The sequence below is a fragment of the Streptomyces sp. NPDC048600 genome (assembly GCF_055587025.1).
Genome location: NZ_JBVJGZ010000034.1, coordinates 1 through 46,618 on the forward strand (window position 1 = coordinate 1; position 46,618 = coordinate 46,618).

Below are 46,618 nucleotides of genomic sequence, written 5' to 3' on the forward strand. Positions count from 1 at the left end.
GTCGATGGGCTTCGTGCCGTGCAGGGCGCCGTTCGCCTTGCCGCGACCGCGCGGGGTGCGGATCGCGTCGTACACGTACGCTTCGGTGCTCACGTCAGGCTTCCTTTCAAGTGTCCTGTGAGGGATGGGAGTTCAGGTGAGCAGGGAGCGGCCGATGATCTCCTTCATGATCTCGGTCGTCCCGCCGTAGATGGTCTGGATGCGGCCGTCGGTGAACGCCTTGGCGATCGGGTACTCGGTCATGTAGCCGTATCCGCCGTGGAGTTGGAGACAGCGGTCGGCCACCCGCTTCTGGAGCTCGGTCGCCCACCACTTCGCCATCGAGGCGTGGACGGCATCCAGCGAGCCGTTCGCGTGCTCCTCGATGCAGCGGTCGACGAAGGAGCGGGTGACGGCGCACTCGGTGGCCATCTCGGCGATCTCGAAGCGGACGTGCTGGAGCCTCGCCAGCGGGCGGCCGAAGGCCTCGCGCTCCTTCACGTACCGGGTCGTGATCTCCAGCAGCCGTTCCGCACCGGCGACGGCGGCGACCGCGATGGTGATCCGCTCCTGGGCGAGGTTGGTCATCAGGTGCAGGAAGGCACCGTTGAGCTCGCCGAGCAGGTTCTCCTTGGGCACACGGACGTCGTGGAAGAACAACTCGGCCGTGTCCTGGGCCTTCTGGCCGATCTTGTCGAGGTTGCGGCCGCGCTCGAAGCCCGCCATGCCCCGCTCGACCACGAGCAGCGACATCCCGTGCGCCCCGCCCTCCGGAGTGGTCCTGGCGACCACGACCACGAGGTCGGCGTTGATGCCGTTGGAGATGAAGGTCTTGGACCCGTTGAGCACCCAGTGGTCGCCGTGCTCCTCGGCGGTGGTCCGGATGCCCTGGAGGTCGGAGCCGGCGCCGGGCTCGGTCATCGCGATGGCGGTGACGGTCTCACCGTCGCAGAAGCCGGGCAGCCAGCGGCGCTTCTGCTCCTCGGTGGCCAGCGAGGTGAGGTAGGGGCCGATCATGTCGTTGTGCAGGCTGACCGCGAAGCCGGGCACGTACGCGCGGCCGAACTCCTCGGCGAGGACGGCGCTGTAGCGGAAGTCGGTGTTCCCGCCGCCGCCGAACTCCTCGTCGACGGAGAGGCCGAGCAGGCCCTGTCGGCCGGCGGCACGCCAGACCTCGCGGGAGACGATGCCGTCCTTCTCCCACTGCTCGTAGTGGGGCAGCACCTCCTTGGCGAGGAAGGAACGGACGGTCTCTCGGAACGCCTCATGGTCGGCGGTGTAGAGCCGGCGCTTCATACGAAGTACTCCTTGGTGTGGGGAAGAAGTGCGGGTGAGGCCCGGTCACGGGCCACGTCGTCATGGGTGTCAGAACACCGGCGACAAGGACAGAAGCCCCGTCACCGCCCGGCCGACGCGAGGAAACGCCCCGCCTCCTCGATCGCCCGGACGCTCTCCATCGAGCCGCCGCCGTCGCAGGGGATGACCGCGCCGGAGATGTACGCGGCCGCGGAGGACGACAGGAACATCGCCAGATCGGCGATCTCCTCCCGGGTGCCGAAGCGCCCCAGGGGCACGCTCTTCAGCGACCTGTCGCCGTTCGGGTCGTCGCCCGGCGAGAGCCGCGACAGCCCCTCGGTCCCGGCGATCGGCCCGGGCGCGATCGCGTTGACGCGGATGCCCTTGCCGCCCCATTCGAGGGCCAGGACCCGGGTCAGCTGGTCCACGCCCGCCTTCGCGGCGCACACATGTGCCTGGTAGCGCACCGGGATCCAGGCCTGCGGCGCGGTGATGTTGATGACCGAGGCGCCGGGCGCCAGGTGTTCCAGCCCGGCGCGCATCACATGGAACGTGCCGTTCAGGTCGATGTCCACGACGACCTTGAAGCCGTTCGAGGACAGATCTCCCGCCTCGGCGAGGAAGTTCCCGGCCGCGCCGGAGACCAGGATGTCGACGGCGCCCCACTCGGAGCCGACCGCGGCGAAGACCGCGGCGACCGACTCCATGTCGCGGACGTCGGCCACGAAGCCGCGGACCGGACTCCCGTACACGCCGAGTCGCTCGACCGCCGCGTCGACGTTGCCCTGCTTGCGACTGGCCACCGCCACCCTGGCGCCCCGCGCGGCGAAGGCCTCGGCGACGGCGAGATTGATCCCGGTCGTCCCTCCGAAGACCACGGCGGTCTTGTCACTGAAATCGAACCGTATGTCCATGCGCATAACTCCCTGAGGCGGGTGTTCCGATGTGAAACCGCCGCACCGGTCGTCGGCGCGCTGCGGTGACGGAAGACTCAGTCAACCTGACAAAATAGTCAAGTGCTGGAAGCCCTGCCCTCGGCGCAGACGACGGCCACCCCTCGACGCGCGGCGGAAGAGGCGCTGAACTGGGCGGCAACCAGAACCCAGAGCGAGTGGGCGGCGCGGGACGGCGGCCAGGCCGCGCGACCCACTGTGATCATCACCTCAGTCGACAAAATTGTCAGACCCAAGCCCTTGAAGTGATTGTGCAACGAGTTGCACAATCACTTTCGTACCCCTCGGCGAGGGCGTCGCGCCCGAGTCGGCTCACCGCTCCCGCCCAAGGCCGTCCGAAGACCGCCGAAGGATCTTCCATGCCTCTTCCCCCCGCCCTGTCCCGCCCGCTGACGCTCCCCGTCGTGGGCTCACCGCTGTTCATCGCCTCGGGGCCCGAACTCGTCATCGCCCAGTGCCAGTCGGGCGTGATCGGCTCGTTCCCGGCGCTCAACGCCCGGCCGGCGGCGCTCCTGTCCGACTGGCTGGACCGCATCACGGAGGAGAACGCCTCCTACGCGGCCGCCCACCCCGAAGCCGTCGTGGCCCCCTTCGCGGTGAACCAGATCGTGCACCGCTCCAACGACCGCCTGGAGCACGACATGGAGGTGATCGTGAAGCACCGGGTGCCGATCGTGATCACCTCACTCGGGGCGCGGCCCGAGATCAACGACGCCGTGCACTCCTACGGCGGCGTCGTCCTGCACGACGTCACCACGAACGAGTTCGCGCACAAGGCCGTCGACAAGGGCGCCGACGGTGTCATCGCCGTGGCAGCGGGCGCCGGCGGCCACGCGGGGACACAGTCGCCCTTCGCCCTCGTCCAGGAGATCCGCGCCTGGTTCGACGGACCGCTGCTGATGTCCGGCGCCATCGCCCACGGCCGCTCGATCCTGGCCGCCCTGGCCGCCGGCGCCGACCTGGCGTACGTCGGATCGGCCTTCCTCTCGACCGTCGAGGCCGACACGACCGCCGCCTACAAGCAGATGATCGTCGACAGCACCGCCAAGGACATCGTCTACAGCAACCTGTTCACCGGCATCCACGGCAACTACCTGCGCGGCAGCATCGCCGCCGCCGGACTCGACCCCGACGACCTGCCCGAGTCCGACCCCTCCGCCATGGACTTCGGCTCCGGCGGCAACACCGAGGCCCGTGCCTGGAAGGACATCTGGGGCTCCGGCCAGGGCATCGGCGCCGTCGAACGGACCACGACGGTCACCGGCCTGGTCGCCCGGTTCAAGGAGCAGTACGACGACGCCGTACTCGCGCTCACGGCGAAGACCGCCCCCTACCGGGCGGCCACCACTCACACCGTCTGAAGCACTCCCCCGTCCGCGCCCGCACGGCCGCCCGCCACGAAGCCCCGGCGGCCGGAGCGGCCCGGGCCGCCCGCGAATCCAGAAAGGGCCCCCCTTGTCGAACTCACCCGTCCTCACGCACTCCGAGGGCAACGTCCGGACGATCCGGATCAACCGCCCCGACCGGCTGAACAGCCTCGATCTCGACACCAGGACACGACTGCTGGCGGCACTGAAGGAGGCGGCCGACGAGCCGGACGTCCGGGCCGTGGTGCTCACCGGCACCGGCCGGGCCTTCTGTGTCGGCCAAGACCTCCAGGAAGCCGAGTCCCTGCCGGACGGCCCGGCCATGGGGCAGGCGGTCCGCGAGCAGTACGCCCCGCTCGTGCGGGCCCTCGTCACGATGCCCAAGCCCGTGATCGCCGCGGTGAACGGCGTCGCCGCCGGCGGCGGCATGGCTCTGGCACTCGCCTGCGACCTGCGCATAGCCGCGACGTCCGCGATGTTCACGACAGCCTTCGCGGGCATCGCCCTGTCCTGCGACACCGGCATCTCCTGGACCCTGCCGCGCATCGTCGGCCGGGCGGCGGCACTCGACCTGCTGCTGCGCCCCCGGGTGATCGGCTCCGCCGAGGCCCTGGAACTGGGGATCGTGGGCGAGGTCGTCCCCGACGAGACCCTGGAGGTCCGTGTCCGCGAGGACGCGGCGGGCCTCGCCGCCGGGCCGACGCTCGCGCTCGCCGCCATCAAGGCCTCGGTCGGCCTCGCCTCCGAGTCGACCCTCGACGAGGCCCTCGAACACGAGGCGGCGCAGATCGCGCTCACCGGCGCGACCCAGGACCACCGGAACGCGGTGCGCGCCTTCCTGGCCAAGCGGAAGCCGTCCTTCGAAGGCCGTTGACGCCGTGGACGCGGCGGACCCGCGCCCTTCAGCCCCGCGCTGCTCCGGCGGAAGCCGCCGTGTCCGGCGTCCACGCCCCGTCCGGCGCGCCCTTCAGCCCGACGCGGCTCCGCCGGAAGCCGCCGTGTCCGGCGTCCACCCCTCGTCCGGCGCGCCCCTCAGACCGATCGCGGCGGCCCACAGACGGGAGAGGTGGTCGACGACCGCGTCCTCGTCGTACGCCTCGGCCAGCGTGTCGATGACGTGGCCGACCTGTTCGACCATCGACCCGAGCGCGATGGCCGTCAGCCGGGGATCCAGACGCGGGTTCGCGAGACCGGCCTCCTGGAGTCGTCTGATGCCCTCCGTACTGCGGCTCACGTACAGCTCACGGATCTCCAGAACCGTCCGGCGCAGCCCCTCGTCCGCGACCGCTCCCTGGTCCACGACCCGCATCACCTTCGACGCCTGGTCCCAGGCGCGCAGATACCTGCGGTTCGACTCCACGAGCCGGGTGTATGGGTCGTCGGTGGTGTCCGGCGGAACCAGGCTCGACGTGAACATCTCACCGGCGACCGACCGCAGCACGTTGTGCAGCAGGTCTTCCTTCGACTCGAAGTACGTGTAGAACGTGCCGTACGAGACGCCCGCCGTCTGCGCCACGGACTCCGGGGTGAAGCCCGACCATCCGTGGCGTTCCAGTACCTCGCGGCCCGCGAGGATCAGCCCCTCGCGGGTACGCCGGCCGCGCAGGGTGGTCGGCGGCTTCGGGGCGGACTTGGTCCTCGGACGTCCCATGCGAACCATCATGGCATGTCCCGAGCGAGCCTCTGACGTGGCGTTCTCCTGCCCTCGCACCCGAGGGCCGCGCCGTACCGGGCAGCGGGATCCCGTGAGCGGGAACGCACGCGACAGGTCCCGCGACGAGTCCCGCGACGGAACGGCACCGCAAGCGCCGCCCGGGGCTGCGGGCCATAGTGGACGCGTACCGAGGCAGGCAGACAGGCAGCACCGTCGGCTCGTGGAGGGGTTTGTGACCGCGCTGGTCCGAGGTCAGCGGATCGTCGTCGTCATGGGTGTGTCGGCGTCCGGGAAATCCACGGTCGCCGCACGGCTGGCGCGACGCCTCGGGGTGCCGTTCATGGAGGGCGACGATCTGCATCCCGCCGCCAACCGCGCCAAGATGGCGTCCGGGCGTCCGCTCGACGACTCCGACCGCGGTCCGTGGCTGGCGGCCCTCGCCGAGTGGGTCCGCGCGGCCGCCGATGACCGGGGCGGAGTCCTCTCCTGTTCGGCCCTCAAACGCGCCTATCGCGACCGGCTGCGCGACACGGGCGCGAACCTGTACTTCGTCTACCTGGCCCTCGACCACCGGCTGGCGGCACAGCGCATCGCCCGCAGGCAGGGTCACTTCATGCCGCCGGCGCTGCTGGACTCCCAGTACGCGATCCTCCAGCCGCTCCAGTCCGACGAGCCGGGCGTGACCGTCGACGGATCGGGCAGCCCGGAGCAGATCCTGACGATGGTGGTGCGGGACCTGGCCGGGCCGGCCGGGTAGCGGGACCGCGGCCGCCGGATCATGCTGCGGCTCATGGAACTGGTCCACCTCCGCATGGTGATGCCGCCCTCGGTCACCGGCCCGGCCCTCGGCCTGCTCGCCGCGCACGACGGCGTGCTGAACCTGGTGGTGGTGAGGGCGGGTCACCTTCCCGAGGGCGACGCGGTGGAGTGCGATGTGGTGCGGGGAGCCGCCGACGAACTGCTGGGGCGACTGCGCGCGCTGGGGGTCGACCGTACGGGGTCCATCGCCGTGGAACAGGTCGGCCTGATCCTCTCGCGCCGCGCCGAGGATGCCGTGAGCGAGCAGCCCCGGGCGCTGGCGAACGCGCCGCTGTGGGCCGGGGTCGAGGCGAGGATCCGGGCGGAGACCACCTACCCGCCGTCCTTCTACCTGTTCCTGGTCGTCGCCGGGATCATCGGTTCGGTCGGCATCATGACGAACTCGCAGATCCTTATCGTGGCGGCGATGGTGGTCGGCCCCGAGTACCACGCTATCGCCGGCGTCGCGCTCGGTCTGGACCGCCGCGGCCGCCGCAGGGTCGTCGAGGGGCTCCGCGCGCTGGGCGCCGGATTCGCCCTGGCCATCGTGGTCACGTTCGGCTTCGCGGTGCTGTCCCGTGCGGCGGACCTCCAGTCGCGGGCCTTCGAGCTGGGGCTGCGGCCCGTCTCCCATCTCATCGACTCCCCCGACTTCTTCTCCGTCGTCGTCGCCTTCCTCGCCGGCATCGTGGGGATCGTCTCGCTCACGGAGGCGCGCGGCGGTGCGCTGCTGGGTGTCTTCATCTCCGTGACGACCATTCCCGCCGCCTCGGACATCGCGGTCTCGCTGGCCTTCGCCGACTGGGACCAGGCCCGCGGTTCGCTGATTCAGCTCCTGCTGAACGTGGTCGTCCTGGTGGTCGTCGGTGTCCTCACGCTGCGTGTTCAACGGTGGATGTGGAGCCGGGCGGCCGGCAGGGCGGCCCGGTCCCGGCCGTGACGTGGGCGGGGGGCTGGGTCCGGCCGTTCCCCGCGCGCCGTCGCGGACCCCCCGTCGTACGCTGAGCCGGGGGGGCGTTCGGGTGAATGGACACCGGAAGGGCTCCCCCGATGGACGAATACCCCCTCATCGAGGACCACGGCCTCGTCGGAGATCTGCAGACCGCCGCACTGGTCACCACCGACGGCTGTGTCGACTGGTTCTGCGCTCCCCGCTTCGACTCGCCCAGCGTGTTCGGGGCGCTCCTGGACAAGGACAAGGGCGGGCACTGCACGGTCCGCCCGGTGCACCACGCCTACGCGACGAAGCAGTTGTACCTGCCCGACACCGCGATCCTGGTGACCCGCTTCATGACCGAGGCGGGCGCGGGTGAGGTGCTCGACTTCATGCCCGTGACCGGCACGACGGTCACCGAGAGTCACCGTCTGGTGCGTATGGTCCGCTGTGTGCGCGGCAGGATGACCTTCGAGGTGGAGGTGGCCCCGCGCTTCGACTACGGGCGCCGGCCGCACCGCGTGCACATCTCCGGGCACGGCGCCCTCTTCACCGCGGACGACGGCTCCGAGCTCGCCGTGCACCCCATCCGCGAGCCGAGCGACGAGCGCGTACTGCAACTGCTGCCCGACCGCCGGGATGCCCTGCACTTCACCCTCACCCTGGAGGCGGGGCAGGAGCGCGGACTGGCGCTGGAGTGGGCGCCCGGCGGACCGCCGCGGGACATCCGGCTGGCCGAGTACCGGGAGCTGTTCGACGAGACGGTGCTGTTCTGGCGTTCCTGGCTGCGGCAGTCGCGCTACCAGGGCCGCTGGCGCGAGACCGTGGAACGCTCGGCGATCACCCTGAAGCTGATGACCTTCGCGCCGACCGGTGCCGTGGTGGCCGCCCCGACGGCCGGCCTGCCCGAGCAACTGGGCGGCGAGCGCAACTGGGACTACCGGTTCACCTGGATCCGTGACGCGTCCTTCTCCGTGTACGCCCTGCTGGGACTGGGGTTCACGGAAGAGGCGAAGGCGTTCACCCAATGGCTCGCCGACCGTGTCAAGGAGCGCGCGGGAAGCGCCGGCGACACCGGCCCCCTGAACATCATGTACCGCGTGGACGGCTCCTCGGACCTGGTCGAGGAGACCCTCGACCACTGGGAGGGCTACGCGGGTTCGGCCCCTGTGCGCATCGGCAACGGCGCCGCCGAACAGCTCCAGCTGGACATCTACGGCGAGGCCCTCGACAGCATCTACTTCGCGCACCGGCACGGCCTCCAGGTGGGACACCGCGGCTGGAACGCGCTCCAGACCAATCTGGACTGGCTGGTGGACCACTGGGACCAGGCCGAGGAAGGGCTCTGGGAGACGCGCGGCGGCCGGCAGCACTTCACGTACGGCCGCGTCATGTCCTGGGTGGCCTTCGACCGCGCCCTGCGCCTGGCGGAGTCCAACGGCCGCCCCGCCGCCGCCGACCGCTGGCGGGTCGCACGCGACGACTGCTACGAGCAGGTCATGGCCAAGGGCTGGAGCGAGGCCCGTCAGGCGTTCGTCCAGCACTACGGCAACGACGTCCTCGACTCCTCCATGCTGCGCATGGCGACAGTCGGGTTCATCACCCCCGACGACCCCTTGTGGACGTCGACGCTGGCCGCCATGGAGGAGGAACTGGTCAGCGACAGCCTGGTCTACCGGTACAACCCGGAGGCCTCGCCCGACGGCCTGCGCGGTTCCGAGGGCACCTTCTCCCTGTGCACCTTCATGTACGTCGACGCCCTGGCCCGCGCGGGCCAGACGGACAAGGCGCGGCTGGTGCTGGAGAAGATGATGGGGTACGCCAACCATCTGGGGCTGTACTCCGAGGAGATCGACCCGACGGGCCGTCAACTCGGCAACTTCCCGCAGGCGTTCACCCATCTGGCTCTCATCGACGCGGCCATCACCCTGGACGCCGCCCTCAACCGCTCCTAGACACCTCGAGTCCGGACGTCACGGCGTACCGACGTCCTGTTCGCCCTGACGTCAGTGCGCCGAGTCCGTGGCCGGTGCCGGGCTCAGCAGGACGAGCGTGTCGCCCTCGCCCGGGGCGACCGGCCGCCCCGCGGTGACGGGTTCCAGCCGGCCGTCACCGCGTACCACGAAGACCGTCTCGTAGCCGGGCTCGGACGGCTCGGACGCCCGGCGCACCTGGAAGCGGGCGCCCTGCTCGTGACGGGCCGCCAGGGCGTGGCGGACGAGGGCGCGGCCGAAGAGGATCTCGTCGGCGGTACCGGCGGTGTAGGGGGCCACCACGCCCGGGACGTCGGGCGGTGGCCCGATCCGGTAGACGGGGCCGTCGACGCTGTCGCGCAGCACGACCGAGACGAGGGCGTTGAAGTCGTCGTCGTCGGTCAGCAGGAAGACCGAGGTGACCCCCTCCAGCCGCGCCTGCGGATCGGTCGCCACCGTCATGAGTTCGCCGGACGCCAGCTCCAGGCCCGCCGCCTCGATGCGGGCACGCCCCCGCTCGGTCCCCGCCCACATCAGCACCTCCAGTCCGGCGGCGCGCAGTGCCTCGGCGAGGTCGACGACCCAGGGCTCGTCGCCCAGGAGCAGCGGCCGGGCGCGCGAGGGGCGCACCACGCCCAGCCGGGTCGCCACCGGTCTGGCGGTCAGGCCGTAGACGACGACCGTTCCGACGATCACCAGGAAGGTCACCGGGAGGATCTTGTCGGCGTCGCGCAGTCCGTCGGCGGCGAGGGCGGCCGAGAAGGTGGTGGCCGTGGAGGCGGCGACGATGCCGCGCGGCGCCATCCAGCCGATGAAGGCACGTTCCCGGCCGGACAGTTCCGTTCTGAGCGTGGACAGCCACGCGATCGCGGGCCTGACCACCAGCACCAGTGCCCCGACCAGCGCCGCGGTGGGCAGCAGCACCGGGACTAGGGAACTGGGCGTCACCGTGGAGGAGATGGAGATGAACAGCAGGCCGATGATCAGCTGAACCAGCGTCTCGAAGAACGGCCGCCGCACGGGCATGTCGAAGCCGGGCAGGTTGGCCACGATCAGCCCCATGAGGATCGCGGCGATCAGCCCGGTGTCGTCGTACAGCGCGTCGCAGCAGGCGGCGACCACCACGACGGCGGCCAGTTGGGCCAGGGTGCCGAGGGTCTCGCCCAGGCGCAGCACCCGCAGGGTGAACCACAGCAGCACGGCGCCGACCGCGCCGCCCGCGAGCCCGACCAGGACACTGCCGAGGAACGCGCCGAGGCGGAAGTGACCGGTCTGGAGGCCTCCGGCGACGATGGAGTGGAAGACGACGGCGCCGAGGATGCCCCCGACGGCGTCGATCAGGGACCCCTCCCAGACCAGCACGCGACGCACCTTGTCCGAGGGTCTGACGTGCTCGAGCAGCGGGCCGACCACGGTCGGCCCGGACACCACGAGGATCACCCCGATCATGCTGGCCACGGCCGCCGGGATCCCGTACAGGGCCGGGCCCAGCAGCATCACCGCCGCCCAGGTGAGCGCCACCTGGAACAGCAGCAGCCGGACCACGGTGTGCCGGATCGCGCCCTTGAGCAGCCGCAGGTCCAGGCCGAGGCCGGCGTCGTAGAGGATGAGCGCCACCGACAGCGACACGAGGGGCGAGAAGTCGGGTCCCACCAGCCGGTCCGGGTGGATGACATCCGTGAGGGCTCCGGCGGTGAACCCGGCCGGGAGGAGCACGATCAGGGCCGGGATCCGCAGCCGGCCGGCGAGGATCTGGGAGCCGACGGCGAGCGCGACGGTCAGGGCCATGCCGAGCAGGATGTCGTCCTCGCTCATCGCACCCCCCGCCCGCGCCGTGCCGTCGCCGGACCCGGCCCGCCGCGGGACTCACTCACCGCCGCCGCGCCTGAGGTCGGCGTCGGTGAGGCCCTCCAGTTCGCCATGGGTGTCCAGCCAGTACAGCAGGGCGACCGCGGGCATCACCAGGACCAGGGCGACCAGTGTGACCACGCCGAGCCAGCGCAGGGTGGTGTCGGCGCCCGCTCCCTCGGCGACGGTCAGGGAGGTCGGGAGCAGGTACGGCCGCTGCGCCAGCCCCCAGGCGAGGATGGCGCAGGCGACCACACCGACGGCCGTGGTCCGTGACCAGGAGCCGGAAGGACGCAGGAGCAGCCCGGCGGTGGCGAGGGTGCACACGGCCGCCGTCACCGCGAGGAGCAGGCCCAGGCCGTGCGTGAGTCCGTGCCAGACGTGCGGGGCGTCGTCGTGGGCGAAGAACAGCGTGATCACCGCGAGCACGGTGAGCGCGGCGAGCGCGGCCCACGCCCGGCGCCGGAAGTAGCGGTCCAGGTCGGGAGCGTCGAAGCGGCGGGCGTCCGCGGCGAGGAACACCGCCCCGAGCATGGCGGTGCTCGCGACGGCGAGCAGGCCGAACATCACCGGTGTGGGGTGGGCCCAGGCGTCCACCGACGCGGTCGCGTCCGCCGTCACCCGGCCGGACGCCACTCCCCCGGCCGCGACACCGAAGAAGAACGGCGTCAGCAGGGACGAGACGGCGAACGCGGCGCCGTACAGCCGCCGGCCGGCCAGTCGGCGGGAGGGCTTGCGCAGCGCGAATCCCGCGCCGCGCAGCACGATCCCCACGGCGGCCAGCGCCAGCGGCAGCCACATCACCGTGAACAGCCGCTGGAACATCACCGGGAAGCCCGTCCACATGATGACGAGGACGAAGATCAGCCAGACGTTGTTGACCTCCCAGACGGGGGCCATCGCGTGGTCGATGAGCCAGCGGGGCCGCTTGCCGCGCCTGGCGCCGCCGGCGATCAGGTCCCAGAAGCCGGCCCCGTAGTCGGTGCCGCCGCCGCAGGCGTACGCGGCGACGGCCAGCAGCAGGACGACGGCGATGACGTCCGCGATCACGGTCCGTCCTCCGGTGTCGGGGACGGCCTGTCGCCGCCCGGTCCGGTCGGCGCGCCGGACGGCACCGTGGAGCGCGGCCCGTACGGCGTGTCCGTCTCCGGTGAGGGCTCGGGTGTCCCGCCCTCGCGGCGCCCGTCCTGTTCGTCGGCGAGCCGCCAGCGGGTGCGCATCTTCAGCAGCACCACGAGGAACGAGCCGAAGACGCACACATAGACCACGATGACCAGCGCGAACATGATCCACAGAGTGGTGGACCGGGTCGAGGTGACCGCCTCGGCGACACGCATGTTCTGGTAGACGATCCAGGGCTGACGCCCCACCTCGGTGGTGATCCAGCCGCATTCGACGGCGACGACGGAGGCGACACCGGCCCCGGCGGCGCACCGGTAGAACCACGGCGACGCGGGCAGTCGGCGGCGCCGCAGCCACACCAGGCCGTACCACAGGGCCAGCAGCAGCAGGACGGTGCCGATGCCGACCATGATGTCGAAGGCCCAGTGGGTGATGGTCGCCTGGGTCGCCGTCGGCCGTTCGTCGGCGGGGACGGAGGTCAGTCCGGTCACCTTGGTGTCGGGGCGGAAGCCCGCGAGGATGGAGTCCAGCTGCGGGATCTTGATGCCGCCGGAGATGCTGCCGTCGGGGTGGAGGCGCCCGAACAGGTACTCCGGCACATGGGTGTCGGTCTTCCAGACGATCTCCATGGCGGCGAACTTGATCGGCTGCTTGTGGAAGACCTGCCGGGCGATCGAGTCGCCGAGCATGAACTGCACGGGGGTGAAGACCGCGGCGACCGTGAAGGGGATCGTGAAACCGAGCCGGTGATAGTGGTCCCGGCGGCCCCGCAGCCAGCCGACGGCGTACACACCGGCCACGACGTACCCGGCCGTCACCAGCATGGCCACCACGAAGTGCCAGTACTGCGGCCCGAACATGGGCGTGAAGATCGCCTTCCAGATCTCCACGTCGACCGGGTTGCCCTCGGAGTCGAGGCTGAAGCCGCGCGGGGTGTTCATCCACGAGTTGGCGGCCAGGATGCCGAAGGCGCCCAGCAGGGCGGTGGCCGGCAGCGGCAGTCCGAGCAGGAAGTGGGTGCGGGCGGGCAGCCGTCGCCAGCCGTAGAGATAGATCGCGATGAGGACGGCCTCCAGGAAGAAGGCCCAGGCCTCGACACCGAACCCGATCCCGAAGACATCGCCCCATCTGCCCATCAACCCGGGCCACAGCAGCCCGAACTCGAAGGACAGGACGGTGCCGGTGACCACGCCGATGGCGAACTGCACCGCCATCACCGCCGACCAGCGGCGCGCCAGCAGCAGAGCCGTCCGGTCCCCCCGGCGCAGCCCGTACCCGTGCAGGATGAGCGTGATCAGCGGCAGTGCCACGCCGAGCGGCACGAGGATGATGTGGGACGCCAGCGTGAAGGCCATCAGGGATCTGGCCGGGAGCAGTTGTGCCGGCGCGTCGGCCAGCACCTGCAAGGTGCTCTGCATCGGTTTCCGTCCGGGGCTGTCGCGTGTGCCGTGTCAGCCGCCGGTCGCGAAGCCGGGGAAGAGGGTCATCCCGCCGTCCACGTAGATGGTGGTGCCCACGACGTAGTCCATGAGGTCGGAGGCGAGGGCGACGGCGGTGTACGCGATGTCCTCGGGGTCGCCGATACGGTCGTACGGGATCAGCCGCAGCAGGTCCTCGCGGGCGTCGGCGGTCTCCCACGCGTCGCGGTTGATGGGGGTCTTGATGGCGCCGGGGCCGATGGCGTTGACCCGGATCTTCTTCGGCGCGAGTTCCTGGGCGAGGGTCTCCATCATCATCTGCACACCGCCCTTGGAAGCGGCGTAGTTGACGTGCCCGGTCCAGGGGATCATCTGGTGCACGGAACTCATGCAGATGATCTTTCCGGCGGCACGCGACACCTCGGGTACGACCCCGCGCCGCAGGAACTCCTTCGTCGCCTCCCGGGCGCAGAGGAACTGCCCGGTGAGGTTGACGTCGAGGACCTTCTGCCACTGGGCGAGGGTCATCTCGGTGAACGCGGCGTCGCGCTGCATACCGGCGTTGGCCACCAGGATGTCGATGGTGCCGAACTCCCGCACCATCCGGTCCATCATGGCGACGACCTGCTCCTCGTCGGAGACGTCCGCCTGGTAGGCCGCGGCACGCACCCCGAAGGCGGTGATCTCCTCCACCACCTTCTCGGCCTCCTCGGGACCGACGACGTAGTTCACCACGACATCGGCTCCGGCCCGGCCCAGGGCCACGGCCGTGGCCCTGCCGATCCCGGAGTTCGCTCCGGTGACCAGGGCCTTCTGACCCTTGAGCAGATGGATGGGGATCACGTCGCGGGGCGCGCCCTCGGGTGAGCTCACGATGACTTCTCTCCTCCGCTGCGAGGCAGGGTCACCCGGGCAACGGCCCGGTGGTCGGAACCCCCACACCAGCACCGTGGACGCGCGCCCGCGCACGCACGACGGCCCCCGCTGCGCCGACCGGCCCTGGTTCTTCACCCGTTCGGGCCGCCCGGCGCGTCAGCCCAGCCGCTCCAGGAGGTGATCGCCCACCCGGAGGGCGTTGGCCATGGCGGTCAGCGACGGGTTGACCGCCCCGATGCTCGGGAAGAAGCTCGTGTCGACGACGTACAGGTTGTCGACGTCGTGCGCCCTGCAGTGGACGTCCAGGGCGGAGGACGCCGGGTCGGTGCCGAACCGCACCGTGCCGGCCTGGTGCGCGGTGGCGCCGATGGGCATTCCCTTGTGCAGGTAGATGCTGCGCGACAGCAGATGGTGCTCGTGCATCCCGAGCCTGCCGAGCATCTTCTGGAGCTTGTGCCGCAGCCGCCCCAGACCGGCGGTGTTGTTGTTCTCGTCGAGGGTGAGCCGCACCCGGCCGTCGGTGTCCAGGGTGACGCGGTTGCCGGGCAGGGGCAGGTCCTCGCCGCACAGCCAGAAGTCGACGGCGTGGTGGGCCAGGACCTCGAAGGGCATGTCCGGTGTCACCGCGCCGGCCCAGCGCGGGGCCTCGCCGTGGATCTGCTCGGCGTCCGACTTGCCCAGCATCTGGATGCCGCCGAGGGGGTAGTCCCAGTCGTCCGCGCCGAGATACCAGTCGTGCAGGGCCAGGGTCTTCTGGAACTGGGTGTCGTTGGGCTCCCTCGACACGGCCATCAGCGCCAGGTTGTTGTGGCGCATGTAGTGGCGGCCGACCACGCCGGAGCTGTTGGCCAGCCCGTCGGGATGGGCGTCGCCGGCCGAAGCGAGCAGCAGCACGGCCGAGTTGACCGCTCCGCAGGCCACGACGACGACATGGGCCGAGAAGCGGGCCTGCTGCCCGTCCGCGAGCTCGGCGACGACGGCCGTGACGGTACGCCCCGTCGGATCGGTCTCCAGCCGCGTCACCCTCGCATCGGTGATCATCGCCACGTTGGGATGCCTCAACGCCGGTTCCACACAGACCACTTCGGCGTCGGACTTGCCCCGCACGAGACAGGGGAAACCGTCGACGCGGTTGCAGCGGATGCAGACGCTGGTGTGGGTGGCCCCGCCGAGCGCGTTCTGGGTGAGGTCGACTCCGATGGGCAGATGGAAGGGGTGCAGTCCCTGCTTCTCCAGGTCGTCGCTCAACTGCTGGATGCGCGGCTCGTGTTCGACCGGAGGGTGGGCGTACTGCTCGCCCCACGCCCCTTCCCAGGGGTCCTCGCCGTGCCTGCCGTGCACCCGGTAGAGGTGTTCCGCCTGGGTGTAGTAAGGCTCCAGATCCTCGTAACGGATGGGCCAGGCCGGGGAGACGCCGTCGTGGTGACGCAGCTCCCCGAAGTCCTCCGGGCGCAGCCGGAACAGTGCAGCGCCGTAGAACTTGGTGTTGCCGCCGACGTAGTAGTTGACCTCGGGCGGGAACTCGTTGCCGTGCTTGTCGAGCCAGAACTCCGGCGCCCGGTACTTACCCCTGACGAACACGGCCGTGGAGTCCCAGTTGTCCCGCTCGCGGGGCAGGTAGCCGCCTCGTTCGAGGACGAGGACGCGCTTGCCGGAGGGGGCGAGGCGGTGAGCGAGCGTTCCCCCGCCGGCACCGGTGCCGATGATGATGACGTCGTACTGGGGGGCGTCGGCCATGACGACCACCGTCCTTGCTGGCTCGGTCCACTGCCCCCTGGAACGGCTGTCGCCGCAAGACCGCCTGTCGCGTACGAAGGGTCCCGGGAGACCCGGCCGGTCTCCCGCCCCTTCTCGAAGCTATACGCAAACCACGGGGTGCGGCATCCGCAGCGTGCGGAGCCGGGCGGTCACAGCACGGCGATCGGGTTGACCGGCGAGCCCGTGGCCGCCCGGAGCCGCAGCGGTGCGACCACGGACAGGAACTGCCAGCGGCCCAGTTCCTCGCAGAGCGGCACCAGCGCCTCGAAGTCCAGGTAGTCCAGCAGATGCACACCCATCGCGTGCACCGCCAGCACGTGCACCGGGTAGGCCATGCCCTCCACCGCGCTGGGCGCCGCGTCGCTGTTGCCGTCCGACCCGAGAACGGCCACACCCCGCTCGGCCAGATACCGCATCGCCTCCGGGTGCAGGCCCGCCCGCCCCTGCCCGGGGTCCCAGGCGCCGAGTTCGCGGCGCCGACGGCGGTGCCCCACCCGCACGAACAGCAGATCGCCCGGCCCGGCCCTGACCCCCTGGGCCTCCTCGGCGGCCACGAGATCCTCCACGCTCACCTGGTCACCGGGCTCCAGCCAGGGCAGGCCCTCGAGCCGGGGGATGTCCAGCAGCACCCCGCGTCCGACCACGCCGTCCGCCACCGCGTCCAGTGTCAGCGCACCGGCTCCCTCCGGCGTCACCGTGTTCGCCGGGACCCCGCCGTAGAGCTCGCCGTCGAGGATCACATGGCAGAGCGCGTCCAGGTGGCTGTCGGCGTCACCGTGCACGTCCATGGCGAACCCGTCGCGGGCGAAGTGCAGTCCCCGCGAGACGTCCTCCCCGGCCGCCGGGGCGATCATCCGGTGGGACGCGGGGTGCGGATCGTCCGGGCCCGGCACGGTCTGGACGGGGGCGGCGAGAGAGACGGTGCGACCGGCGCGGACCTCGGCGGCGGCCGCCGCCACCCGCTCGGGAGTGAGCCGGGCGAGCGCCCCGCGACGGCCGTCCGCATGGGGCGCCGTCCGTTCGCGCAGCTCGCGGTACAGCTGCCGGAAGTCCGCCTCGGACAGACGGGGTGACGACGGGCGCGCCGTAGGACGCGCAGGCGTACTCACCGCGGCCGCCCGCCCGGGCGAGCGGCCCGCCGCCGGACAGCCGGCGCGGACGCGGTGGGCGCCGCGCGGGGCAGGTCATCTGTCATGGCAGGCTCCTCCTCGGCCCCCTCGCCTCCCCCTCTCACTGTCGTGCCACCGGGACCGGCGCGCACGCCCGGGAGGCGGTCCCGGCCGGGCGCACGCCCGGGAGGCCGCCTCGGCCAGGTGGGTGCGCGTGTCCCGTCACTCGCGCGTCGCGGCGCGCCGCGAGTCGGCGTCGCCCGGCGGCTTCAGCGGTAGGCGCGGAGGAAGGCTTCAGTACTGGACAGTCCAGTTCTTTCGTGGCTACTGTAGCGACCGTGACCTGACGAGTACTACACCGTCCAGTTCCGCCCCAAGGGGGAAGCCTGATGCCGAACGCCGTCGAAGCCGCACCGGCAGCCGTCGCCGCCCTCCCGAGCGGGGCTTAGCCGCGTACGCCGCCGCACACCAGCGACAGGAGTTCACGATGACCACGCCGCCCAAGGGCCCCGCCAGCTACTTCCCTTCGATCGAGAAGAAGTACGGCCACCCGATCACGCACTGGCAGGACCTGATCCGCGCCTCGCCCCTGACCAAGCACATGGAGCTCGTCGCCTGGCTCAAGACGGAGCACGGGCTCGGGCACGGACACGCCAACGCGCTCGTCGCGCACACACTCGCGGAGGACAGCGCCGAGTAGCGTGCGGCCAGGCACGTGAGCAGCGGGAGTGTACGTTCGTACGCTCGGAGCGTACGATCGTACGCATGACGACGGACCACTTCGCGGGCGACCCGCGCACCAACCTGGAGCGTATGCAGGCGGGCGACCTCTACATCGCCGACGATCCCGAGATCGCCCGCCGCCAGCAGGAGGCCGTTCGCCTGGCCGCCCGCTACCAGGCCGAGGACGCCGACGCCGCGCGGCCGCTCCTCGCCGAACTCCTCGGCGCGCTGGGCGAGGAGGCGCATGTCAGGCCGCCCCTGAACGTCGACTACGGCAGCAACATCAGCATCGGCGCCCGCACCTTCGTCAACTACAACCTCGTCGCACTCGACGTCGCGGCCATCACCGTCGGCGAGGACTGCCAGATCGGCCCGAACGTCCAACTGCTCACGCCCACGCATCCGTTGGAACCGGAGCCGCGGCGCGACAAGCTGGAGGCGGCCAGGCCGATCACCATCGGGGACAACGTGTGGCTGGGCGGCGGGGCGATCGTCTGCCCCGGAGTCACCATCGGCGACAACTCCGTCATCGGCGCGGGTGCCGTGGTCACCAGGGACATCCCCGCGAACGTCGTCGCCGTCGGCAATCCCGCCCGGCCGGTACGCGACCTGTAGGACAGCCGCCATGGCCACCGGACACACCGACCCCCAGCGCCGCGCGCGCATTCTCGACGCCGCCCTCGACCTGATCGCCGAGGAGGGCATCGCACGGGTCTCCCATCGGAAGATCGCCGTGCGTGCCGGTGTCCCGCTGGGGTCGATGACCTACCACTTCAGCGGGATCGACGAACTCCTCCGAGAGGCGTTCGCCCGCTTCAGCGACCATATCGTCGCCGTCTTCGACGCCCATCTGGCCGCCCCCGCCGACGCGGCGGCGGCCCGGCAGGCGGTGGCCGACCTGGTCCACGCCCTGTCGGACGGAAGCCGGCGCGACCTGGTCCTCACCCAGGAGCTGTACACCCTGGCCGCCCGGCAGCCCGCCTATCGCGAGCTCACCCACGAGTGGATGCGGCGCAGCCGCGTCCATCTGGAGAGGCACTTCGATCCTGACACTGCCCGGCAACTCGACGCCCTCATCGAAGGGTTGACCCTCCATCGGGCCCTGTCACCGCAGCCTCACGGGCGGGCTCTGACACTGGAGGCGATCACCCGCATCACCACGGCGGGCGGGCGGTCCGACTGAGCGGTGCGGGCGGGCAAGGGGGCGGGGCTCCGTAGGCGTCCCGCCCGCGTCGGCGGCGGGGGTCTTCGGAGGTGCCCCGCCCGCGTCGGCCGCCGAGGTGTGCCTGCAGACCCGCAGGTCACCAGTAGTGCCGTCGGCCGGCGACCGCGTGCCCGGCGGAGCCCATGATCCAGAGAATCGCGCCGACCACGGCGAGGATGAGCCCGATCGTCCACAGGATCGAGACACCGGTGACGAAACCGATGACCAGCAAAATGACGCCGATGAGGAGCATGACCGTCTGACCCTTCTGTCAGTCGGCCACTGCCGGGTGCATTGCCTGCATCGCTTTCAGCAGCGGCCGGGAAACGGGAAAGTCGCCCGTGAGCGCCGAATTCCCCGAACCCGTGAAAGCACTCCTGTTCCGGCAGAAATATCGCGACGGTCGCCTCCGTGGATCAGCCTCGCCTTGCAGGCGTGCGCTTGGGCTTTTCGGGGGACGCGGACTTCCTGGAGCGGGCGGTTCTCGCCGTGGTCCGGGGTGCGGGGCGGGAGGGCTCGGCCGCCTCGGCGTCGGCGGGCGGGGCGGTCGCGGAGGGCCGGCCCGTCGGCCACTTCAACTCGATCTCCAGCTCGATCTCGCCGTCGCCGACCTCGACTTCCACCTCGGTACGGAGCTCGTCGGGGAACCGCAGGCTCACCACGCCCGAGCCCAGCTCCAGCTCGGCCTCCCCGCCTTTCCTGAGCGCGTCGGCGAGCGCCGAGAGCCGGTCCGCGGCTTCCTGGCGGGACAGGGAGTTCTTCCACTCGAAACTGAGATCCTTTGCCATGCCTCCACCATTCGCTGCAAAGTCTGCATAACGGGCAAGACTCATTGTCGTTGCCGGTGACCGATCCGCATCCGGGCCGCCGACGGCGGGCCAGCGGTGACCGACAGGCGAAGATCGACAGTCGACGTGGCCTGGCCGCCGGGGCCTTACGGGCAACGGGCGTGGGTGGCAGGGCCGTCAGGCGTGTTCAGGGTTCTCGAAAAAGGAAGCGATGCTGTTCCACATGAAGGCGTCCTTCCAGTCCGGTCGCCCCTCGGCCCAGCCGCTCAGAGCGGTGATCACCTTCTCCTGGGAGAGCGTCAGGGTCTGGTAGTGCTCGGCCGCCGTCCCGTCGCGGAACTCCAGCTGGTACGTGTTGTCGTCCCTCAGCAACACCTGGACGTACCAGTCGCCGGGCACCGCCTCGTCGACTCGCTCGACGATCGCGAAAGTGTTGCCCGGGCCGAGGTCGGCCACCATGCGGCTCAACGCCGCGGGCTCGGGATCGCTCACGTGCTGACCTTGCTCATCACTCGCTCGAAGCATGAGCCGATCATCCCTCACGGCACTGACAACAGCCGAAGGGCGGCGAGGCGGGCCGCCCGCGATCTGGTTCCGGGTTTGATGCTCACCGGTCCCGTGACGGCGCGCTGTCGCGCCTCACATCCCCTGCTGCACGACCCCCCGGGTCGAGAAGGAAACCGGGTCCTTGCCTGTGAAGTCGCCGGGGGGGATGCCCGGATGGTGGCCCTCCCCCGTCGTGGCCGGGTCGGTGCCGGGGGCGAGGGAGAGGCGGGAGACGATGCGGTAGCGGTCGCCGCGGTAGAGCGAGTGGACGTACTCGACCGGGCGGCCGAGGGTGTCGGTGGTGAGGCGCTCGAAGAGGAGCGCCGGGGACAGTTCGGGTACGTCGAGCAGGTCGGCCTCGGCGCGGGTGACGACGGTGGGCTCGATCGACTGGACGGCTTCGCTGACGTGGACGCCGTGCCGGTCGCGGAGGTGCTCGTAGAGGTCGCCCTGCTCCAGTTCCTCACTGGTCAGGTCGGGCACCAGATCCGCTCGGACGTGCAGGTGCTCGATGGCCATGGGTGAGCCGTCGACCAGGCGCAGCCGGGCGACGTAGCGGATCTCCGCGGCCGGGGAGATCCGCAGCTTCCGGCCGACACGGGCGCCCGCCGGAAGGGTACGCAGTTCCAGGAGCCTGCTGGTCCACACCCCGCCCGCCTGCGGCAGGCTGAAGGCGTTGCGGTCGGAGATCAGCTCCTGAGTGATCTTCTCTGCGGCCACGAACATGCCCCGCCCGTGCTCGCGCACCAGCAGCCCCGCGACGACGAGTTCGTCGACGGCCGCCCTCAGGGTGGGTCGCGAGACGCCCAGTTCGGCGCACAGGACGCGCTCGGACGGGATGGCGTCGCCGGGCCGGCGCGCCTCGATGAGTTCGAGGATCGCGTCGCGCACCCGCTCACGCTTGAGCATCGCGCCGGAGGCGGCCGGGTCGATCTCCATACCGTGCTCTCGTTCGTCGTCGACATGACTGGTCATGTCACTGGTCTGCTGGTCACCTCACTCTAACCCTGCGGATTCCAGGGATCCAGCCGCCCCCTGTCGCCGCCTCGGACCGGCGCTACCGGCGCATGGAGGGTTGACAGCTCCATTGGTCCATGCCACTTTCGATCCCGCCAACTGGTAAACCCCAAGTGGTCAAGTGGTCAGGTTGGGGTTGACCTGCTGCGCCCCTCTCCTCTCCCCTCCCCAGTTCCCAGAGGTCATCCATGAGCCACCGCTCCCTCGCCCTGCTCGGCGCGCTGCTGCTGAGCACCGGCCTCGTCGCCTGTTCCTCGTCCGACGACACCTCCGGCGGCACGTCCGACGCCGCCGGCGGCCGGACCGCCCTCGATGTGTGGCTGATGCGCGACAGCGTCTCGGCCGCCTTCCAGAAGGAGTTCGAGACCGGCTTCGAGAAGGCCCACCCCGAGATCGACGTGCGGATCCAGATCCAGGAGTGGGACGGGATCGGCGAGAAGGTCACCGCCGCCCTGGCCAGCAACGACGCCCCGGACGTCATCGAGGTCGGCAACACCCAGGTGGCCCAGTACGCCCAGAGCGGCGGGCTCACCGACTTCACCGGCAAGGTCGCCGAGCTCGGCGGTGACAGCTGGCTGAAGGGCCTCGCGGAACCGGGCGCCTACCAGGGCAAGCAGTACGGCATCCCGTACTACGCCGCCAATCGCGTCGTCATCTACCGCACCGACCTGTTCGCGAAGGCCGGGGTGGACGCCAGGAGCATCAAGACCCGCGAGCAGTGGATAGCCGCCACCGAGAAGCTCAACACCAAGGGCACGCAGGGAATTTACCTGCCCGGCCAGAACTGGTACGCGCTGTCCGGGTTCGTCTGGGACGAGGGCGGCGACCTCGCCGTGCGCACGGGCGACACCTGGAAGGGCGGGCTGGACACCCCCGAGGCCCTGCGCGCCATGGCCTTCTACAAGAGGCTCCAGGCGCTCGGCAAGGGCCCCAAGGACTCCGACGAGGCCCAGCCCCCGCAGGCCGAGGTCATGGCCAAGGGGCAGATCGCCCAGATCATCGCGGCACCCGGCGGCGCAAGCGTCGTGACACAGAACAACCCCGCGCTGGAAGGGAAGCTGGGCTTCTTCCCGATCCCCGGCAAGACCGCGAGCACCCCGGGCGCCGTGTTCACCGGCGGCTCCGACCTCGTCGTGCCGGTGGTCGCCGCGCACCAGGACGAGGCCTTCACCTTCATCAAGGAACTCACCGGCGACGCCTGGCAGAAGAAGCTGGCCCTCGCGATGAGCTACGTCCCGAACCGGACCACCCTGGCGGGCGCCGTCGCCTCCGACCCCGGCGCCGCGGCCATGGCGGTGGGCGCCGCCAACGGCCACGCCACGCCCAACACCCCCCAGTGGGCGGCGGTCGAGGCCAAGAACCCCGTCAAGGACTACATGACGGCCGTGCTGACGGGCGGCGACGCGAAGACGGAGGCGGCCAAGGCGTCCGAATACATCACCACCACGCTGAACAGCGGTTCCTGACGATGACGGTGACGCCTGTCCGATCCCCCGGGCCGGCCCCCTCCGGCAGGCTCGGCTCCTCCCGGACCCCGGCCGGCCGCGGCGGCCGCCGCCCGTTCACCCCCTGGCCCTACCTGCTGATCACCCCGGCCGTAGTGGGCATGCTCTACCTCCTGCTCTACCCGCTCGCGCGAGCCCTGATCATCTCGATGCAGGACTTCCGTCTGCGCCAGCTCATCCTGGGCGACGCCCGGTTCGTCGGACTGCGCAACTACCGGACCCTGCTGGCCGACCCGCGGTTCTGGGACTCCGTAGGCCGCACGTTCCAGTTCATGGCGGTCAACGTCGTGGCGATCATGGTCCTGTCCACACTCGTCGCCCTGATGATCGAACGGCTCGGCCGGGTCACCAGGACCGTGGTCCTCAGCTCGCTGGTACTGGTGTGGGCCGTACCGGTCGTGGCCGCCACCACCGTCTTCCAGTGGCTGTTCCACTCCGAGTTCGGGATCGTCAACGAAGCCCTCACCGGCCTCGGTCTCACCTCCTTCGAGGGCTACACCTGGTTCGCCCACGGCGGCACCGCGTTCACCATCCTCGCCGTCCTCGTCGTGTGGCAGTCCGTGCCCTTCGCGGCGATCACCCTCTACTCGGCCCTGACGACCGTGCCGCAGGAGCTCTACGAGTCCGCGCGGCTCGACGGCGCCGGCGCGTCCCGTGTCTTCCGCTCGGTCACCTTCCCGCTCATCCGGCCGATCTTCATGCTCGTGCTCTGCCTCGAAGTCATCTGGACGTTCAAGGCGTTCGTCCAGATCTGGGTGATGACCCGCGGCGGGCCGGGCGACGCCACCACCCTCCTGCCGGTGTACGCCGTCCAGACGGCACTGGCGGGCCAGCGCTACGACCTCGGGTCCGCGGCCTCCATGGTCACGGTGCTGCTGATGAGCGGCGTACTCGTCGTGTACTTCCGCCAGTTGCTGCGTCAGGAAGGGGAGCACCTGTGACCACCGCACTCGGCCCCGTGACGCGCGAGCCCGCCACCCGGCCCGCCCCCGCGCCCGTTCCGCGACGTGCCCCTCGGCGGGCGCTGCGCCGACTGCCGCTCCACGCGGCCGCGGCCCTGACCGCGGCTCTCTGCCTCTTCCCCGTGTACTGGATGGTCTCGACCGCCTTCAAGCCGTCCCCGGACATCCAGTCGTACGACCCCCGCCTGATACCGCGGAGTTGGACCCTGGACCACTTCCGCACCGCGGTCGGCGCCGACGGCTTCGCGCTCTTCTGGCGCAACAGTCTCCTGGTCACGCTCGGCGCCGTGCTCCTCGCACTCGTCGTCGCGCTGGGCGCCGCCTACGCGGTGGCACGGATGCGGTGGCGCGGCCGGCGTCAGTTCATGCTGGCCGTGTTCATCGCCCAGATGGCGCCGTGGGAGTCACTGATCATCCCGGTCTACATCATCGCCCGCGACACGAACATGCTCGACCGGCTGCCCACCCTCACCCTGGTCTACTTCATGATCACGCTGCCGTTCACCCTCGTGGTGCTCCGCGGTTTCATCGCGGGCATCCCGCCCGAGCTCGAAGAGGCGGCACAGGTCGACGGCTGCACCCGCACGGGCGCGTTCCGCAAGGTCGCCCTGCCGCTGCTCGCCCCCGGCCTCATGGCCACCTCACTGTTCGGCTTCATCACCGCCTGGAACGAGTTCACGTACGCCAACTTCCTCATCATCAAGCAGCAGGACAGCCGCACCCTGCCCGTCTGGCTCTCCTCCTTCCAGTCGACCTTCGGCACCGACTGGGGCGCCACGATGGCGGCCTCCACGCTCTTCGCGCTGCCGGTGCTGATCGTCTTCCTCGTCCTCCAGCGCCATGTGACCTCCGGACTGACGGCGGGAGGAGTCAAGGGCTGAACGGCCTTACCGCGCAAGGGTTCCGGCCCGCCGCGCGTGACGTACCGCCCGCGCACCTGCCACCCCTGTCCCGCACACCGTGCCCGGCCGAACATCGGAGACCCGCACCGTGGACCTGCCGCGTCCCGAACTCGCCCTCGTCCCCCGCCCCCGCCGGCTGTCGCCGCGGCCCGGCCGCTTCCGCATCGACCGCACGACCCGCCTGCGGGTAGCGCCCGGCGCCGAGGCGGCGGCCGACCTCCTGCGCACCTACCTCGCGCCCGTCACCGGGCTCCGCCTGGAGCACGCCGACGACGCGGCCTTCGTCCTCGCCCTCGACCCCCTGCTCACGGGGCTGGGCGAGGAGGGATACGGCCTGACCGTCGGCCCCCACGGCGTGCTGCTGCGCGCGGCACGGCCGACGGGTCTGCTGCGCGGTGTGCAGACCGTACGTCAACTGCTGCCGTACCAGGCACCGGTGAGGCCGGACGGGGACGGCGTGGACCTGCCCGGAGTCGAGATCACCGACGTACCCGCGTATCCCTGGCGCGGCATGCTGCTCGACGTCGCCCGGCACTTCCAGCCGGTGTCCTACCTCCGCCGGTTCGTCGATCTCCTGGCCCTGCACAAGCTCAACGTGCTGCATCTGCACCTCACCGACGACCAGGGCTGGCGAATGCCCGTCGCGGCGTACCCCCGGCTCACCGAGATCGGCGGCCGGCGCGAGCGGTCCATGGTGGGGCCGGCCGGCAGCGGGCGTTTCGACAGCCGTCCGCACGGCGGCGCGTACACCCGAGCCGAGCTCACCGGTCTGGTGGCGTTCGCGGCGGCGCGCGGGGTGACCGTGGTGCCGGAGGTCGGTGTCCCCGGCCACGTCCGCGCCGCCCTCGCCGCCCACCCCGAACTGGGCAACCACCCCGAGCGGCAGCTCGACGTATGGACGCACTGGGGTGTGTGCCCCAACGTCCTCGGCGTCGGCGACCACGTCCTGGACTTCTTCCGCACGGTCCTCGACGAGGTGATGGACGTCTTCCCCTCCCCCTACCTGCACATCGGCGGCGACGAGTGCCCGACCGACGAGTGGGAGGCGAGCCCGGCGGCGATCGCCCGCGCGAGCCGGGAAGGCCTGGAGGGGCCCCGCGCGCTGCACGGCTGGTTCATGGGCAGGATCGCCGACCACGTCGCCCGCGCGGGCAGGCGCCCGGTCGCCTGGGCCGAGAACGGCACCTCGCTTCCCCCGGAGTGCACGGTGATGAGCTGGCGCACACCCGAACACGCCTGGGCCGCGGCGCGCCGGGGCCACGACGTCATCCACGCCGACCACCGCTCCACCTACTTCGACTACGCGCGCGCTCCCGGCCCCGAGGAGCCGCTCGCCCAGCCGGGCCACGTACTCGACCTGCGGACCGCGTACGGCGTCGAGCTCACCGCGCCACCCGCCGAACCCGCGCTCGCCGAAAGGGTCCTGGGTGCCCAGGGCCAGCTGTGGACCGAGTTCGTCACCACCCCGGAGCACATCGAGTACCTCACCTACCCCCGCCTGTGCGCCCTGGCCGAGCGGCTGTGGGACGCCGGCGGCGACTGGCCGGACTTCCGCGCACGCCTGGCGGGCCACGAGGCACGTCTGGACGCGCTCGGAGTTCCGCACGACGCCCTGCCGCACCGCCCGGCGACACCCACGCACGCCCCCGTGTGACTCCCCAGCGGCACCACCACACCCCCAACCCCCCTCCCGCACAAGGCGGGAGCGATCGAAGGGACCCCCATGAGCAGCCGACCCACCGGCCGCGCCACCCGCGCGGCCCTCGCCCTCACCGCCCTCGTGGGCAGCACGGCCCTGGCCGCACTGCCCGTGACCACGGCGTCGGCCGCGGCGGACGGAATCGCCGTCCAGTACCGCACGAGCGCGAGCGGGGCCACCGCCGACCAGAGCGAGCCCTGGCTCAAGGTGCGCAACACCGGCTCGTCCAGCGTCCAGCTGAGCCAGGTCAAGGTCCGCTACTACTTCAAGGCCGACTCCCCCGGCGCCACGTACCGCTTCGCCTGCTCCTGGGCGGTCAAGGGATGCTCGGTCATCACCGGTACGTTCGGCACGCTCGCCAACCCCACCGCCACCGCGGACCGTTACCTGGAGATCGGCTTCACCTCCGGGGCCGGCACCCTCGCCCCCGGCGCCGACACCGGCGACATGCAGCTGCGCTTCTACCAGTCCACCTGGCAGCCGCTGAAGCAGAGCGACGACTACTCCTTCGGCGCCGCACAGACCGCGTACGCCGACTGGACCAAGGTCACCGCGCAGCTGGCGGGCGCGACCGTGTGGGGCACCGCCCCCGCCGGCAACGAACCGCCCACCGACCCCACCGACCCGCCGACCGACCCGCCCACGGGCAGCGGCCAGACCCTGTTCGACGACTTCACCTACACCTCGCACTCCGACCCCGCGCTCGCCGCCCACGGCTGGAACGTCCGCTCCAACTCCGGCGGCCCCGGTGTGCCCGGCGCGACCTGGGACCCCTCCAAGGTCACCTTCGTCAATCAGGGCGGCAACACGGTGATGAACATGGAGACGTCCACGGCGGGCACCGGTGAGTCCACCCGGCACACCGAAGTCCTCACCAAGGCAACGAAGTTCAAGAACGGCACCTACGCCGCCCGGGTGAAGTTCAGCGACGCCCCGAAGAACGGCCCCGACGGCGACCGCATCGTCCAGACCTTCTTCACCATCAACGACCTCAAGGCCCCGATGGCCGACGACTACGCCGAGTACGACTTCGAGTACCTGCCCAACGGAGGCTGGGGCGAGCCCGCCAACATCCTCTACACGACCTCCTGGGAGACCTACAACCCCGACCCCTGGCAGGCCGTCAACCAGCACAGCGAGAGCCGGCAGAGCTTCGCGGGCTGGCACGACCTGGTCGTCACCGTCGACAACAACGCCATCACCTACTACGTCGACGGTCAGCACTTCGGCACGCACGACGCCGCCTACCTGCCCGAGCGGCCGATGTCGATCAACTTCAACCAGTGGCTGATCGACCTGGCCGGGCAGACGTCCACCACGCCTCGCGCCTACGACCAGCAGGTCGACTACGTCCTCCACGTCAAGGACCAGGTCCTCACCCCGGCCCAGGTCACGGCCAGGATCAACGCCTTCCGCACGGCCGGCACCGCGTTCGTCGACGAGGTCCCGGCGACGAACTGACCGGCCTCGGCGGTGGCGGGCAGCACGGGCGGGGTCGCTCCGGCGACCCCGCCCGCAGCTCCGCCCAGGGACTACTGCCGGTACGGTTCCGCCTGCTGCGCCTCCACCGCCCTCCCCGGCACCAGCACGGCAAGGGTGCTGCGCGCTTCACGCCGCAGCGTGCGACGCCGGGCGAAGGTCGCGGTCAGGGCGAGAACCGAGACCGTGCCGCCGTAGAACACGGCGGCGATCGTGGAGAGGAGCCCGACCGTCATCGGGCACGCACCTTTCTTCCCCCGCTCGGCCCGCCCGACCGGGGCAGGCGTTGATGCGTTTCCCTCTCACCATACGCGCGCCGTCAACTCCGGCTTCCCACAAGGGTTCTTGGGTCTTGGCCTCGGGCCGTCAGCGCGTCTCGATCACGACCTTCTCGATGACCACGTCCTCCGCGGGACGGTCGTTGCGCGGGTTGGTCGCCGTGGTGGCGATGGCGTCGACGACGCGCCGGCTGGCCTCGTCGGTGACCTCGCCGAAGATGGTGTGCTTGCCGGTGAGCCAGGTGGTGGGGCCCACGGTGACGAAGAACTGGGAGCCGTTGGTGCCCGGTCCGGCGTTGGCCATGGCCAGCAGGTAGGGCTTGGTGAACGCCAGGTCCGGGTGGAACTCGTCCGCGAACTTGTACCCGGGGCCGCCGGTGCCGTTGCCCAGGGGGTCACCGCCCTGGATCATGAAGCCCTCGATGACCCGGTGGAACACCGTGCCGTCGTACAGCGGTGCCGTGCTCGGCTGACCCGTGTTGGGGTCGATCCACTCCCGCTCGCCCTTGGCGAGTTCCACGAAGTTCTTGACGGTCTTCGGGGCGTGATTCGGCAGCAGCCGGATCACGATGTCGCCGCGGTTGGTCTTCAGCGTCGCGTACAGCTCTTCCGCCATCACGTTTCCTTCGCTCCGTCCGAATGGTGCGGCCAGTCTCACGGCCGGACGGAGGGCCCCTTGGCGACGACACGGCATCTCACCCGCACGGGTGCGCGGCATTCGCCCGCGGTTCGCCGTCCGCGCGGCCCGGACACAGACGCACGAGCACGGCCGGCCGGAAGGTCGGGCACCTTCCGGCCGCCTCGCGACGGGCCGCCTGCCGAGGGGCCTGGACCTGGGACGGGTCCAGGCCCCTCGCACACCGGCCGGGGACAGCCGCCGTCAGAGGGGAAGTCCACCTCCGAGCAGGCCGCTGAGGAGGCCGCTGACGCTGGAGAGGAGGCTGGAGAGTGAGTCCATGTGAGTTCTCCTGTCGGATCGTTGGAGCTGTGACCTGATGACGACCCGACCGGTCGCCCGGAGACGGCCGGAAGACGGCTGTCACCCGCACGAGGGTCCGCCACTGCTCCTGTCGCACGCACGCGCAGTGCCTCAGCGGCCGGGGTCGCGGCCGTAGCCGGGGACGGAGGGCCAGCGGACCGTCAGTACGACGGACTCCTCCTCCGCGAACCAGGAGTGGTCGACGCCTCGGCCCCAGAGGACGTAGTCCCCCTGCCGGGCCAGGAGCACACCGCGGTCGGGGAGCTCCACGCGGAAGCGGCCGCTGATGAGGACCAGCAGGGCGGTACGCTCCTCGCCGGTCACCCACTGGGCCCGCTCGTCGCCCTTCGGGTGCACCCCCCATTTGATCTCCACGGCCTCGCTGTGCCGGGGATCGGAGGCGTCCTTGAAGTGCCCCATCAGCCAACCCCGGTCCAGGGCCGCGTCGTTGCCCGCGTTGCCCACATACACGCTGTCGGTCATGCCGCCGGAAGGTAGCAGCCGACCACGTACGGACCCCGGCCCCACCGGCGATTTTCGGCGGCCCGGGCCCTATCAGGCAGCAGGTTCGGACCCTGTGCCGTCACCGGCTCCGGTGTCCGGACGAGGCAGGCCGATGGAGACGAGGAAGTCGTCGACCATGGCGGTCTGGACGTCCTCGGGGAAGCGGGCCGGGTCGAAGAGGGCCTGGACGACCAGGCCGTGGACGAACGCGACCGCCGTGGCGGCGAGCCGGTCCGGGTCGGCCCCGGACGGCAGCTCACCACGGTCACGGGCCGCCTCCAGCTGGGGCTGCACCGTCGATCTCAACCGGCGGTAACGACCGGCCTGTTCGGCCGAGAGATCCGGGTCCGCGAGGGAGACGTCCCAGGAACTGACCCAGATGCGGTTGCGGGCGGTGTCCCCCGGGGTGAGCGGCAGGATGTCCAGCAGCATGGCCCGCACGGTGGCCAGGCCCGCGGCGGGACGCTCGCGGCGGGGCCGCTGCGCGGTGTCCTTCTCCAACAGGTCCAGGGCGTGCGCGACCAGATCCCGTTTGGTCCGGAAGTAGTGCATGACCATGCCCGTCGAGACGCCCATCGCGGTCGCGACGGCGCGCAGGGTCAGTCCGCCGAAGCCCTTGTCGGCGAGGACCTGCCACACCGCCTCGGACACGTCCTTGCGACGGGCTTCTCGGTCTCCAGGTGCAGGTGGCATGGTGCTAGCTTACGTACCGAACGCTTGTTACGTACCTGGAGAGCGAGACTCGCATGTTCACCCTGCCGCTCGACGACCACGCCGTGCTCCGCCCCCTGGAGCCCTGGCAGGCACCCGAATTCCTGGCCCACATCGACCGCGCCCGCCCCCAGGTGGACCCGTGGATACCCTGGGCCACCTTCAGCACCGACCTGGAGTCGGCCGCCGCCACCCTCCGGCGCTATGCCGACCGGCAGGCGACGGACGCAGGCCGGATCTTCGGCATCTGGCTCGAGGGCACCCTGGTCGGCGGCGTCATGTTCACCCGCTTCGACAGCACGTCCGGGGTGTGCGAGATCGGCTGCTGGACGGAGAGCACCGGTGAGGGGCGGGGGCTGGTCGGCCGGGCCTGCCGCGCGTTGATCGACTGGGCCTTCGCCGAGCGCGGGATGAGCCGGGTCGAGTGGTGGGTCTCCTCGGGCAACACCCGCAGTGTCGCCGTCGCACGCCGGCTGGGCATGACCCGTGACGGCATCCTGCGGCGGCACACTCCCTACCGAGGTGAACGCCGCGACATCGAGGTCTGGTCCGTCCTGTCCGAGGAATGGCCCGACAACGCCTCCGAGAGGTCCGCGGCCGCCGCCGTGCAGGCCGAACTCGACCGTCTCATGGGCGTGTTCGTCGGCGCGTTCACCAACACCGAGGGCCGACGGCCCGACCTCGGAGTCATCCGTGACATCTTCGTCCCGCAAGGACGCATCATCGCCAATGTCGGCTCCGAGCCGGTGTTCCACGACCTCGACTCCTTCATCGAACCGCGCCAGAAGATGCTCACCGACGGCACGCTGACCGAGTTCTCCGAGTGGGAGGTCGCCGAGCGCACCGAGGTCTTCGGATCGATCGCCCACCGCTTCAGCGAGTACCGCAAGTCCGGTTTCCACAACGGCGAGTGGTTCGAGGGTTCGGGCCACAAGACGACACAGTTCCTGCGCACGCCGGACGGATGGCGCATGTCCTCCCTGGCATGGGACGACCTGCCGTCCTCCTCGCCGCGTGACGGACAACGCCCGACCCGGCGTTGAGAGTGCCCGTGCTTCACAACCACGACCGAACCCCTCGGGATCTTCCGGCTCGCGCACGACCGCACCGGCTCGTTCGCCACGGCCGGCCTGTGCCCGCCGCGTCGAAAGCGCGAGGTGGGACGCCTTCGAGGGACCGTGGCGGGCGCCACATGATCCGCCGCCGGACACCGAGCTGTGCTAATGTTTCGGTGTTGCAGTTGTGGTACCCATGAACCTATGTGCGCCTGACGGGAATGTTTATCCTTCAGGCGCATTATTTGTTTTTCCGGCGTCTCCGGATGGGGCCCCTGCCTACCAAAGGAGCAGGTCATGGCACAGGGAACCGTCAAGTGGTTCAACGCCGAAAAGGGTTTCGGCTTCATCGCGCAGGACGGCGGCGGCCCCGACGTCTTCGCGCACTACTCGAACATCGCGGCCCAGGGCTTCCGTGAGCTCCACGAGGGCCAGCGGGTTTCCTTCGACGTCACGCAGGGCCAGAAGGGCCCGCAGGCGGAGAACATCGTCCCCGCCTGATCGCCGGAGGCGTATCCGCTCACCGGGGTCCGCACCGTCATGGTGCGGACCCCGGTTTGTGCCATTTTGAGGAAGGCAGATCACCGCATGTCCCGCAGGTCCCAGAAGCCGAACCGACGCCCCTCGTCGCCCCGGCCGTCCGCGTCGTCGCCGATGGATTTCCGGCTTCCGGAAAACACCACACCCGCACTTCCCGCCGTCGAGGACTTCGCCGGTCTGGAGATGCCCGCGGGGCTGCTGAAGACCCTCACCGCGCAGGGCGTGACGACCCCCTTCCCCATCCAGGCCGCCACGCTGCCCAACTCCCTGGCCGGCCGTGACCTCCTGGGCCGGGGCCGAACCGGCTCCGGCAAGACCCTCGCCTTCGGGCTGGCGCTCCTGGCCCGCACGGCCGGACAGCGTGCCGAGCCCAAGGCACCCCTCGTCCTGGTGCTGGTTCCCACGCGTGAGCTCGCCCAGCAGGTGACCGACGCGCTGACCCCCTACGCGACGGCCGTGAACCTGCGGATCGCCACGGTGGTCGGCGGGCTGTCCATCTCCAAGCAGGCCGGTGCGCTGCGACGCGGCGCCGAGGTCCTGGTGGCGACGCCGGGCAGGCTCAACGACCTCGTGGACCGAGGGGACTGCGTCCTCGACCAGGTCCACATCACGGTGCTGGACGAAGCCGACCAGATGACCGACATGGGCTTCCTGCCGCAGATCACCAAGCTGATCCAGCGGGTACGGCCCGACGGGCAGCGCATGCTCTTCTCGGCCACGCTGGACCGCAACATCGACCGCCTGGTGCAGCAGTTCCTCACCGACCCCGTGGTGCACTCCGTGGACCCGTCGGCGGGAGCGGTGACCACCATGGAGCACCATGTGCTCCACATCCAGGACGAGACCGACAAGAAGGCCGTCACCACGCGCATCGCGGCCCGTGACGGCCGGGTCATCCTCTTCCTGGACACCAAGCGCTCCGCCGACCGCCTCGCCAAGCGGCTGCTTGCCGTCGGCGTCCGCGCGGCGGCACTGCACGGCGGCCGTTCCCAGCCCCAGCGCAACCGCACCCTGGAGCAGTTCAAGAACGGCCAGGTCACCGCGCTGGTGGCGACGAACGTCGCGGCGCGTGGCATACACATCGACGACCTCGACCTCGTCGTGAACGTCGACCCGCCGACCGACCACAAGGACTACCTCCACCGGGGCGGCCGCACGGCCCGCGCCGGCGGCTCCGGCAGTGTGGTCACCCTGGTCCTGCCCGAACAGAAGCGGGACATGACCCGGCTCATGTCGGACGCGGGCATCCGCCCCCGGACCGCGCGTGTCACGTCGAGCGACGAGGAACTCGCCACCATCACCGGCGCCCGTGAGCCCTCCGGTGTGGCCGTCACCATCGAGATCCCCCAGCCGGCCACCCCCGCGGCCTCCCGCCCCGACGGCAGGAGCAGCGGCGGGCGGTCCGGCCGCCGACGCCGCAGCGGCGGCGGCGGCGGGGCGAAGACCCCGACGGGAGCCACCGCGGGGACCGGCACGGGGACCCGCGGCGCGGACCGCCGGGGCGCGGCCGGGACGGCCAAGTCCGGTACACCCAAGTCCGGTGCTCCCAAGTCGGGAGCGGCCAGGTCCGGGGCGGCCAGGTCCGGTGGCACCTCCGCCACGGGCGGACGCGCCGCCGGGCGACGGACCGGCTCCGGTGGGGCCACGGGCGGCGCCGCGGGATCGGGCGGCCGCGGTGCCGACCGCCGAGGCGGCCGCCGCAGCTCCGCCGGCTAGGTCCTGTCGGTGCGATCCCACCCCAGGCGCTTGTACTGGCCCACCGGGGTGGGGTCCGTCCGGGGTCGTGACGCCGCTCACGAAACCGGGACAACCTTTCGCCGGGGCAGCAAGTCATCTTCATGTCAGGCGGGTTGACTCGAGGTGTACCCCGGGGGCGGTGATCCCCGGGAACTCGCTCCTCCCGCCCGCCGTCGGCGCGCGCATCCGGGCCGCGCCTCGGGGAAGGGGACATGCGGATGGGCAGATGGAGAGCGGCGGCCGCGCTCGTGGCCGCCGGAGTGATCGGAGCGGCGCTGGTTCCGGCCGGCCCCGCGGTGGCCGTGCACGGGGCGGTACCCGGTGACTTCAACGGCGACGGCTACCGCGACCTGGTGCTTCCGGCGCCCGGCGCGGACGTCGCCGGACAGCGGCACGCCGGAGCCGTCGTGGTGGTGTACGGCTCACGCTCCGGGCTCAGGGCGGACCGGTACCAGAAGATCTCCCAGTACTCGCCCGGCGTCCCGGGCACACCCGAGGGCTGGGACCGCTTCGGCTCCGCCACCGCCACCGCCGACCTGAACCGGGACGGGTACGCCGACCTGGTCGTCAGCACGCCCTACGAGGACGTCACGCGGGACGACAACCGCGGCGTGGTGACGGTGTTGTGGGGCGGCCGGAGCGGTCTGGGCAAGGGCACCAACCTGCCGTCGCCCGCCCAGTCGCAGCATCACGGTGTCGATCTCGTGGTGCACAGCGCGGAAGAGGGCGACAAGACACAGCTCCTGATAGGCGGCCTCAGCGGGACCGCCGCCTTCAAGGGCCCGTTCAGCCGCAGCGGCACCTACGGCTCGGTCACGTACTCGGCGGACGCCGGTGCCCTGGACTCGGTGGCGCTCGGCGACCTCGACCGGAACGGAACCGCCGACCAGGTGAGCCTGACGTACCGGACACATGCCCTGACCGGCGGCCGGGTGCAGATCAATCCGTCGGGCGGCACCGACTGGCCCGAACCGCTCCAGGAGGGCAACGGGCTGATCTCCGCGACCGGGGACGTCAACGGCGACGGCTACGCCGACCTCGTCGTCGGCGACCCGGAGGACCCGCGGACGCCCGGCGTCGACGGCGTGACCGGCGGGCGTGTGCTGGTCTGGCGCGGCTCGGCCCGCGGTATCGCGCGCGACGCCGTGCCCGAACAGATCACCCAGGACACCGCGGGTGTGCCCGGGACGAGCGAGGGGGGCGACACCTTCGGGGCCGGCCTGACGGTGGCGGACCTCGATCGGGACGGCCTCGCGGACATCGTGGTCGGCGCGCCCTTCGAGGACGTCGGCACCTTCCATGAGGCGGGCGTGGTCACGGTCGTCCCCGGGCGTCGCTCGGGGCCGCTCGGACAGGGCGCGTACTCCTTCCACCAGAACACCCCGGGCGTCCCCAGCAGCGTCGAGGAATCCGACTCCTTCGGCGCGACCCTCGCGGTCGCGGACCTGAACAAGGACGGCCGGCCGGAGCTGATCATCGGCTCCCCCACGGAGAACCTGGCCACCGGCGCCGTCTTCGTGCTGCCCGGCGGTGCCTCCCGGCCGACCGGGACGGGCAGCCGTGCCTTCACCGCGAACATGTTCGGCCTCACCCAGCACGACAGCACACATCTCGGCGGCTACGGGACCATCTGGATACTGATGCGGGACCCGGAGGTCGACCACGGCGACCAGGCTCCCGCCGCCCCCGGCGCCGCCGCCGGCGCCGAGACCGGGAGCGAGTGAGCGGGACCGGCGCTACTCGGCAGGTCGGCCGGCGTACCACCGGCCGACCTGTCGGCCTCCTGAGCCGTGACGCCCTACCGGCGCGCGGCACCTGCGAGGGGGCGGGGCCCTCGGTCCTTCACCGGGGTCAGCTCGAGACGGCGGCCCTCGAAGCTCTGCCTGAGGCGTCGGTCGTGGCTGACGATCACGAGCGTGCCCGGGTAGGCCGCCAGCGCGGCCTCGATCTCCTCCACCAGGCCCGGCGCCAAGTGGTTGGTCGGCTCGTCCAGGAGCAGCAGATCGGCCGGGGTGGTCACCAGCCGGGCCAGCTCCAGTTTCCGGCGCCGGCCCGCCGACAGGAGCCGGACCGGGCTCCTCAGGTCCCGGGCGGTGAAGAGTCCCAGGGCGAGGAGTTCGTCCTCGCGGCCCTGCCCGAAGGCTTCCGCGACCGTGCGGTGGCCGGCGGGCGGGGCCATGTGCTGGCGGAGCGTCCCGACCCGGGCGGGGGCCTTCACCGTGCCCTGGTCCGGGGCGAGTTCGCCCGCGAGGAGGTTGAGGAGGGTGGTCTTGCCGGCGCCGTTCGGGCCGGTGACCAGGAGCCGTTCGCCCGCGTCCAGGTGGAGGGCGTCCAGGCGGAGCCTGCCGTCCACGCGTATCCCGGTCAGGTCGACCGACGCACCCCGGCCCGTCGGGACGGCGCTGAAGCGGAGCGGCTCAGGGGGTGCGGGCACCGGGTGCTCGGTGAGTCGGGCGAGGCGCTGGCGGGCGGCGCGGATGCGGCTCATCGCCCCGTGCGCCCGCGACCGGGCGCGGAAGGCGCCCGCGCCGCTGAACGCGGCCGGGGCCTTGCGCGGGATGGCCGTGAAGCGGTCGACGACGCTGTCCGCGAGGGCGCCGTACCGGGCCAGCTCGGCCTTCCACTCCTCGTACTCCCGCTGCCGGCGGGCCCGTTCGGCGGCGCGGCCGACGAGATATCCGGAGTATCCGTTGCCGTACCGGCGCACGGTGTGCCGGTCCTCGTCGACCTCCAGGACGGCGGTGGTGACCCGATCCAGGAAGACCCTGTCGTGGGAGGCGGTCACGACGGTGCCACGGTGGGCGCGCAGCCGCTCCTCCAGCCAGGCGACGGCCTCGTCGTCGAGGTCGTTGGTGGGTTCGTCGAGGAGCAGCAGTCCGGGGTCGCCCGCGAGGACCGCGGCGAGGGCGAGCCGGGAGCGCTGGCCACCGGACAGGGTCCCCAGGGGGCGGTCGCGGTCGATGGGGCCGGGTCCGCCGAGCCTGCGCAGGGTGGTCTCGACGCGCCGGTCGGCCTCGGCGCCGCCGCGTGCCTTGTAGGCGGCGAGCAGCTCCGCGTAGCCCGCGAGGTCGCCGGTCCGGGCGAGGGCCGACTCGGCCGTGCGGATGGCCCGTTCCAGTTTCCTGACGTCGGCGAGCGCCAGGTCCACAGCCTCGCCCACGGTGGCGGTCGGAGGCAGGTCGAGGGTCTGGGCGAGATGGCCGAGGCCGCCGGGGGCCTCGACGGCGACGGTGCCGTTATCGGCGGTTTCGAGGCCGGCCAGGAGCCGCAGCAGGGTGGACTTCCCGGACCCGTTGCCGCCGACGACGCCGAGGCGTTCGCCGGGGCGGACGGTGAGGGAGACACGGTCGAGCACGGTCCGGTGGTGGACGTGCTGGTCGTCGTAGCGCTTGCTGACCTCGGTGAGTTGGGCACGGAACAAGGGCGATCTCCTGAATGTCGGCGACAGGGCCATTGCGAGACGCACCGTCTCGTTGCAACGCCATCGAAGGTACGTCATGATCCAGGAAGTTGCAAGACGAGACGTATCGTATTGTCAATCCCTTTGCCTGAGAGCGCTCTCAAGAAATTCACCGAAACCGGTACGCCACACAGCCGGAATCCGTCACTGCTTGAACACATGAAAGGCTCGGCCCGTCGGCGACCCCGCCACCGCCTTCGAGAGGCGACCCCGGCCGGCCTGCGGCCACAGCGCGCAGGTCAGGGGTTCACTCGGCTTGGAAGCGAGTAGATCAGGCGTGGCAGCGAGCGGGCCGGCCGTTCACCCGGCCCCACCCGGAGGGGCCTCACGCCGAAGCGCGGCGGACCAGTTCCGTGGGGGTGATCAGGGACGCGGCCACGGCGTCGTGGGTCTTGTCCAGCATCCGCATCAGCAGCTTCACCATCAGCCGCCCCATGCCCTCGATGTCCTGGCGTACCGAGGTGAGCGCCGGCTCGCTCGTGCGGACGACGGACTCCATGCCGTCGAAGCCGACGACGGCGACGTCCTCCGGGACCCGCCGCCCGCGCTCACGCAGCGTACGCAACGCGCCGAGGGCCATGAGGTCGTTGGCCACGAACACCCCGTCGACGTCCGGGCGCCGGTCGAGCAGTTCGCCCATGGCGCGGGCACCGCTCTCCTCGGTGAAGTCGCCCTGGCGGAGCAGGTCCGGGTCGGCGTCGATCAGGACGTCGTAGTAGCCGGCGAGGCGGTCGAGCGCGGAGGTCTGGTCTCGGGGACCCGCAATGTGCGCGATGGCGCGCCGGTCCAGGGAGACGAGATGACGGACGGCCTCCCTGGCGCCACCCCGGTTGTCGCAGTCGACGAAGGGAATGTCCAGGTCGGAGCCGACTCCGGGGCGGCCGCCGAAGACCGCGGGCACTCTGCTCCTGGCTATCAGGGCGGGCAGCCGGTCGTCGCTGTGCAGGGAGAAGGCGAGGGCGCCGTCGACATGTCCGCCGGCGAGGTAGCGCGCGATCCGCTCGTGGTCGTCGGCGCTCTCCACCCACAGGAGCACGAGCTGGATGTCGTGGGCGGTGAGCTCGCGGCTGATGCCCCGGATCTGCTGCTCGAAGAACGGGTCGGAGAACACCCGGAACTCGGGTTCGGCGATGATCACGGCGACCGCGCCATGACGTTGGGTGACGAGCGAGCGGGCCGCGTGGTTCGGTACGTAGCCCAGGTCGGCGACCGCTTCGAGCACCTTGTCCACCAGCGGCTTGCGCACACCCGCGCCGCCGTTGACGACCCGCGAGACCGTCGCCCGCGATACGCCGGCACGTTCCGCGACGGCTTCCAGAGTGGGACGGGACGTCGTGGTCTGCTCGGGCAAGTTGGCTCCCAGTCTCGTCCTGGCTTCCGCTGTGCCGCCGGCCCGGCCCACCAGGCCGCCGATCCGGCGCAGCCAGCATAGACGGTGCCCATCCGGCTGAGAGCGCTCACAAGCCAGGCCTCGGGGCGGAACGCGGACGAATGCGCGAACCGGGACGGATCGGATGCCGGAGACCGAGGGTCGCCGCACGACGAGCTTCTACATCCTTTGTTTCAACTATTGACCGTTCATTGTGACGCCTTTACGTTTGCGCCGTCTTGAGAGCGCTCTCACATGAGGTGTGCATGAAACTACGCAGACATCTGGCCGTGCTGTCCGTGACCGCACTGGCCGCCGCCGCCCTCACGGCGACCGTCGGATCCGGCGTCGCCTCCGCGGCCACCGTCCCGGTCGGCAAGGGCAGCCACACGGACACCCGTCCGGCGGGAGCCCAAGGGCCCTCCAACAGCAACGGCCAGGCGGTGCTGCCCAAGGTCACCGCCGCCGCGGCCGACCGCCCGGTCCCGACCAACGACTGGTGGACCTCGCTGGCCTTCCAGAGGTACGCGGGGAATCCCTGGTCGGAGAACATGTACGGCCATCCGCTCACCTACAAGGCGGTGTCCGGCGGTCTGGAGGTCGGCTACCCGACCACGCACCAGATCGTCGGGGAGGGCCGCCAGTACGAGTTCCCGCACAAGGCCGACCTGACCCTGGGTCTCGCGGGGCTCAACTCCCCCGACGCCAAGGCGGACGACTGGAGCGACTGGACCGTCACGCCGTACTGGAGCGACGGGACCCGTACGCTGCGGACGACCATCGGGCACGGTATGCCATACGTCTACGCCCAGGGCTCCGGCGGTGCCGCACGGATCAACGCGGCGTCACCGCCCACGGTCTTCGCCGACCAGGGCAACGTCCTCGGCGTCACGATCTCCGGCCACCACTACGCGCTGTTCGCCCCCAGCGGCACCGACTGGACGGTGTCCGGCAACGACATCCGGGCCGACCTCGGATCGAAGAACTACTTCTCCCTGGCGGTGCTGCCCAACGCCAACGCGCTGGCGGACTTCAGGAAGTACGCCTTCAGCTTCGTCACCGGCTCCAAGGTCGACTGGCAGTACCTGGAGGGCGAGGGCAAGGTCAAGGCGACCTACTCGCTGACCACCGAGGCGAAGGAGGGCACCGAGCGGGGGACGTTCCAGGCCCTGTACCGGCACCAGTGGCTGCACACCGGTGACGCCCTCACCGGCTACACCTACGTCTCACCGCGCGGGCAGATGAAGGTCCGCGAGGGCACGTCGTTCACCACCGTCCAGAACGTCAACGGCGTGCTGCCGGGGCTGCCCGGCGCGGCGGGCGTCGACAAGGCGAAGCTGAAGGCCTTCATCGACGAAGTCCTGGCGCAGAGCGACCCGTTCAGCGGCGCCACCGACACCTACTGGACGGGCAAGGCGCTCGGCAAGCTCGCCCAACTGGTGCCCATCGCCGAGCAGATCGGCGAAACGGCTCAGCGCGACCGGCTCCTCGCCCTGATCAAGGCGCGGATGCAGGAGTGGTTCACCGCGGGCGGCGCCTCGGAGTTCTCCTACGACCGGAACTGGCGCACCCTCATCGGCTACCCGGCCTCGTACGGCAGCGACATGGAGCTCAACGACCACCACTTCCACTACTCGTACTACGTGATGGCGGCCGCCGTCGTGGCGCAGTACGACCCGCAGTGGGCCGCCGACAGCGAATGGGGCGGCATGGTCAAGGAGTTGATCAAGGACGCCGCCAACCCGGCCCGGGGCGAGAGCAAGTACCCCTTCCTGCGGGGCTTCGACGTCTACGCCGGACACAGCTGGGCCGCCGGACACCAGGCGTTCGCCGCCGGCAACAACCAGGAGTCGTCCTCGGAGTCGGTCAACCTCAGCGCCGGCCTGATCATGTGGGGCTCAGCCACAGGTGACAAGGCGCTGCGCGACCAGGGCGTCTACATGCTGATGACCGAGTCGGAGTCGATCGCCCAGTACTGGTTCGACGCGGACCAGCAGGTCTACCCCGAGAACTTCACCCATGACGTGGTGGGCATGGTCTGGAGCAGCGGCGGCAGCTACGCCACCTGGTGGACGGCCAACCCCGAGGAGATCCACGGCATCAACTTCCTTCCGGTGACCGGCGGTTCGCTGCACCTGGCCCGGGAGAAGGCCATGCTCCGGCGCAGCATCGCCGAGATGGAGCGGGAGAACGGCGGTCCGGCCGTCGAGTGGCGGGACATCTTCTGGCAGGTCCGCGCGCTCACCGACCCGGCCGACGCGATGGCGGCGTGGAACCAGGTGAACGGCGGCTATGTCCCCGAGGAGGGCGAGAGCAAGGCACACACGTACCACTGGGTCGCCACGATGAACGCCGTCGGCGCGCCGGACATGACGGTCACGGCCGACATGCCGTCCGCCGTGGCCTTCGCCAAGAACGGCACCCGGACCTACGCAGCGCACAACTACGGCTCCCAGAGCTGCTCGGTCCGGTTCTCCGACGGTGCCGTGCTCAGCGTGCCGGCGAAGTCCACCGCGTCCGGACCGGGCGACGACTCCGTGCTCCCGACGCTCTGCGGCGGCACCGGCGTTCCCCCGGGCGACGAACTGCCCACCGCGCCGGGCACCCCGGTCGCGAGCGGCATCACCGCCGCCTCCGTCACGCTGAACTGGTCGGCCGCCCAGGACGACAAGGGCGTCAAGAACTACGACGTCCACCGGAACGGCGCCAAGGTCGCCACGGTCACCCAGACCGCCTACACCGACACCGGTCTGACCGCCGGCACCACGTACACCTACAGCGTGCGGGCCCGCGACACAGCCGACCAGGTGGGGCCGGCCGGCGGCACGGTCAGCGTCAGGACCAGCGGCGACACTCCCCCGCCGTATGTCACGGGCGACACCTTCTACCCGCAGCCGGGCGGCGCGCTCGCCACCTCGGCGGCGACATCGCCCTCCAGCGCCACGATCCCGTCCGCCGGAGGCACGAACAACGACGGCACACCGCGCAACCCGCTGGTGTACGAGGTCCGCAACGTCCGCGGCTCCCTGAAGGCGGGAGCGGCCACGGGCTTCACGTTCAAGGTGGACGCCGGGACCTCCGTCGCCCACGCCCAGCAGGCGAGGGTGTCGTACGACCTGACCGGTGACGGCACCTTCGACCGTGTCGAGACCTTCCGCTACTTCGCCACCGACCCGGTCCCCGGTTGGGAGGAGTACTCGGCGGCGCGGCAGGGGCTGCACTCCGCCTCGGGAACCCTGGGCGATCTGAACGGAGGCACGGTCCGCGTGGAGGTCTGGAGCGCGCTGGGCAACGGCCCGTCGACCCTCCAGGTCGGCTCGGGCTCCGTCCTCACGATCCCCTTCACCTGATCCTTCACCTGATCGGACCGTCACCGGCAACGGTGACCTGACGCACGGCACAGGCAGCCCCGGCACCGGAGGCCCCACTCTTCCGGGCCGGGGCGGCCACGCCCCGACCCCTCGGACGCGCGGCCCTCACAGGAAGCGCCGGATCGGGGCGACAGCCGCCTCCTTGGTGCGCTGGAGCAGCGCCCGCCGTCTCCAGCGGGTGAGGTCGATTCCCTCACTGAGCTGCAGATCCGCGGTGAAGTCCTGGTCGAGGGCGGCGGTGAACGCCGGGTCCAGAACGGCGAGCATGACCTCCTCGTCGTGGTCCATGGAGCGGCGGTTGAAGTTGGTCGACCCGATCAGGGAGGCGACCGAGTCCACCGTGATGACCTTGGCGTGCATCATGGTCGGCCGGTACTGGAAGATCTCCACACCCGCCCTCAGCAGCCGCTCGTAGTGGTGCTGGCCTGCGAGCTGACAGGCGCGCTGGTCGGTGTGCGGTCCCGGCAGCAGGATCTCCACGCGCACGCCCCGGCGGGCGGTCCGGCACAGCAGGTCGACGAAGTAGTCGTCGGGGGCGAAGTAGGCGGTGGCGAGGCGGAAGCGTTCCTCCGCCGAGGTGAGCATGACCCGGATGAGGGTCTGCATGTCCTGCCAGCCGATGCTGGCGGAGCCGCGCACGACCTGGACGACCGACGAGCCGTCCTGCGCCTGGGGTGCGAAACGGTCCCGTTCGTCGAAGAGTTCGTCGTGGCACTCGGCCCAGTTCTGCGCGAACGCCGCGGCGATGCCGTCCACCGCGGGGCCGCGCACCTGGACATGGGTGTCGCGCCACTCCCCCGGGCCCCGGGCGTCGCCGCACCACTCCTGGGCGATGCCGACCCCGCCGGTGAACGCGGTGTGCTCGTCGACGACGAGGGCCTTGCGGTGGCACCGGTGGTTCTGCTTGAACGGTGACAGCCAGACGGGCTTGCGGAACCAGGCCACCTGGACGCCTGCCGACTCCATGAGGCCGAGAAGGTCCCGTTCGATCTCCTTGGCGCCGAACCCGTCGAGCAGCAGGCGCACCCGTACCCCCGCGCGGGCCCGCTCGGCCAGGGCACCGGCGAACTCGCGGGCGATCCGGCCGCGCCAGTAGACGAAGGTCATCATGTCGATCGTGTGCTCGGCCGAGCGGATCGCGTCCAGCATCGCCGGGAAGATCTCGTCGCCGTTGCGCAGCGGCAGCAGCGTGTTTCCCTCGGTGGCCGCGATGCCGATCAGCCGCTCCAGGCGGCGCCGCAGGGTCCGTACCCGCGTCTGCAGGTCGTCCGCGGTGCCCCGCGCCGGGGCAGTCGCTCCGCCGTCCACGATCACGTCGAATCTCCTGTCTGTCACTGGGTGTTGCCGCAAGGCCCCGCCGCCGGTGTTGCCGCAAGGCCCCGCCGCCGGCCCTCGCCGACGATCCGTCGGCGGTCCGCCGGTCAGCGCTTCCCGGCGGAGGGCCATATCCGGTGGCGGGTCAGGCGGAGGACGGGATGCTGCGCCTGCCGCCCGGCGCGGCGGCCCAGTACGTAGGACGCCCCGCTGAGCGCCGCGGCACCCGCTCCGACACCGACGGTGATCAGTTTGTGGTGGGCGACCAGTGTCCAGGCCGTCCTGGCGGCGACGGCGCACTGGCCCGATGCCGTGGCCAGGGCCTCGCGGCCCGACTCGACACCCCGGGTCGCCGTTCGCGCCGCCGTGTTCGCGACTTCGGTCACGCGCTTCGTGCCGGGCTCCGCGCCCCGCACGGTGTCGTCCGTGGCCGCCGCAGCCTGCTTCGCCGCGCGGCCCGCGGGTGCGGAGGTCTTCCTCGCCGCGCCTCCCGCGGCCGTGGACGCCTCGCTCGCCGTTCCCCGCGACTTGGACGCGGTGCTCCGCTTCGTCGTGGACTTTCCGTTCGTCTCAGCGTTGTGTTCAGCCATGGCGCTTCGCCTTGCCCGTCGACGCGGGCCCAAACCCGCCTCGCCCTGGCCGGAAACTGCTGTGCATCGTCCGGCCCGTTGGGGGAAGACGCCTGCTCGGGAGCTTGAACGCGACGCGAGTGACAGGGAGATATAGCGACGATGACGGCGACGTCGGCGACAGACACCACGGCAGCGGCGGCATCCGGGCGCAGGGCCGCACCGCAGGACACGGCGGAACTGCCGCGGATCGAGGACGCGTCGGCGGTTGCCCCGCGCGACGCCCGCGAGCTGACCAAGCTGTTCCTGCGGCGGCTGGCCGCGCTCGAGGAGGGCACGCACGAACACCAGTACGCGCGCAACACGCTCATCGAGATGAACCTCTCCCTGGTCCGCTACGCGGCGAGGGGCTTCCGCCACAGCGGTGACATGGAGGACATCGTCCAGGTCGGCACGATCGGGCTGATCAAGGCGATCGACCGGTTCGAGCTCTCCCGCGAGGTGGAGTTCGCGAGCTTCGCCGTCCCGTACGTCACCGGGGAGATCAAGCGCTTCTTCCGCGACTCGACCTGGGCCGTCCATGTCCCCCGGCGTCTGCAGGAGTTGCGCCTGCGGCTGGCCAAGGCGCGTGAGCACCTGTCCACGCGGCTCGGCCGCGACGCGACCGTCGCGGAACTCGCCGGACACCTCGGCATCGACGAGGAGGAGGTCCTCGAAGGGCTGGTGGCCGGCAACTGCTACACCGCCAACTCCCTGGACGTGCCCACGGACGGGGCGGACCCGGACAGTTCGACGACGTACGCGGATCTGCTCGGGGAGGAGGATCCGGCCCTGGAGATGGTCGAGAACCTGCACACCCTCGCTCCCCTCCTGAAGCAGCTCGACGACCGCGACCGGAAGATCATCGCCCTGCGCTTCGGACGCGAGCTGTCCCAGGCGGAGATCGGGGCCGAGGTCGGCTGTTCCCAGATGCACGTCTCCCGCCTGCTGGCGCGGGCGCTGCGCGAACTGAGGGAGAACATGCTTGCCTGAACCGGCCCTGCGGCGCGTCCGGGTCCGAGCCGCCCGTGACACCGAGCGTGCCCGCCCATGACCCGCGCGACACCGGCCCCCGGCGGGCGGCACCGCGACGGCGGGGACGACCGGACGACGGGCGCCGCGGACGCCCCGGCCTCCGAACTCGCCCCGCAGCGGCTACGGTTGCCCGCCACCGCCGCCGAGGCCCGTTCCCGGGTCCGCGACGCCCTGGCCGCTCTCGCGGGCCCGGCCCCCGGGACCGTCGACGACGTCCTGCTCGTCGTCACCGAACTGGTGACGAACGCCCTGCGGCACGGCGGCGGCGTCACCGCCTTCGGTGTTCTCCTCGACGGCGACAGCCTCACGCTCCGGGTGGGTGACGCCTCACCCCGGCTGCCCCGTACGGTGGCGCGCACCGACCCCGCCGCCCCGGGCGGCTTCGGCTGGCCGCTCGTCCAGCGGCTCTGCCTACGCGTCACCGTGAACGCCACGGCGAACGGCAAGATCATCGAGGTAGTCATGGGGACACGCCGAACGCAGGCGTAGGGACCACCCGTGGAATGTGTGCCGATCCCGTATCCGGGTAGTCCGATGCGGCGGAACCGGCTCCCGGCCGCTCCACGGACGGGGGCCCGCTCGCGGCTTTGTTCCGTGCGGTACCCGTGGGTTAGCCTGCGGCGTATTTCTCATCGCGTGCGTCCGCCACCTGCGGAAGGACGCGTACGCCGTGCCGGGACCACCACGTCCCGCCGCGGTTCCGGGTCCCCGGCCTCGGGGGCTCCTGGGGAGCAGGAACGAGGGGTGCGGGTGACGGGCGACAGTGCCGGGACCATCGAGCAGGCACCGGGCGATCAGGAACTCAGGCAACTCCTGGCAGGACTGACCGCCGTACGTGACGGGGACTTCGGCACCCGGCTGCCGGACGACGGCGACGGGCTGATGGGTGACATCGCCAAGGTCTTCAACGGCATGGTGGACCAGCTGTCGCTGTTCACCAGCGAGGTCACCCGCGTCGCCCGCGAGGTCGGCACCGAGGGCACTCTGGGCGGTCAGGCGCAGGTACCGGGGGTCTCGGGCACCTGGGCCGATCTGACGGACTCCGTCAACGCCATGGCGGGCAATCTCACCACCCAGGTGCGCGACATCGCCCAGGTGGCCACCGCGGTGGCCAAGGGCGATCTGTCGCAGAAGATCGACGTACCGGCGCGGGGCGAGATCCTCCAGCTGAAGGAGACCGTCAACACGATGGTCGACCAGCTCTCCGCGTTCGCCGACGAGGTCACCCGCGTCGCCCGCGAGGTCGGCACCGAGGGGAGCCTCGGCGGACAGGCACAGGTGCCGGGAGTCGCCGGAGTCTGGCGGGACCTGACCGACTCCGTCAACCATATGGCCGGCAACCTCACCAGCCAGGTGCGTTCCATCGCCCAGGTGACGACCGCGGTGGCGCAGGGCGATCTGTCGCAGAAGATCACCGTCGACGCACGCGGCGAGATCCTCGAACTCAAGAACACCATCAACACCATGGTCGACCAGCTCTCCGCCTTCGCCGACGAGGTCACCCGCGTCGCCCGCGAGGTCGGCACCGAAGGACGCCTCGGCGGACAGGCCGACGTCAAGGGCGTCAAGGGCACCTGGCGCGACCTGACCGACTCCGTGAACTTCATGGCGGGCAACCTCACCGGCCAGGTCCGCAACATCGCGCTGGTGGCGACCGCGGTGGCGCAGGGCGATCTGTCGCAGAAGATCACCGTCGACGCACGCGGCGAGATCCTCGAACTCAAGAACACCATCAACACCATGGTCG

Annotated in this window: 43 protein-coding genes; 22 read left to right on the forward strand and 21 right to left on the reverse strand. The window is 71.0% G+C overall.

The window, feature by feature from the left end:
• Nucleotides 1-132 precede the first annotated feature (132 nt).
• A complete protein-coding gene (locus tag ACZ6SQ_RS33105) occupies nt 133-1,275 on the reverse strand; it encodes an acyl-CoA dehydrogenase family protein (protein WP_469568666.1) in 1,143 nt (380 codons plus the stop codon).
• Between the two features lie 101 nt (nt 1,276-1,376).
• Nucleotides 1,377-2,189, reverse strand: a complete 813-nt coding sequence (locus ACZ6SQ_RS33110) for an SDR family oxidoreductase (RefSeq protein ID WP_469568669.1) — start codon at nt 2,187-2,189, stop codon at nt 1,377-1,379.
• Nucleotides 2,190-2,291: 102 nt separating this feature from the next.
• On the opposite strand from ACZ6SQ_RS33110, the gene ACZ6SQ_RS33115 reads away from it, so the two are divergent.
• The 3 genes from ACZ6SQ_RS33115 to ACZ6SQ_RS33125 all read left to right on the forward strand — a co-directional run bounded on the left by ACZ6SQ_RS33115 (nt 2,292) and on the right by ACZ6SQ_RS33125 (nt 4,469).
• Nucleotides 2,292-2,477 (forward strand): hypothetical protein, encoded by a 186-nt coding sequence (locus ACZ6SQ_RS33115; protein WP_469568671.1) that lies wholly within the window; start codon nt 2,292-2,294, stop codon nt 2,475-2,477.
• Nucleotides 2,478-2,587: 110 nt separating this feature from the next.
• Nucleotides 2,588-3,589, forward strand: a complete 1,002-nt coding sequence (locus tag ACZ6SQ_RS33120; protein WP_469568673.1) for an NAD(P)H-dependent flavin oxidoreductase — start codon at nt 2,588-2,590, stop codon at nt 3,587-3,589.
• A gap of 94 nt (nt 3,590-3,683) precedes the next feature.
• Nucleotides 3,684-4,469, forward strand: a complete 786-nt coding sequence (locus ACZ6SQ_RS33125; protein WP_469568675.1) for an enoyl-CoA hydratase/isomerase family protein — start codon at nt 3,684-3,686, stop codon at nt 4,467-4,469.
• A gap of 93 nt (nt 4,470-4,562) precedes the next feature.
• Here the strand turns inward: ACZ6SQ_RS33125 and ACZ6SQ_RS33130 are convergent, their stop codons facing one another.
• Nucleotides 4,563-5,246 carry a TetR/AcrR family transcriptional regulator gene (locus ACZ6SQ_RS33130; RefSeq protein WP_469568678.1) on the reverse strand — a complete coding sequence of 228 codons (684 nt, stop codon included), beginning with the start codon at nt 5,244-5,246 and terminating at the stop codon, nt 4,563-4,565.
• A 274-nt stretch (nt 5,247-5,520) separates the two neighbouring features.
• On the opposite strand from ACZ6SQ_RS33130, the gene ACZ6SQ_RS33135 reads away from it, so the two are divergent.
• The 3 genes from ACZ6SQ_RS33135 (at nt 5,521) to ACZ6SQ_RS33145 (ending at nt 8,936) form a co-directional block, all read left to right on the forward strand.
• Nucleotides 5,521-6,006 carry a gluconokinase gene (locus tag ACZ6SQ_RS33135; RefSeq protein WP_469568788.1) on the forward strand — a complete coding sequence of 162 codons (486 nt, stop codon included), beginning with the start codon at nt 5,521-5,523 and terminating at the stop codon, nt 6,004-6,006.
• Nucleotides 6,007-6,039: 33 nt separating this feature from the next.
• Entirely contained in the window at nt 6,040-6,987 is a 948-nt protein-coding gene (locus ACZ6SQ_RS33140) for a DUF389 domain-containing protein (protein ID WP_469568680.1), read from the forward strand.
• 110 nt (nt 6,988-7,097) lie between these two features.
• A complete protein-coding gene (locus ACZ6SQ_RS33145; RefSeq protein ID WP_469568682.1) occupies nt 7,098-8,936 on the forward strand; it encodes a glycoside hydrolase family 15 protein in 1,839 nt (612 codons plus the stop codon).
• Between the two features lie 51 nt (nt 8,937-8,987).
• Here ACZ6SQ_RS33145 and ACZ6SQ_RS33150 read toward each other — a convergent pair whose 3' ends face one another.
• From ACZ6SQ_RS33150 to ACZ6SQ_RS33175, 6 genes are all read right to left on the reverse strand, one after another.
• Nucleotides 8,988-10,769, reverse strand: coding sequence for a cation:proton antiporter (locus ACZ6SQ_RS33150; RefSeq protein WP_469568684.1), 1,782 nt, complete (start codon nt 10,767-10,769; stop codon nt 8,988-8,990).
• Between the two features lie 51 nt (nt 10,770-10,820).
• Entirely contained in the window at nt 10,821-11,852 is a 1,032-nt protein-coding gene (locus tag ACZ6SQ_RS33155) for a cytochrome d ubiquinol oxidase subunit II (protein ID WP_469568686.1), read from the reverse strand.
• Nucleotides 11,849-13,342, reverse strand: a complete 1,494-nt coding sequence (locus ACZ6SQ_RS33160) for a cytochrome ubiquinol oxidase subunit I (RefSeq protein ID WP_469568688.1) — start codon at nt 13,340-13,342, stop codon at nt 11,849-11,851. The genes ACZ6SQ_RS33155 and ACZ6SQ_RS33160 overlap by 4 nt, the downstream gene beginning before the upstream one ends.
• Before the next feature lie 33 nt (nt 13,343-13,375).
• A complete protein-coding gene (locus ACZ6SQ_RS33165) occupies nt 13,376-14,215 on the reverse strand; it encodes an SDR family oxidoreductase (protein ID WP_469568690.1) in 840 nt (279 codons plus the stop codon).
• A 159-nt stretch (nt 14,216-14,374) separates the two neighbouring features.
• A complete protein-coding gene (locus ACZ6SQ_RS33170; protein WP_469568692.1) occupies nt 14,375-15,955 on the reverse strand; it encodes a GMC oxidoreductase in 1,581 nt (526 codons plus the stop codon).
• Between the two features lie 170 nt (nt 15,956-16,125).
• Nucleotides 16,126-17,085 (reverse strand): cyclase family protein, encoded by a 960-nt coding sequence (locus ACZ6SQ_RS33175; RefSeq protein ID WP_469568693.1) that lies wholly within the window; start codon nt 17,083-17,085, stop codon nt 16,126-16,128.
• A 487-nt stretch (nt 17,086-17,572) separates the two neighbouring features.
• Here ACZ6SQ_RS33175 and ACZ6SQ_RS33180 point away from each other — a divergent pair, with 487 nt between their 5' ends.
• From ACZ6SQ_RS33180 to ACZ6SQ_RS33190, 3 genes are all read left to right on the forward strand, one after another.
• Nucleotides 17,573-17,785 (forward strand): DUF4287 domain-containing protein, encoded by a 213-nt coding sequence (locus tag ACZ6SQ_RS33180; RefSeq protein ID WP_469568695.1) that lies wholly within the window; start codon nt 17,573-17,575, stop codon nt 17,783-17,785.
• A gap of 65 nt (nt 17,786-17,850) precedes the next feature.
• Entirely contained in the window at nt 17,851-18,423 is a 573-nt protein-coding gene (locus ACZ6SQ_RS33185; RefSeq protein WP_469568697.1) for a sugar O-acetyltransferase, read from the forward strand.
• Nucleotides 18,424-18,433: 10 nt separating this feature from the next.
• Nucleotides 18,434-18,991, forward strand: coding sequence for a TetR/AcrR family transcriptional regulator (locus ACZ6SQ_RS33190; RefSeq protein WP_469568699.1), 558 nt, complete (start codon nt 18,434-18,436; stop codon nt 18,989-18,991).
• Between the two features lie 118 nt (nt 18,992-19,109).
• On the opposite strand, the gene ACZ6SQ_RS33195 is transcribed toward ACZ6SQ_RS33190, so the two are convergent.
• The 4 genes from ACZ6SQ_RS33195 to ACZ6SQ_RS33210 all read right to left on the reverse strand — a co-directional run bounded on the left by ACZ6SQ_RS33195 (nt 19,110) and on the right by ACZ6SQ_RS33210 (nt 21,285).
• Nucleotides 19,110-19,265, reverse strand: coding sequence for a DUF6131 family protein (locus ACZ6SQ_RS33195; RefSeq protein WP_469568701.1), 156 nt, complete (start codon nt 19,263-19,265; stop codon nt 19,110-19,112).
• A 163-nt stretch (nt 19,266-19,428) separates the two neighbouring features.
• Entirely contained in the window at nt 19,429-19,800 is a 372-nt protein-coding gene (locus ACZ6SQ_RS33200; RefSeq protein WP_469568703.1) for an amphi-Trp domain-containing protein, read from the reverse strand.
• Between the two features lie 177 nt (nt 19,801-19,977).
• Entirely contained in the window at nt 19,978-20,292 is a 315-nt protein-coding gene (locus ACZ6SQ_RS33205; protein ID WP_469568704.1) for a hypothetical protein, read from the reverse strand.
• Between the two features lie 147 nt (nt 20,293-20,439).
• Nucleotides 20,440-21,285, reverse strand: a complete 846-nt coding sequence (locus ACZ6SQ_RS33210) for a GntR family transcriptional regulator (protein WP_469568791.1) — start codon at nt 21,283-21,285, stop codon at nt 20,440-20,442.
• Between the two features lie 266 nt (nt 21,286-21,551).
• On the opposite strand from ACZ6SQ_RS33210, the gene ACZ6SQ_RS33215 reads away from it, so the two are divergent.
• From ACZ6SQ_RS33215 to ACZ6SQ_RS33235, 5 genes are all read left to right on the forward strand, one after another.
• Complete coding sequence (locus tag ACZ6SQ_RS33215) at nt 21,552-22,829, forward strand: extracellular solute-binding protein (protein ID WP_469568706.1); 1,278 nt, start codon at nt 21,552-21,554, stop codon at nt 22,827-22,829.
• A gap of 2 nt (nt 22,830-22,831) precedes the next feature.
• On the forward strand, nt 22,832-23,809 hold the full coding sequence (locus ACZ6SQ_RS33220; protein WP_469568709.1) for a carbohydrate ABC transporter permease: 978 nt from the start codon (nt 22,832-22,834) through the stop codon (nt 23,807-23,809).
• Between the two features lie 17 nt (nt 23,810-23,826).
• On the forward strand, nt 23,827-24,711 hold the full coding sequence (locus ACZ6SQ_RS33225; protein ID WP_469568794.1) for a carbohydrate ABC transporter permease: 885 nt from the start codon (nt 23,827-23,829) through the stop codon (nt 24,709-24,711).
• 109 nt (nt 24,712-24,820) lie between these two features.
• Nucleotides 24,821-26,386 carry a beta-N-acetylhexosaminidase gene (locus ACZ6SQ_RS33230; protein ID WP_469568711.1) on the forward strand — a complete coding sequence of 522 codons (1,566 nt, stop codon included), beginning with the start codon at nt 24,821-24,823 and terminating at the stop codon, nt 26,384-26,386.
• Nucleotides 26,387-26,455: 69 nt separating this feature from the next.
• Nucleotides 26,456-27,892, forward strand: coding sequence for a cellulose binding domain-containing protein (locus ACZ6SQ_RS33235; protein WP_469568713.1), 1,437 nt, complete (start codon nt 26,456-26,458; stop codon nt 27,890-27,892).
• 71 nt (nt 27,893-27,963) lie between these two features.
• Here the strand turns inward: ACZ6SQ_RS33235 and ACZ6SQ_RS33240 are convergent, their stop codons facing one another.
• From ACZ6SQ_RS33240 to ACZ6SQ_RS33255, 4 genes are all read right to left on the reverse strand, one after another.
• Nucleotides 27,964-28,146, reverse strand: coding sequence for a hypothetical protein (locus ACZ6SQ_RS33240; protein ID WP_389332032.1), 183 nt, complete (start codon nt 28,144-28,146; stop codon nt 27,964-27,966).
• A gap of 130 nt (nt 28,147-28,276) precedes the next feature.
• Nucleotides 28,277-28,804 (reverse strand): peptidylprolyl isomerase, encoded by a 528-nt coding sequence (locus ACZ6SQ_RS33245; RefSeq protein WP_386383107.1) that lies wholly within the window; start codon nt 28,802-28,804, stop codon nt 28,277-28,279.
• A gap of 474 nt (nt 28,805-29,278) precedes the next feature.
• Nucleotides 29,279-29,650 (reverse strand): cupin domain-containing protein, encoded by a 372-nt coding sequence (locus ACZ6SQ_RS33250; protein ID WP_469568716.1) that lies wholly within the window; start codon nt 29,648-29,650, stop codon nt 29,279-29,281.
• A gap of 72 nt (nt 29,651-29,722) precedes the next feature.
• A complete protein-coding gene (locus ACZ6SQ_RS33255; RefSeq protein ID WP_469568718.1) occupies nt 29,723-30,364 on the reverse strand; it encodes a TetR/AcrR family transcriptional regulator in 642 nt (213 codons plus the stop codon).
• A gap of 53 nt (nt 30,365-30,417) precedes the next feature.
• Between ACZ6SQ_RS33255 and ACZ6SQ_RS33260 the strand changes: the two genes are divergently transcribed.
• From ACZ6SQ_RS33260 to ACZ6SQ_RS33275, 4 genes are all read left to right on the forward strand, one after another.
• The gene (locus ACZ6SQ_RS33260) at nt 30,418-31,425 is read left to right on the forward strand and encodes a GNAT family N-acetyltransferase (protein WP_469568721.1); all 1,008 of its coding nucleotides are present in this window, start codon (nt 30,418-30,420) and stop codon (nt 31,423-31,425) included.
• A gap of 309 nt (nt 31,426-31,734) precedes the next feature.
• Entirely contained in the window at nt 31,735-31,938 is a 204-nt protein-coding gene (locus ACZ6SQ_RS33265) for a cold-shock protein (protein WP_389332044.1), read from the forward strand.
• 87 nt (nt 31,939-32,025) lie between these two features.
• The gene (locus ACZ6SQ_RS33270; protein WP_469568724.1) at nt 32,026-33,693 is read left to right on the forward strand and encodes a DEAD/DEAH box helicase; all 1,668 of its coding nucleotides are present in this window, start codon (nt 32,026-32,028) and stop codon (nt 33,691-33,693) included.
• Nucleotides 33,694-33,932: 239 nt separating this feature from the next.
• On the forward strand, nt 33,933-35,438 hold the full coding sequence (locus ACZ6SQ_RS33275) for a VCBS repeat-containing protein (RefSeq protein WP_469568726.1): 1,506 nt from the start codon (nt 33,933-33,935) through the stop codon (nt 35,436-35,438).
• A gap of 74 nt (nt 35,439-35,512) precedes the next feature.
• Here ACZ6SQ_RS33275 and ACZ6SQ_RS33280 read toward each other — a convergent pair whose 3' ends face one another.
• Both ACZ6SQ_RS33280 and ACZ6SQ_RS33285 read right to left on the reverse strand, forming a co-directional pair.
• On the reverse strand, nt 35,513-37,168 hold the full coding sequence (locus ACZ6SQ_RS33280; protein WP_469568797.1) for an ABC-F family ATP-binding cassette domain-containing protein: 1,656 nt from the start codon (nt 37,166-37,168) through the stop codon (nt 35,513-35,515).
• Between the two features lie 331 nt (nt 37,169-37,499).
• Nucleotides 37,500-38,525: a LacI family DNA-binding transcriptional regulator gene (locus tag ACZ6SQ_RS33285; RefSeq protein ID WP_469568728.1), complete on the reverse strand. Its 1,026-nt coding sequence runs from the start codon at nt 38,523-38,525 to the stop codon at nt 37,500-37,502.
• A gap of 284 nt (nt 38,526-38,809) precedes the next feature.
• Here ACZ6SQ_RS33285 and ACZ6SQ_RS33290 point away from each other — a divergent pair, with 284 nt between their 5' ends.
• Nucleotides 38,810-41,893: a glycosyl hydrolase gene (locus tag ACZ6SQ_RS33290; RefSeq protein WP_469568730.1), complete on the forward strand. Its 3,084-nt coding sequence runs from the start codon at nt 38,810-38,812 to the stop codon at nt 41,891-41,893.
• Nucleotides 41,894-42,019: 126 nt separating this feature from the next.
• On the opposite strand, the gene ACZ6SQ_RS33295 is transcribed toward ACZ6SQ_RS33290, so the two are convergent.
• On the reverse strand, nt 42,020-43,222 hold the full coding sequence (locus ACZ6SQ_RS33295; RefSeq protein ID WP_469568800.1) for a phospholipase D-like domain-containing protein: 1,203 nt from the start codon (nt 43,220-43,222) through the stop codon (nt 42,020-42,022).
• A gap of 113 nt (nt 43,223-43,335) precedes the next feature.
• A complete protein-coding gene (locus ACZ6SQ_RS33300; protein WP_469568732.1) occupies nt 43,336-43,818 on the reverse strand; it encodes a hypothetical protein in 483 nt (160 codons plus the stop codon).
• 141 nt (nt 43,819-43,959) lie between these two features.
• Here ACZ6SQ_RS33300 and ACZ6SQ_RS33305 point away from each other — a divergent pair, with 141 nt between their 5' ends.
• The 3 genes from ACZ6SQ_RS33305 to ACZ6SQ_RS33315 form a co-directional block, all read left to right on the forward strand.
• Nucleotides 43,960-44,829 carry a SigB/SigF/SigG family RNA polymerase sigma factor gene (locus ACZ6SQ_RS33305; protein WP_469568735.1) on the forward strand — a complete coding sequence of 290 codons (870 nt, stop codon included), beginning with the start codon at nt 43,960-43,962 and terminating at the stop codon, nt 44,827-44,829.
• Between the two features lie 57 nt (nt 44,830-44,886).
• The gene (locus ACZ6SQ_RS33310) at nt 44,887-45,360 is read left to right on the forward strand and encodes an ATP-binding protein (protein WP_469568738.1); all 474 of its coding nucleotides are present in this window, start codon (nt 44,887-44,889) and stop codon (nt 45,358-45,360) included.
• A gap of 261 nt (nt 45,361-45,621) precedes the next feature.
• Nucleotides 45,622-46,618, forward strand: a 997-nt coding sequence (locus ACZ6SQ_RS33315) for a HAMP domain-containing protein (RefSeq protein WP_469568740.1), incomplete at its 3' end; no start/stop codon positions are given.

Bases quoted from the DNA above. Each gene is read 5' to 3' on its own strand.
- ACZ6SQ_RS33105 (WP_469568666.1), bottom strand. From the start codon at position 1,275: ATGAAGCGCCGGCTCTACACCGCCGACCATGAGGCGTTCCGAGAGACC.
- ACZ6SQ_RS33110 (WP_469568669.1), bottom strand. From the start codon at position 2,189: ATGGACATACGGTTCGATTTCAGTGACAAGACCGCCGTGGTCTTCGGA.
- ACZ6SQ_RS33120 (WP_469568673.1), top strand. From the start codon at position 2,588: ATGCCTCTTCCCCCCGCCCTGTCCCGCCCGCTGACGCTCCCCGTCGTG.
- ACZ6SQ_RS33130 (WP_469568678.1), bottom strand. From the start codon at position 5,246: ATGGGACGTCCGAGGACCAAGTCCGCCCCGAAGCCGCCGACCACCCTG.
- ACZ6SQ_RS33135 (WP_469568788.1), top strand. From the start codon at position 5,521: ATGGGTGTGTCGGCGTCCGGGAAATCCACGGTCGCCGCACGGCTGGCG.
- ACZ6SQ_RS33140 (WP_469568680.1), top strand. From the start codon at position 6,040: ATGGAACTGGTCCACCTCCGCATGGTGATGCCGCCCTCGGTCACCGGC.
- ACZ6SQ_RS33145 (WP_469568682.1), top strand. From the start codon at position 7,098: ATGGACGAATACCCCCTCATCGAGGACCACGGCCTCGTCGGAGATCTG.
- ACZ6SQ_RS33150 (WP_469568684.1), bottom strand. From the start codon at position 10,769: ATGAGCGAGGACGACATCCTGCTCGGCATGGCCCTGACCGTCGCGCTC.
- ACZ6SQ_RS33160 (WP_469568688.1), bottom strand. From the start codon at position 13,342: ATGCAGAGCACCTTGCAGGTGCTGGCCGACGCGCCGGCACAACTGCTC.
- ACZ6SQ_RS33170 (WP_469568692.1), bottom strand. From the start codon at position 15,955: ATGGCCGACGCCCCCCAGTACGACGTCATCATCATCGGCACCGGTGCC.
- ACZ6SQ_RS33180 (WP_469568695.1), top strand. From the start codon at position 17,573: ATGACCACGCCGCCCAAGGGCCCCGCCAGCTACTTCCCTTCGATCGAG.
- ACZ6SQ_RS33185 (WP_469568697.1), top strand. From the start codon at position 17,851: ATGACGACGGACCACTTCGCGGGCGACCCGCGCACCAACCTGGAGCGT.
- ACZ6SQ_RS33190 (WP_469568699.1), top strand. From the start codon at position 18,434: ATGGCCACCGGACACACCGACCCCCAGCGCCGCGCGCGCATTCTCGAC.
- ACZ6SQ_RS33195 (WP_469568701.1), bottom strand. From the start codon at position 19,265: ATGCTCCTCATCGGCGTCATTTTGCTGGTCATCGGTTTCGTCACCGGT.
- ACZ6SQ_RS33200 (WP_469568703.1), bottom strand. From the start codon at position 19,800: ATGGCAAAGGATCTCAGTTTCGAGTGGAAGAACTCCCTGTCCCGCCAG.
- ACZ6SQ_RS33210 (WP_469568791.1), bottom strand. From the start codon at position 21,285: ATGGAGATCGACCCGGCCGCCTCCGGCGCGATGCTCAAGCGTGAGCGG.
- ACZ6SQ_RS33215 (WP_469568706.1), top strand. From the start codon at position 21,552: ATGAGCCACCGCTCCCTCGCCCTGCTCGGCGCGCTGCTGCTGAGCACC.
- ACZ6SQ_RS33220 (WP_469568709.1), top strand. From the start codon at position 22,832: ATGACGGTGACGCCTGTCCGATCCCCCGGGCCGGCCCCCTCCGGCAGG.
- ACZ6SQ_RS33235 (WP_469568713.1), top strand. From the start codon at position 26,456: ATGAGCAGCCGACCCACCGGCCGCGCCACCCGCGCGGCCCTCGCCCTC.
- ACZ6SQ_RS33240 (WP_389332032.1), bottom strand. From the start codon at position 28,146: ATGACGGTCGGGCTCCTCTCCACGATCGCCGCCGTGTTCTACGGCGGC.
- ACZ6SQ_RS33245 (WP_386383107.1), bottom strand. From the start codon at position 28,804: ATGGCGGAAGAGCTGTACGCGACGCTGAAGACCAACCGCGGCGACATC.
- ACZ6SQ_RS33250 (WP_469568716.1), bottom strand. From the start codon at position 29,650: ATGACCGACAGCGTGTATGTGGGCAACGCGGGCAACGACGCGGCCCTG.
- ACZ6SQ_RS33255 (WP_469568718.1), bottom strand. From the start codon at position 30,364: ATGCCACCTGCACCTGGAGACCGAGAAGCCCGTCGCAAGGACGTGTCC.
- ACZ6SQ_RS33260 (WP_469568721.1), top strand. From the start codon at position 30,418: ATGTTCACCCTGCCGCTCGACGACCACGCCGTGCTCCGCCCCCTGGAG.
- ACZ6SQ_RS33265 (WP_389332044.1), top strand. From the start codon at position 31,735: ATGGCACAGGGAACCGTCAAGTGGTTCAACGCCGAAAAGGGTTTCGGC.
- ACZ6SQ_RS33270 (WP_469568724.1), top strand. From the start codon at position 32,026: ATGTCCCGCAGGTCCCAGAAGCCGAACCGACGCCCCTCGTCGCCCCGG.
- ACZ6SQ_RS33275 (WP_469568726.1), top strand. From the start codon at position 33,933: ATGGGCAGATGGAGAGCGGCGGCCGCGCTCGTGGCCGCCGGAGTGATC.
- ACZ6SQ_RS33280 (WP_469568797.1), bottom strand. From the start codon at position 37,168: ATGGCCCTGTCGCCGACATTCAGGAGATCGCCCTTGTTCCGTGCCCAA.
- ACZ6SQ_RS33290 (WP_469568730.1), top strand. From the start codon at position 38,810: ATGAAACTACGCAGACATCTGGCCGTGCTGTCCGTGACCGCACTGGCC.
- ACZ6SQ_RS33300 (WP_469568732.1), bottom strand. From the start codon at position 43,818: ATGGCTGAACACAACGCTGAGACGAACGGAAAGTCCACGACGAAGCGG.
- ACZ6SQ_RS33305 (WP_469568735.1), top strand. From the start codon at position 43,960: ATGACGGCGACGTCGGCGACAGACACCACGGCAGCGGCGGCATCCGGG.
- ACZ6SQ_RS33310 (WP_469568738.1), top strand. From the start codon at position 44,887: ATGACCCGCGCGACACCGGCCCCCGGCGGGCGGCACCGCGACGGCGGG.